Raw genomic sequence first — 57,671 nt, 5'->3', positions numbered from 1 at the left:
ACCTTTGGAACGAGGATGAATACTAGCAAAAAATAAATCAATTGAAAAGTCTCTTTCACGAGGCTTTTTTTTTGGTTAAATTTGTGCCCTGTTTAGAATAATATAAGAAATACGAACATAATGAGTTTAATAAACAGCATTCTTAGAGCCTTTGTGGGCGATAAGTCGCAAAAAGACATTAAGGCCATCCAGCCGCTTATCACTAAGGCTGGCTCTTTTGAAAAGGCTTTGTCGCAGCTTAGCCATGATGAGCTCAGGGCTAAAACCATTTATTTTAAAGATAAGATACGTGAGGCCCGTGCCGACAAAGATGCCAAAATTGCTTCCTACCTGCTCGAGGTAGAGAAAACAGAAGATATCGATGCGCGCGAAGACATCTATGCATCTATTGATGCGCTTGAAAAAGAGGCTTATGACATCTCTGAAAAAGTATTGATGGACATTCTTCCGGAAGCATTTGCTGTCGTGAAAGAAACCGCCCGCCGCTTTAAGGAAAACACATCGGTAACCGTTACGGCCAGTGCCAAAGACAGGGAGCTTTCGGCAACCAAATCATACATTACCATAGAAGGCGATAATGCCATCTGGGCGAACTCATGGAACGCAGCAGGTAAGGAAATTACCTGGGACATGATCCATTACGACGTCCAGCTTATAGGTGGTGTCGTACTGCACCAGGGCAAGATTGCCGAGATGCAGACAGGTGAGGGTAAAACCCTTGTGGCTACTTTGCCGCTATACCTTAATGCCCTTACCGGCAATGGGGTGCACCTTGTAACCGTGAATGACTACCTGGCACGAAGGGATAGTACCTGGAAAGCGCCGCTATTCGAATTCCACGGCATTACGGTAGACTGTATCGATAACCACCAGCCAAATTCAGAAGGCAGGAGGAGAGCCTATGCAGCCGATATTACCTATGGTACAAATAACGAATTCGGTTTTGACTACCTGAGGGATAACATGGCGCATTCGCCAAACGACCTTGTACAGCGCAAGCACAACTTCGCGATTGTGGATGAGGTCGACTCCGTATTGATCGATGACGCGCGTACGCCGCTTATCATATCAGGGCCGGTGCCGCAGGGTGACCGTCACGAGTTCAACGAGCTGAAACCGAAAGTAGATAACCTTGTAAACCTGCAAAGGACATTGCTTAACGGTGTTTTAGCTGAAGCCAAAAAACTTATCCGCGAAGGCAAGACCAAAGAAGGCGGGGTACTTTTACTAAGGGCATACCGCGGGCTTCCGAAGAGCAAGGCGCTTATCAAATTCCTCAGTGAGGAAGGCGTGAAGCAGCTGCTCCAGAAAACGGAGAACCAGTATATGGCGGACAACAACCGCGATATGCACAAGATAGACGAAGTGCTTTACTTTGTTATCGAAGAGAAGAACAACCAGGTAGAGCTTACCGACAACGGTATCAAATTCCTTTCACAGGATACGGACGACCAGTTCTTCGTACTTCCGGATATTGGTACAGAGATTGCCAACATCGAAAAGAAAAAGCTTACCAAAGAAGAAGAAGCCGAAGAGAAGGATATCCTTTTCAAGGATTTCTCTATAAAAAGCGAGCGCATCCATACGCTTACACAGCTTTTGAAAGCCTATACGCTGTTTGAAAAAGATATCGAGTACGTGATCATGGAAAACAAGATCATGATCGTAGACGAGCAGACAGGCCGTATCATGGATGGAAGGCGTTATTCTGACGGGCTTCACCAGGCTATCGAGGCCAAGGAGAACGTTAAGATCGAGGCCGCTACCCAGACCTTTGCAACCATTACCCTGCAAAACTACTTCAGGATGTACAAAAAGCTGGCCGGTATGACCGGTACTGCGGTGACTGAAGCTGGCGAGTTTTGGGAAATATACAAACTGGACGTAGTAGAGATACCTACGAACAGGAGTATGTCAAGGAAAGATCATAATGACCTTATATACCGCACCATGCGCGAAAAGTTCAACGCCGTTATTGAAGACGTTAGTCAACTTTCAGCAGCCGGAAGGCCGGTGCTTATCGGTACGACATCGGTAGAGATTTCCGAATTATTGAGCCGTATGCTTAAAATGAGGAATGTACCGCACAATGTACTGAACGCGAAACTCCACAAAAAAGAAGCAGAGATCGTTGCCGAAGCCGGTAATCCGGGAGTGGTAACTATTGCAACCAATATGGCAGGACGTGGTACCGACATCAAGCTTACTGCTGAGGTAAAAGCCGCAGGCGGTTTGGCGATCATCGGTACAGAACGCCACGATTCAAGGCGCGTAGACAGGCAGTTGCGCGGCCGTGCAGGACGTCAGGGTGATCCGGGAAGCTCACAGTTCTATGTGTCGCTTGAGGATAACCTGATGCGTTTGTTCGGATCGGAAAGGGTAGCCAAAATAATGGACCGTATGGGTCTTAAAGAGGGCGAGGTTATTCAGCACTCGATGATGACAAAATCGATTGAGCGCGCACAGAAAAAAGTTGAGGAGAATAACTTCGGTGTCCGTAAGCGTTTGCTGGAATATGACGACGTTATGAACTCACAGCGTGAAGTGGTATACAAACGCAGGAGGCACGCCCTGGAAGGTGAGCGCCTTAAAGTGGATATCGCCAACATGATGTATGATACTGCCGAGAACATCGCTGAAACCAATAAAGCGGTAAATGACTTTAAGAACTTTGAGTTCGAGCTGATACGCACGTTCTCGATAAGCTCTCCGGTAACAGAATCAGAGTTTGCCAAGCAATCTGAAATGGAACTTGCGGGTAAAGTGTATAAAGCCGTGCTGGAATCGTATAATGAAAAAACAGAGCGCAACGCTACAGAAGCATTCAAGGTTATCAGCAATGTTTATGAGAACAACAACGGCCAGTATGAGCGCATTGTAGTTCCGTTTACCGATGGCATCAAAACGCTTAACGTAGTTACCGACCTGGAAAAAGCGTACCAAAGCGGGGCCAAGACCCTTATAACCGATTTTGAGAAGAACATTACCCTTGCTATCGTTGATGAGGCATGGAAAAAGCACCTTCGCAAAATGGACGAGCTGAAACAATCGGTGCAGCTTGCGGTACACGAGCAGAAAGACCCGTTGCTTATCTATAAGTTCGAGGCCTTCAACCTATTCAAGAAGACTATTGATGATATCAACAAAGAGGTAATATCATTCCTTTTCAAAGGCGACCTGCCTTCGCAGAATCCTAACAACATACAGGAGGCAAAGCAGCAGGTGCGCGAGGAGGAAGAATATATTGAAATCAAGGATGAGGTACTGAACACGGATGAGATGGCTGCTAAAGCGCGCGAAGTTTCACAACAGTCGCAACAGCGCCCACAGGTTACCGAAACCATTACAAGGGATGCCCCGAAGATCAACCGTAATGACAATGTTACGATCAAGCACGTGATGAGCGGCAAGACCGAAACCATGAAATTCAAAAAAGCCGAAGGCATGCTTGCCACCGGCGAATGGGTGATCACAAATTAATCCCATTACATATTTTATAAATGAAACCCTGCGGAAACGTGGGGTTTTGTTGTTTGTATAAAAAGAGTATTCACAAACCCTGAAGGGGTTAAGTATAATAGCCCGGGGCATCGCCCCGGGTTTGAGGTGATTGAATGTATCAGCCCTAAAGGGGCGTAACCTGCAAAAAAAGGTGTAACTAATAATTTGGGCGTGCCGGCTCCGTGCCTCCGCCGTCGGGCCATCCGCTGTATCCCCGCCGAAAAAGGCGGGGGATGCCGCTCCTGTCCCTCACGCGGCGTTCCAAATCATATTGAAAGTGAGTTCGATATAATCATGCTGGCGACGTTGCAAATTCAACGCCTCTGCTATGAGTCCGGCTTTATTAATGGATTATGATGAAACAACGTTGTAGAGACATTGCACTGCAACGTCTAACGTTAATTTGAATTTTGAGATTTTTATCGGACTCACGTTATTTAGTTATAGAGTAGGGTAAAAGGATACTCACTTGTCAAATAATCACCGCCTTTCATTAAATTATAGTATAGTTATGTTTAAATTAACGTTATTTTTGTTGAAACAACATCTGTTAACCTATGAAACAACAACTACGCACAGAACAATTTCGGCATTTACGCAAGTTCTTTATTGTCGCATTCTTACTCATCCAGGCTGTAAGCTGGTCGCAGGTTACGCTGACCGACAGCAACCTGCCCATTGTGATCATCACTACCGATAACGACCCGTTTATTTTGTAGACGTTCAGGGTGATAGTATAAAACCTGTAATTACTACACTTTATTCATCACTATGAATCCGAGAAAGGCAGGTAATGCTCATGATTTTGTGCGCAAAAGCTACAATGGAGCAACACCGAAATGGAATGAACAAAAACAAGAAGTTGATATTTATGTTAATATTGAAACAACCTGTTCAACAATTCTTTAGGAAGAGGGATTTAATAATGATAATCCTGGGTTTAAAGAAGAGGTAGAAGAACATGAAGAAGGTCACCAAGACCAAATTATGGAAGCCTTCACTTATGTATTATCTGTTACCTTTGGGGAAGGAAAAAACACCGTCACATTTGATGGAGCTATTGATGATATTGCCACTCAAATGAATAGTGAAGGATATGAAATACCTATAGACGACTTAATTAACGTTGCTACCCAAAATTTAGACAACTAGTATCCTCATAATCAGGCTACGGAGGATGATGCGAATGCAAGGGTTAAGGCAAATGGTTCGCCGCAAGAATATACTGATGGAATCAAGGAAGTGAAATTTTAAATATAATTATGAAAGAGGTAATATATATAATAGTTATAATCTTTTTGAGTTCGTGTAAGGGCGGCTTAAATAATGAAAATCAAAAAAAAGAACCTGTTTTTGTGGGGAATGGTAATTTTAACCATAAATATGATTTACCTAAATCCATTAAAGAGAAAACTATTGTGGGAGTAATTGATTCATTAAATTCACAAAATTATAAAATTCCTAATTTGCTAAATAATGTGTATTTAGATTACGAGTTTAATAGTATGTATATTTATTATGATAAAGCCACATCAACAAGAAAGTTTATTATAAATAGAGTGATTAATATACAAGCATTAAAAGCAATTTTAGCCAGTGATAATAAAAATTTGTCGATTAAGCCCAGTCAAGAATTTATAAAAAAACAATACAACGATTTTATTCTTCAAATGCCTTACATTCAGTATTCTTTAAAAGAACTTGCTAGTAAAAGACTTGAAGAATTGAGTGAATAGTAACTGGGCATTTTAAAAATTAGAAAGGCACCCGATAGCGCGGACTTGTAATTCCCAATTCCACGACACACGATAGCGCGGATTTGCAATCCGTGCTGCACTTTTGGTGGTTGGAGATGCCAGTCATAAACTTGCTGGCAATAATATCGTATTTGAGTAGGGTTGGATGCCAAAAAGGTAAAAGCCAATCCCTTTAGCCCTGACCGAAGCGGCATCCTGCCGAGGCACGAGGCAGATACAGCGCAGGGCAGGACGACGCCGGCAAAAGAACGCTTAGATGCCTGCTGTAGAAATGGGGGAAATCTACTAGAAAAGTAAACTGACAATAAAGTAAGAAGCTACAATACGAGTATGATGCGCTAAGCAGGCTTGCGAGCGCTAACTAATTTGGAAATTATATAGTAACGGCTTACACTGGACAAACGGAAAATTACACCACTCACTTGTGAAATAATCACTGCCTTTCATTAAATTATAGTATAGTTATGTTTAAATTAACGTTATTTTTGTTGAAACAACATCTGTTAACCTATGAAACAACAACTACGCACAGAACAATTTCGGCATTTACGTAAGTTCTTTATTGCCGCATTCTTACTCATCCAGGCTGTAAGCTGGTCGCAGGTTACGCTGACCGACAGCAACCTTCCCATCGTGATCATTACTACTGATAACGATCCCAATTCCGGCCAGCCAATGGAGATCCCCGATGATCCCAAGATCCCGGCAAGCATGAAGATCATCTTCCATCCTGACGGCACCCGCAATTACATGGCCGACCAAAACACCGCCGGTTTCCTTAATTACAATGGGCGCATCAAGATCGAATTGCGCGGGTCTTCATCGCAAATGCTTGAAAAAAAGCAGTATGGATGGACGACCTATGAAAATAACGATACCACTAAAAAGGACGTAAGCCTTCTTGGCATGCCAAGTGAGAGGGACTGGATACTCAACGGCCTGGCATTTGATTCTTCGCTGATCAGGGATTACCTGTGCTACAACCTTACGCGCCAGATGGGACAATATGCCACACGCACGCAATTCTGTGAGGTGATCATCAATGGCGATTACCGTGGGTTGTACATTTTGCAGGAAAAGATAAAAGACGACTCCAAAAGGGTAAATATTGAAGAGATCGATGAAGCCGCGGTAACAGGTATGCCCCTTACCGGTGGCTATATTACTAAAGCGGATAAGACAACAGGCGGCGACCCGCTTGCCTGGCAGATGGATTCCTACCAGGGCTGGCCAACGGATTTTATCCATGAGCTGCCAAAACCGGAAGATGTAACACCTGCCCAGAATGACTATATCCATTCACAATTCCAGGCGCTGGAATCGACTACAGGCGCCAATAATGCAAGCGTCGCAAACGGATATCCTTCGGTAATTGACATTCCCACGTTTGTCGACTTTATGATCATCAATGAATTTTCGTCGAATGTGGATGCCTACCAGATAAGCACCTTCTTCCATAAAGATAAAGGCGGCAAGCTCAGGGCTGGGCCTGCATGGGATTTTAACCTGAGCCTTGGCCTTGATGTATTTGGCGACAGGAGCCAGCCGGATATATGGCAGTTCTCTAACGGCGATAACGAAGGAGCCAAATTCTGGACCGACCTTTTTAACAACAGTACCTATAAATGCTATTTTTCGAGAAGGTGGCACGAGCTTACTCAGGAGGGACAGCCATTAAGCTTCAGCCATATTGACACGTTTATAGACGAGACGATCGACCGTATCAGCGAGGCTTCGGTTAGGGAGCAGCAGCGTTGGGGCACCGTACCGAATCTTGGCGAGGAAGTACACATCATTAAAGACTTTATTATTGAAAGAATGGCCTGGATGGATGCCAACATAGGCAGCTTTACGGCTTGCAGCAATATAACCCTGCCGCAGCTTGTTATCAGCAGGATCAATTATAACCCATCTGAAAGCACAGAGTTTCCGGAATCAGACGACCAGGAGTTCCTACAGATAACGAATGCGGGTACTACTACAATAGACCTTACGGGCATTTACCTGAGCGAACTTGGTATATCCTATCAATTCCCTGTAGGTGCAACCCTCGCAGCCGGAGAGAGTCTTTATATTGCCAGCAATCCTACAGTATTTGAATCTAAATATGGCGTAGCGCCTTTCGGGCAGTTTCAACGGAATTTATCCAACAACACACAGAAGCTTGTGTTGGCAGACGGTTTCGGAAATGTTATCGATGTTGTAGAATATGATGATGATGCGCCGTGGCCGGATGCCGATGGCAGCGGTAGCTACCTGCAACTGGCTTCGCTTACTTTAGATAACAGCCTTGCATCAAGCTGGGTGGCTTCGACAAGTGATTCGCTTGCTACAGATAAATTCAACAATATGTCTTCTACTATAATTTACCCTAACCCTGTGGGCGATATGCTTTATGTAAAGTCCGGGGAGGTTATTAATAATATTGAAGTATATGATATTTACGGCAAGGTACTACAGTCGAAAAGCTATTCAACGGATTCAGCAACGATCGACTTAAGTCAATATTCTTCAGGAATATACCTGCTTAAAGTTTCTGCTGAAAGCGGAATACTAACGCGAAAGATTGTGAAAAAATAGTAAAGTAAAGATTCAAAAAAAACCTGCATGTAGTGTGCAGGTTTTTTGCTTTTTGTATTATTATGGTTTATTATTCCTGGTCATAGTCATAATTAAACGTGCCTTCGGTTATGTCATAGTTAATAACCGGTGACGCAACAGACTGATCGTCTGAAGTTTTAAATGCAAAGGTACCTTTTATGGTTTTTGCATTAGTGTTAACCTCTGTAATGGTTATTGTACCCGATACTGTATCTTCAAATTCATCATTAGTATTGTCTATAAAATCTATATCATTAGTAGCTTCAGGGTTAATTTCACTGTTTACCGGATAGGTACCGGGCGTGAGATTATTCCTGTCAATGTAAATGGATACCTGCATAGCGCCCAAACCCATATTTATGGGCCACCCCTTTAGGTGGAGGTGGGTAGAATCCGGGTAAGCGGAAAAGCCCCCCTGAGTGGCGTTGTTGCCGCCAAAAGGTGCATTCATATTATACAAAGTGCCGTTTATCTTGGCCGTCATAGCATATTGAGGAGTGTTATTATTATTGCTCGTAGAAGAAGAATCATCGTCGGAGCAACTGTTAAGCGCAAATACCAATAATGATAGGCAGGTAAATTTTAAAATTTTCATTTTATAAGATTTTGATTATTAAAGCGGCAAATATAACTATATTTTACTCTGATCGTGAATACTAGTCGGTAACAGGTAAATTCTAAATAGTTTGTGGCATATTCTAGATAGGCATATAATGTTTATGTAAAAGTGGCTTTATTTGTTATGGTTTAACAATAGAAACCAACTAATCATCAAAACAAAAATTGCTATGAAAAGAAATTTACTATTCGCACTGCTTTTGGCCTCAGCTGGCATGAATGCGCAGACTACACACGTTATAAGCTGGTTTATGGGGGTATCCTCAACAGCGGCTTCAAAAACGATTAATGCAGGGGACACTGTAAAATGGACCTGGGATGACAGCGCCCCGCACACTGTTACCAGTACAAGTGGTGTTGAAACGTTTAATAGCGGACAGCTCATTGGTAGTAATAAGGAATTTTCGCGGGTATTTACAGTTGTAGGCGCAACAAATTATCATTGCAGTATTCATGCTATGATGCAGGGAACTATAACTACCGAGCAGGTAATGGGTGTAGAGGATTTGAAAAAACAGGAGTTCGAGTTTTTCCCGAACCCGGTTACAGATGTCCTTACAATCAATTCCAAATCGGTAATAGACAGGGTAGAGGTATATGACCAAAACGGCAGGCTGATCGTTAATACAACGGCAGGAAACCCTTCGGTAAAACTATATATGGATAATTACAGCGCCGGTACGTATTATGTGAAGGCCTTTTCGGGCAACGCAACAAAAAATGTGACCGTCGTTAAAAAATAAGTTTTGTGTGTGTATTGAAAGCCCCGGGTATTTTTATCCGGGGCTTTTTTCATTTAACATTATTTCATAAAAAAAACCCGTTCCATCACGACGAAACGGGTTTTTAATATAAAGTAGCGTTATTAACCTTTAATAAATTTAGAGGTATGCTGTTTTCCGGTATTGTCCTGGATGATTAGGATATAAGTACCTTTGTTAAGCTGCTGCACTGGTACTACGCCATTAGTTACGTCGGCAGTTTTTACAAGCCTTCCGCTCAGGTCATATATATGTGCCTTTGTTACAGACAGGCTATTGCTGCTTATATTGATCACATCTTTTGCCGGGTTAGGATATACGGTGAACATGGTGCTGTTTACATTGCCTGTGCCTAATGTCTGGCCTTCGGTAACCAATAATGAATGGTTTATATCCGGATTCTCTACGATGTCTACCGTACCGGAAGGCCAGCGTACAGCCACGTGGTCTATACTTTCATTTTCGCCCAATCCGAAGTGTGCATTCAGGGAACCCATATATTCGAAACCGTCGCCACTCCTTATCTCACGGATGTATTTGTGTTCTGCATCGGTATATACCTCTACTCGTGCACCAATACCATTACTGTTGCTCTGTATACCTTTCAGGTGGATCTTTATCCAGTTGTTGCCATTGTCATTACCCATATGGATGGTATTGCCATTTTGTATGTCAAGAAATCCGTCGTTATTAAGATCTCCAACAGGACCCGGTTCCGGCGATCCGCCCACTACATTGAAAGTCATATCGCCATTGTTAAACAAAATGTAGTTGCCGCCTCCCAGGATATCAATGAATCCATCATTATTAAAATCGTGCGCAAAATAGTCCCTGCTGGTCCCTGAAAAAGTATCTAAACCCGAACCGACAGTAACATTGGTAAAAGTACCATTGCCATTATTCTTCATTAGCTTTTGGGTAAACAACGACCCATCAAGTCCGGCATTACTTCCTACAAGGACGTCTATAAAGCCATCATTGTTAAAATCGCCCCAGGCACTTGACCATGATTGGTGGTAATCTGCAAAGCCCAGTTCTTCGGCTACATTAGTAAAAGTACCGTTACCGTTATTGCGGTGCAATTCATCTTTTGCGGCATCATTGTTTGCGCCGCGGCATTTTGCTATATACAAATCGAGATCGCCATCATTGTCATAGTCTACCCATATCGAGGCATAATTGCCCCCTGTAGGATATATTCCAAGGTCAGGCGCTCCGTTCAGGCCGCTTCGCTTAAAGTTACCCCCGCCATCACCGGTATTTTGGAAATATACATTTGCTGCGTTGTCATCGCACATAAAAGCATCCAGGTTTCCGTCATTATCTATATCAACAAAGTTAGTGCGCTGCGTAAGGAAACTGGCAGGAGTTTCAAGTTTTGAGGTGAAAGCGGTTCCGGTACTGTTAGAGATCATTACGGTAGATCCTCCACCGCTGCCGTATAACAGGTCGTTAAATCCATCCTTGTTATAATCGCCCGCAGCAATACTCCACGAAGGTGTATTTTGTGAGCTTAAAGCGGGCAGGTCCTGCGAAGTAAAGCCACTGCCATTGGCATTTTGAAACAGTACATGTACAACACCATTATCAACCCCGATAACGTCATCAAGGTAATCGCCGTTCATATCGACCACACAGTTTCTGCTGCCGCCAATATCTATAAATTGCGGTTCAAACATTGGTGCAACATATACAGCCTCGGTGAGGGTAAAAGGAAAGTTGTCACTATATTCCGCAGAGCCTTCCCAGTTATTATCAAATACTATATAATAAGTAACACCGGTTTCTGCTGTAAAGGATGCTACAGAAGTATAGCCCGGGCCGCTGTCGTCGTCACCCGCCACACAAACAAGGGCGCCACAGGAGCCTTTGTAGATATGTACCCTTGTATCTACCGTCAGGGATATGGCAGTACTAACTGTCGTAGTGTGGATCTCTGTAGGGGTATACGAAAACCACGCACCCTTGGTAAGGTTTCCGGTCTGTCCCTGTGTACAAATTGGATTAGGTACCTCACTGCCTGCTGTCAGGGATGCATTATAAGTGCCGGGCCCAACAACCTGTGGGTGGGCGCAATCCTGCTGCGCCAATAGGGCAAGCGGACTCAGGCATAAAAACGCAAGAGTAAAAATTTGTTTCATAGTTTTTTGTTTTTAGTTATTAGTAGTAGTTATAGGTTACTGGCAAGGTGCGTCCATCGAGTTGATCCATTCCTTCACCAAGGCCACAGCTTCGTCATGCACTATGGTCCTGCCCAGGATAGGCATCCTTTCGGAAGGCTCAACTGAATTTATACGGTAATACAATGCAGAGCGTCCGGGGTTTCTTTTAGCAACAATATAAGTCAGGGAAGGGCTTGGGTGTTCCTGTGGCGCCACACAGATGCCCAGGTTTTCAGGATCCCCTGTTTCACTAAAGGCAAAACGCATCGACATATAATCGCAGTGCGAGCCTTCTTTATGGCAGTGAGCGCAATTGATGTCTACATAGGACCGAACCCTCAGGTCAAGAGATTTACTGGTATCTGTCCAGTCAACTGTAGATACTATGTTATCAGGTTTGCGATCCAGATAGCCTTCTTCTACCCATCGCGAAAGCTGGTCTGAAGGGCCTTCCGTGTAGTTGAAGATTTTGTTGAGGTTTTGCGGCTTTGGCCCAATAGGTATCGGGCTGTCATTTGTCTTATGGCAGGTAAGGCATTCTGCAGCCGAAGGTATTTGATAATTTGCAGTTTTGATGGTGCCCCCCTGGTCCCATGAAATATTGGTATAACCCCCGTTAAGATCCAGGGTAGCTTCCGTTTGGTCTTCATTCCATATATAGTCGGCAAACACCCATGCATCAGCTTTGCGTATCAGCAGTCTCGTTTCGATGATACGGGTGGTATTGTTGGGCTGTACATTATCGTAATAAAATGTTTTTATCAGCACTGTGCCAACAGGGAAATTTAGTATTTCCGAATCAGACGTAAATGTTGCAGTCTGCCCCTCCGGCATCCATATGAACCTCTTTTTATGGGCATAGTCCGTAAATAGCGAACTGTTAAGGTCATACGGCAGCACTTTGTAGGCAGGCTGCTGGTTTTTCATATCACCTTCAAAGAATTTATAATCCGACAGTTTCGCATAAGGCACCGCATTAAGGTCAACAACTACCGGCGATACTTTTGTGTATTCTTCGTCGTCTCCGCATGAGGTAAGTGCAGTAAATAGTGATAAAAAGAATAAAGTTTTTAAAATGTACAGTTTTTTCATAGTATTATCTTAGCAATTTTGTAAAATGATAACAAATATATGATAAAACCTTTTCGGATTAAATTTTTGTTAAAGAAAAGTTACCCTCCTCTGTGTTAAAAGTTTAGATGAAATGTCAAAAAAACCGATTAACTTCACGGGCAGGGTGCATCCATAGAATTTATCCAGTTTTCTATGAGGGTCAACGCTTCCTCATCGACTATAGTACGCCCAACAAACGGCATCATTTCCGACTGTTCATTGGTACTCATCCGGAAATGCAATAACGACATTTCTACGTTTTGCTTAGCTACAATATGGGTCTGGTCACCCGTAACAAAATCATGGGGCTCTATGCACACTCCGAGGTTTGCCGCGTCTGCAGTTTTTACGAAAGCCAGGTTCATAGATGGCATATCGCATTGCCCGCCATCGGTATGGCAGTGGGCACAGTTAATATCGAGATACGACCGTACTCTAAGTTCTAACGGCTTGCTTGTGTCGTTCCAGTTGACCGTTGCCGTTATGCCTGTAGGGTAGCCTTCTGCCAGATACCCAACTTTTGCCCATCGCGCTAATTGATTTTCGGTACCATCGGCATAGGTATAGGGCTTATTGATGTTTTGAGGCTTAGTGCCAATGGGTACCGGCGATCCGTTGCTCTTATGGCACAAAGCGCATTCCATTGCAGAAGGGATCTTATAATTAATGATGCGCGTTACATCATTTTGGTACCACATCACCCTTTTACTGCGGCCCGCCATATCCAGCACGGCTTCCGTTTGGTCATCATTCCATACATAAGTAGCAAAGACCCAACCGGTGGCTTTTTTTATCATCAGCCTTGTTTCCACTATAAAAGTGTCACGGTCCGGATAATTGTTGTCGTAATAAAAGTTCTTTATCAGTACGGTACCAACCGGAAAGTTGAGTACCTGCCCGTCTGCCGCATATGTTGCCTGTACTCCCATAGGCATCCAGATGAACCTTTTTTTGAGGGCGTAGTCCGAAAAGAGTGAGCTGTTCAGGTCGTAAGGAAGCACTTTATAAGCAGGCTGCAGGTTTTTCATCTCGCCTTCAAAGAATTTGTACTTCGAAAGGCTGTCATATGGTGCCGCATCCAGGTCCAGCACAACAGGTGAAACTGGCTCATATTCCTGGGCACTGTCATCTGTCCCGCAGGAAATTGCAGTGAAAGCAATGGATACGATAAAGACGAAGATATAAAAGAAGTAGTGTTTTTTCATGCGCCTGCAATTAGTTGTGTCGGTGGCAAATATAGAATAAAAGCTATACTGTTTACAGCAGCCTGAAAAATCTATTTACAATTCCAGCTTTATCCGGTATTGTTTCAGTCCCTCCAAAGCTTCAGGCGAGCTATAGTCAAATGTTTCCACATGCTGGTCGTGTTCTTTTTTCTGGGCTATAAGCTTTGCTGCATTACAAAAACGGCGCACTTCATCCATATTCGAAAGCACGAGGGGAGGGACGGTAACATTCTTGCCGGTACTGTCTTTTGCCACCATGGTAAAGTAAGAAGAGTTACAGTGCTTTACTGTTCCTGTCTGGATGTTTTCAGAAATGACCCTTATACCCACGATCATCGAGCTGTTGCCAACATAATTAACCGAAGCCTTCAGGGTTACCAGTTCGCCAACCTCAATGGGATTAAGGAAATCCACCGTATCTACCGATGCCGTTACGCAATAGGTGGCGCTGTATTTTGATGCCGATGCAAAAGCGATCTGGTCCATCAGCATGAGTATGTATCCGCCGTGTATCTTACCGCTGAAGTTGGTGTGCGAAGGGAGCATCAGTTCGGATATCGTGATCTTCGAGGCGCTTACTTTTTTTGCGTCCATTTTGTCTATTGATTTAATAATTGGTCAGGCCCCGACTCAATATTTTCGCTATCCTCTTCCTGCTGCAATGCGCGTGAAAGTATATTTTCGGGCAATGATTTTTTGGCTTTGGCCCCCATTTTTTTCAGTTTCTCAATGCTGGTAATAATATTCCCGCGGCCATCAACCAGCTTGCCCATCGCATTCTGGTATTCGCTTTGCGCGTCCTTCATTTTATTGCCGACCTTAGTAAGGTCGCCTACAAATCCCTCGAACTTATCATACAGTGCACCGGCCTGGCGGGCTATCTCATAGGCATTTTCCTGCTGTTTCTGGTTGCTCCACATACTGTCAATAGTGCGCAGTGTAGCCAGCAGCGTGCTTGGCGTAACGATTACTATATTGCGTTCAAAAGCCTTGCTGTATAATGTAGTGTCTTCATTCAGTGCACTGGCAAAAGCAGGCTCCATCGGGATAAAGAGCAGTACAAAATCCGGGCTTTCGATCTTATAAAGATCATGGTAATTCTTCTCGCTAAGCTGGTCGATATGCCTCCTGATAGAGTTGCAATGGTCTTTCAAATGCACCGCTTTCAGCACATCATCTTCTTCATTGATAAAGCGCTCATAGGCTACCAATGACACTTTCGAATCGACGATCATCTTTTTCCCATCGGGCAGGTTGATCACGACATCGGGAAGTATGCGGCTGCCCTCATCATTGGTATGGCTTTGCTGCACATAGTATTCACGGCCTTTCTCCAGCCCCGATTTTTCGAGTACACGCTCCAGTATCAGCTCGCCCCAGTTGCCCTGCATTTTGGCATCGCCTTTCAGGGCGCGGGTCAGGTTCAGGGTTTCGCGGCTCATCTGCTCGTTCATCATTTTTAGTCCTGAAATGTGTTCGCGCAGCGCAGCATGGTAATCAATACTTTCCTTGTGGGTGTCTTCCACCTTCTTTTCGAAAAGGTGTATCTTCTCCTGTAGGGGAGAAAGTATATTTTTAAGGTTCTCCTTATTCTGTTCTGTAAATTTATTCGATTTCTCCTCCAGTATCTTGTTGGCGAGGTTCTCAAACTCCTTGGTGAATTTCTCACGTAGATCCTCGGTTTCTTTACGCTGCTCGCGCATCCGTTCGAAAAGGTTGTCGAAGTCGGTCTCTTTCTTGGTAAGCTGTACGGTCAGGGCATCTTTGGCCTGGCGAAGGCTGTCGCGCTCGGCATGGGCCTGAACGAGTTGCTTCTCAATGCCAAGTTGCTCGTTCTGCGACTGCTGTTTCAGCTGTTCGATTTGCGAAAGCAGGCTGTTGTTGCGCTCTTCAAATACTTTTTTTTCAGAGGCGGCTTTCGATGAAAATACAGCCTTGCCAATAAATACGCCTATGGCAAGGGCAATGATAAAGGCGAGTAATAAGGTGAGGGTCTCGGGCATGGAAATGATTTTTACTAATGGGTAAAAATAAGTAAATTTATGCGAGGTTGTATCGCAGAGTTTCGCAAAGAAAACGCAAAGCTTTTTTGACATCGTCTAAAAGATAATTTCTGCAAAAACGCAATAAAGCTTTACAACTTATTTTTATGTTTTTTTTTTCGAATCTTTGCGTCTTCTTTGTGGGCATTTGCGTAGTTCTTTAAGGTTTAAAAGCATGACACAATTTTTATTATTACCTAAAAGCCTCTTTGTTGCTAATTTAAATTGTGTTAGATTGGCAAAGAAATCCTAATCACTAAACTATGGCAAAAGACAGCAAGCTCAAAAAAGTACTCGGCCTCGGTTTCGGCATTGCGATCTTTGTAGGCGGTACTATCGGGGTTGGCATCCTGCGTACTCCGGGCGAGATCGCGGCCCACCTTGACAACGAATGGCTTATCACGGGCTGCTGGGTTCTCGGCGGATTGTATATAGTAATGGGCTGCGGCGCTTATTCCGAGCTGGCCACATCAATTCCTAAAGCAGGCGGGTCGTACAATTATATTAAGCGTGCGTTCGGTGAATATGCAGGGTTCATTTCCGGCTGGTTCGATTATATTACCAATGCCATTGCGCCGTCATTTTTCTGCATTGTCATTAGCGAATACATAGCTATCCTGTTTCCCGCCCTTAAGGGGCTCACAACCGTTATTGCAATTGCTTTTCTCGCAGGTTTCACGCTGCTCCACATGAGCGGGATCAAAAATGGCAGTATCGTACAGCAGGTAACGAGCATTATCAAGGTGCTGTTTTTTGTAGCGCTCATTACAGCGTGCTTTTGGTATTCAGGTGTTGAAACTGCAAAAGCAGAAGTCAGCCCCGTTATCATGTCCGCCGGCCTGGTCATCGGTTTTTTCAAGTCCCTGCAAATGGCACTTGGGGCCTATAACGGGTGGTATGCTATTTGTTTTTTTGCCGAAGAGGATGAAGATCCAAACAAAAATATCCCCAGATCGTTATATACAGGTGCCGTTATCGTTGTCGCTATCTATGTGCTTATCAACATCGCGTTCCTGCACGTACTTCCTGCCTCGGCTATGGCCAATTCCCCACTCGCGGCATCAGACGTGGCAAAAGCCGTTTTTGGCGACAAAGGGTCGGTCATTGTGACCGTCATAGCGGTTTTTTCTATCATTGGTATCCTGAATGCCTACCTCATGATCCCGCCGCGCATCCTGTACGGACTCAGCCGCGACGGGTTTTTTATTAAATCGGGTACACGCGTCAACGAAGGCGGTACACCGATCGTTGCACTCCTTGCTTCTTCAGCCTTTACATTTATCCTGGTATTGATAGGCTCTTTTGGGGTGTTGTTTGCTCTGGCCACGTTTATGTCGGTCATCGTCTGGATGCTGGCCTATGCCTCACTGATAAAGCTTCGCATATCAGAGCCCCACCTTATCCGGCCTCACAAAGCCTGGGGTTATCCGTATACCGCATTTTTGCTGGTACTGTTCTCACTGGCCATTTTCATCGGGTTTGCCTACAGCGACCAAAGTAGCCTGCTGGTGATAGCGTGTATTTCGGTAATTTCCTATCCCGTTTTCAGGCTTATAAAGAGCAGGGAGAATAACAGTTAGGGAAGATCATAGCGGCATTATTTCACCGATAAATAAATATCCACCTCCGCATTGTTCCAATCGGCGCTCTTTTCAGAATAGACTTCAAAGTCAAAACCATACGCCCTTTCAATATCCGATTTCCAGATGTCCCGCCACGCATTGGCAACGCAGTCCGGCATTTTGCCTTTGGCGGTAACCACCTCGTATTTTTGCACAGGAATAGTTATGCTGTCCAGTCCGGCCGGTACTTCAGTTCCCGGCTCCACAGCGCAGCCAATGAAATATGCATACGGATCGGTATAGTCCCCATCATAATCAAAATACACGGCATAGGTATCGCTGCTTATCTTGTTCGGAATCTTACTGGGTACAAAGCTGCCCAGGTACTCCTGCCACAGCGCACCGCAGTCTTCCATGGCTTTTTCATTCGTATTGGTGGTCTTGTAGCCAAGTTTCAGGCCGATGAGATTGATGGGGTTGTTGTTCATCTAATGAAGTTTAGTCAGAATATCTGAAATATAATAAATAGTTTTTAGTCGCTCCAATCAATACGAAATAATCGTAGAGTATGCCTAATTCATATTCAAACGTAAGATTATCGACATAATAAAATTCTGACAACTCTAAAGCTACAGCGATACTATTGCAAAAGTTTGAAGCCTCCCAGGCCTGCCTGTCAGTATTTATATTTAGTTTATGAATCTCGCCATTTTGAAAAAACCACTGCTTTACATAAAGCTCCAGGTCGTATAAATTAATGCGCTTGAGTGTAATATTTCTTTGTTGACTGAATTCTGTAAAGTTTTCTTTTAAAGAAGCCGCGATATTCTCAGTCTTCTCAAAAGCACAGACCTCATATTCATACCACAATGTTGAATTTGGCTGATTGAGCGCCGCATACGTATGAAGGATCCCTTCGAAATAAGAATTGCACTTTACGTTTTCTTCCATAACTCAAATATAACAAAAAACCGCCTTCCGGCGGTCTCAGTTAATATCGTCTCATTTGCACCTGCGGGCCTTTTTTCATCTGGTCCTTCATCATCTTGATCTGGTCCTTCAGCATGCCCTGCTTGTCGAGTTTTTTTGCCTCTATCAATAATTTCTCAGCTTCTATCTTGCGGTTCTTGCTCATCGCAATACCGGCAAGGTTCAGCTTTACCATCGCCATATCCTGATCCATTGTCAGGCCAAGCTCTACTGCTTTCTTAAGGTGTTTTTCGGCAGCATTAAGATTGGTTTGCGAAAGCATGAGCCCTTTCAGGTAGTTGTAATAGCCCTGCTGTTTGCGCACCAGTGCGCCTTCCGGGTTCTTAATTTTATCGAGCCATTTGTTGGCGCCGTCAAAATCCTGCTTCCTCAATTGAAGGAATGCCATGATGATGTATTCATTCTTAAAGTATAGCAGCACTATGATGCCCGCAAGAAGCAGCAGGAAAATCCCATTCCCTATGTTGCTTTCGGCAAATTGCCATGCAGCCGTTATAACGATAAGTGCCGCTAGTACCAGCTTTATATTTTTATTGAACATGATATATGTATTTTTGCGATTGCAAAGGTAATAAAAGGAGATAAACGGAATTGAAAAATATTTTTATTAAACCACTTGCGAGAAAAAAAAACCTTTGTATATTTGCACTCGGTTTTGGAAAGACGATTTCCACGATACCCAGGTAAGATATTTCAATAAGATTTTAAAGATACAAAGCAATGAGTAAGAGAACATTTCAACCATCGAAAAGAAAAAGAAGAAATAAGCACGGTTTTATGGACAGGATGGCTTCTGCCAACGGAAGAAAGGTGCTTGCTCGCAGAAGGGCTAAAGGAAGGCATAAACTAACTGTTTCCAGCGAACCTAGGCACAAAAAATAATGTTTGAACAAAGCATATATCAAGGCGTTACTATTATTTAGTAACGCCTTTTTTTATAACCTCACCCCACAATTTGTAATTCACATGAGTGTAGCTGCTCCCCTCTCCTTTGGAGAGGGGCTGGGGGTGAGGCCTAACCCGGCAAGAGTATTACGTCCCGTCTCCCCCTCTTTGGGAGGGGGCCGGGGGGAGGACAAAACCGGCAAGAGTGTAGCTGCTCCCCTCTCCCTTGGAAAGGGGCTGGGGGGTGAGGCCAAAACCGGCAAGAGTATTACGTCCCGTCACCCCCCTGTCATTGCGAGGAAGAATGACGAAGCAACCTGAGGGAACCGGGGGGAGGACGAATGCAGCGATGAACAACGACTTGGCATAAGCCCAAAAAATCACTAAATTTGCACAGCTTTCAATAAACAACAACTACAACACAACAATGCCTAAAGACACATCCATCAAATCTGTTTTGATCATCGGCTCCGGCCCGATCATCATTGGCCAGGCCTGCGAATTCGACTATGCCGGCTCTCAGGCGGCCCGTTCCATCAGGGAAGAGGGGATAGAGGTTATCCTCATCAACTCCAACCCGGCAACCATCATGACCGACCCATCCATGGCCGACCATGTGTACCTGAAGCCGCTCACCACAAAATCAATCATTGAAATACTAAAAGCGCACCCGAACATCGATGCGGTACTCCCTACCATGGGCGGGCAGACCGCGCTGAACCTTTGCCTTGAGGCGGAAGAAAAAGGAATTTGGGCCGACTTCAACGTGCGCCTTATAGGTGTGGACATCAACGCCATCAACATTACCGAAGACAGGGAGCAGTTCAAACAATTGCTCGAAAGGATCGGTATACCTGCTGCGCCTGCTAAGACTGCCAACTCCTTCCTTAAAGGAAAGGAGATCGCGCAGGAATTCGGCTTCCCGCTGGTTATCCGCCCTTCGTTCACGTTGGGAGGTACAGGGGCGGCTTTCGTACACCATAAAGAAGACTTCGACGAACTACTTACCCGCGGACTAGAAGCTTCACCGATCCACGAAGTACTTATAGACAAAGCCCTTTTAGGCTGGAAAGAATACGAGCTGGAACTTTTACGCGACCAGAACGATAACGTGGTGATCATCTGTTCCATTGAAAATATGGACCCGATGGGTATCCATACCGGCGACAGTATCACGGTAGCGCCTGCCATGACATTATCCGACAGGACGTTCCAGAGAATGCGCGACATGGCGATAAAAATGATGCGCAGCATCGGGAACTTTGCGGGCGGCTGTAACGTACAGTTTGCAGTAAGTCCTGATGAGAAAGAAGACATCGTGGCAATCGAGATCAACCCGCGAGTATCCCGTTCATCGGCACTGGCATCAAAAGCGACGGGATATCCTATTGCAAAAGTGGCATCAAAGCTTGCCCTTGGCTACAACCTTGACGAACTGAAGAACCAGATCACTAAAACAACATCGGCATTATTCGAGCCAACACTGGACTATGTCATTGTAAAAATACCGCGCTGGAACTTCGATAAGTTCGAAGGTGCTGACCGTACCCTTGGCCTGCAGATGAAGTCGGTGGGCGAAGTAATGGGTATCGGGCGTTCGTTCCAGGAAGCATTGCACAAAGCGACACAGTCACTGGAGATAAAACGTAACGGCCTTGGCGCCGATGGTAAAGGCTACAAGAACTACGAGCAGATCATCGACAAGCTTACCCATGCGAGCTGGGACCGTGTATTTGTGATTTATGATGCGATACAGATGGGCATCCCGCTAAACCGCATCCATGAAATAACACGGATAGACATGTGGTTCCTGAAACAATATGAGGAACTGTATTCGCTTGAAAAGGAAATATCGACATTCAAAATAGACAGCCTTCCGAAAGAATTGCTTTTGGAAGCCAAACAAAAAGGCTTCGCCGACAGGCAGATCGCCCACATGATGGGATGCCTCGAAAGCCAGGTGTACAACCTTCGTGAGGAGATGGGCGTGAAGCGCGTTTACAAACTGGTAGATACCTGCGCCGCCGAATTTGAAGCAAAGACTCCTTATTATTACTCGACTTTTGAAGCCGAGATCGAAAGGGCTGACGGTACGCGCTACGTTCATAACGAAAGCATTGTTTCTGACAGAAAAAAAGTAGTGGTATTAGGCTCAGGGCCGAACAGGATAGGGCAGGGCATCGAATTCGATTACTCGTGTGTGCACGGTGTACTTGCTGCATCGGAATGCGGTTACGAAACCATCATGATCAACTGTAACCCGGAAACGGTATCTACCGACTTCGATACGGCGGACAAACTCTACTTTGAGCCGGTGTTCTGGGAGCATATATACGATATCATCCGCCACGAGAAACCGGAAGGCGTTATTGTGCAGCTGGGTGGGCAGACCGCCCTCAAGCTGGCCGAAAAGCTGGATCGTTACGGTATAAAGATATTAGGCACCAGCTTTGATGCGCTTGACCTTGCCGAAGACCGCGGCCGTTTCTCGGAACTGCTTTCGGAACTTGGTATACCATTCCCACAATTTGGTGTAGCAGAAAATGCCGACCAGGCATCGCAGCTTGCCGATACGCTTGACTTCCCGTTATTGGTTCGTCCATCGTATGTATTAGGAGGCCAGGGCATGAAGATCGTTATCAACAAGCAGGAACTTGAGGAGCACGTTATCGACCTTCTGAAAAACATACCGGGCAACAAGCTCCTTTTGGATCATTACCTTGACGGCGCTATTGAGGCTGAAGCCGATGCCATTTGCGACGGCGAGAATGTGTACATCATCGGCATCATGGAGCACATCGAACCTTGCGGGGTACACTCGGGAGATTCGAATGCTACATTGCCCCCATTCAATTTAGGCGAATTCGTAATGCAGCAGATAAAAGACCATACCCACAAGATAGCGCTGGCACTGAAAACGGTTGGGCTTATCAACATACAATTTGCTATAAAAGACGATACCGTATATATCATCGAAGCCAATCCAAGGGCATCACGCACGGTGCCGTTCATTGCGAAAGCGTATGGCGAGCCGTATGTGAACTACGCTACGAAAGTAATGCTGGGCCACAACAAGGTGACCGACTTTACCTTCAACCCGCAGCTGAAAGGCTTTGCGATAAAGCAGCCGGTTTTCTCTTTCAATAAATTCCCGGGTGTGAACAAGCAGCTTGGCCCTGAAATGAAATCGACAGGGGAGAGCATCCTCTTTATCGATGACCTGAAAGACGACCAGTTCTACGAATTGTATTCAAGAAGGAAAATGTACCTGAGCAGGTAATTTTTTTTATATGATTGCCGCCTGTCATTCTGAACGCAGCTTGCGAAGTGAAGAATCTCAAATAATAAAAGAGATTCTTCCTTCGTCAGAATGACAAAAGGCAAACTTATTGGCTTGATTATTGTTTGTTTTAAGCCGTATTCGTACCACAAAATTTTAGCCATGAAAAAACTAATCCTCTTTTCGCTTCTCCTTATAGCATCCTTAAACACATTCGCACAGGACAAAAAATCCCTGGAACAGCGTGCGGTACTTAACTATAGTTATACTGCATCGGAACAGTACGAAAAATTGCTGGATCTTACCTATCCAAAGCTTTTCTCTGTTATTCCGAAAGACAAAATGGTGGAGGTGCTGAAACGTATGACCAAAGGCGATGGCTTTACGATCTCTATTGCGCCTGTTGCACCCAACTTTGCATTTAGCGAGATCAGGAAGATTGATGAGGCATATTATAGTGTGCTTACATACGACCTTACCATGAAAATGAGGTTTACAGAGCCGGTTGGGGAGCAGGAACTCGCACAGCTGCTGCCCTCTTTTAAAACGGCAATGAAAACAGAGGATATAATTTTTGATAAAAAGGATAATTCTTTTACGATAATAAAGAAGTCGCAGTCTGTTGCCGTTTATGATAAGCTGAGTAATAACCAGTGGACATTTGTGAATAATACCGACGGGCCAATAAAGGGGCTGGTATTTAGCGAGAAAATAATTAAGGAGCTTGGCATTTAAAGTAAGCCTATACCTCAAATCTCAGTAAAATTTAGTAATTTAGATGCACTAACCAAATTGAAAATGTTATGGCAAAGAGTCAGGATGCAAAAAAGAACGTAAAGAAGGAACCTCTTAAGACCGCAAAGGAAAAAAAAGAGGAGAAAAGAGAGAAAAAGAATAAGAGGGATTAAGTCCCAATAAAAAAGCCACTACAAAGTGGCTTTTTTATTGACTGTAACTGGTTACGCTACTTTCGGGAAATGTCTTTCTTCATGTACAGTTCCGTCTACTTTGTAGATTATTACCGAACTCTTTGCGTGGCTCTTTGCCATCGCGATAGTACGGTCAACTACCTCATTTTTATTTTCTCCGGTCACAAGAGTCCGTCCTGCATTTTCAAGGATACTTTTCCACCCGTGGCCATTTTTCCTAACGTGATATATGCGTTCCATAACTTTTAGTTTTAATTATAGGACAAAATTATCCCCTAAACCTGTTAAAATATATTAATGAAACGCTAATTAACAGGAGTGTCTATGTTAACGATGTCTTAAAAATCATAAAACATACTTAAGATTACTAAATTATTCTTAATAAATTCATTAAAATTTTGAAATGTATCATAGTCTGATGTAATTTTGGTTACTCAATAATGTAACATAAAATACAAAACAACCATGAAAAGATTTAATTTAGTTTTAGGTGCTGTACTTATAGCAGCAGGAGCAACATCATGTAAAGATGAAGCAAAAGAAACTGCTGAGCACAATGTAGACCACTATGTGGTATTTGTAGATTCAGTAAACGGACTTGATGCTGCTGAAAGGGCTGCCAACTGGGCTGCGATTGATGCTGCCTACCAGGCTAGGGTAGCAGAAGCGGAAGCTGCAATGACTACACTTAAAGAAGATGAAGCTGCACAAAAAAGGATCGACGAAAGCAAAGCGAAGTACGATGCTGTGAGAATGCAGGCTGAGAACGAAGCAAAAGCTAAAATGGAAGCCGAGGCTGCTAAAACAGCAGGTAATCCAATGGCTGATAAATTCTTCGGAGCAGGCAATGTAGTTGGAAACGACATGACATTTGCATGGGTGAATAAAGATAACATCCTTAGTGTTTACCAAAAATTCTACGAAACATTCGATGCTGATAAAGACGAATATTCAAGGCAGGATCTTGATAAAGTAAAAGCTTGGTACGAAGCGCTTGACAACCGTAAAAATACAGTTGAAAAAGAAGGCCTTTCTTCTTCAGATAACAACAAGATCGCTGGTATCAAACTTAAATTCGCACCTAAATTCCGTTGGGAACGCCTGACTGCCAAAGGTGAAGAGAACCAGGCTGCCAAAGACAAAGCAAACTAATAATAAAAAGGTTTTTTATATAATTTGTGCAGGAAGGTACGCGGAAGCGTACCTTCTTTTTTGCTTTTATAATGATATTGAGGAGCGCATTGTGTCATTTCGACCGGAGCTTGCGGAGTGGAGAAATCTCAATTGTTTGAACGATATATATTGTCGGCTTAACGTATTTCCGTGTAATTTCGACCGGAGCTTGCGGAGTGGAGGAATCTCAACCTTTTGGAGATTTTATATCCTCTAATAAACATGATCCCCTGTCATTCTGACGAAGGAAGAATCTCTTTACTTATAAAAGTTTAGGATCCTGCATCACTGTATTTTTTAAGTTGGGTATTGAAGGCCGTTCTAAAATGACAAAAGCCGAGTTAGCAAAGGCATTACGTTCGAACTAGCCCAACAGGCCATAACCATTTTTCAGGCCCAGCAGGGCATCCCTGAAGAATGATTTTGAAGGGCGAACCATGAAATGCTGTTTTATCTGCTCCCGCCTGAAAAATACCAGGCCAACGTGGTAGGTGTCAAGGGTAACAGTGACTTTTGGATGCTCCATTATCAATTCCCATGCTGCTTCCATTTCGGGAGAGCTGTGGATGTCGCCAATGATACAGATAGTGTCATTGTTTATATCAGAAACTATTCTTTCTAAAGAAGCCATTATGGCTTCTTTCTTTTTATCGGCAATAATAGCCAGGTCTATTCCGCCCGGAATAGGCGCTAAAGAAGAAAAGAACCAAAGCTTTATCTTATTCTCCTCACAGGCATACCGCAGCATTTCCATGACGCTATCGGCATTCTCACCGATTGCAAATGACTTGGCCGGTTTTAGATAATTTACAATACGGTAAAGCAATTCGGCCTGCGGGTAACCAACCTGCATTTTCTGTTCGCGGTAAGCACGTTTGGAGAGGCGTGCCCCTTTAGCATAAAAACATTTGGTTACGAACCTGAACATAAATGGCGAATGGATCCCGTGATCGTTCTGGGATTTCCAAAGGAATTGTATGTAGGATAACGTACTCATTTTTCCAGTTTTCAGTCACAGTCGCAGTTTTCAGTGCGTACCCAGCTGAGACTGCGACTGAAAACTGCGACTGTCAACTATTCTTCCAACTTCGCACTCAGCTCAAACCAGCGCTCTGTCCTCTCTTCAAGGGTTTTCAGTATCTTTTCAAGGTCGGTTGCTTTCTGGGCAATATCTTTATCTGCTATAGTGCCGTCTGCAAACTGCTTTTCGATCGCTTCTTTTTCGCGTTCCAAATCTTTTATATCTTTCTCTGTTTTTGAGAATTCTTTCTGCTCATTAAAGGTCAGTCCGGCTTTGACATTATTCTGTTTCCAGTTCTTTTTAGCGTTGTCGCCTACGGGCTTAAGGTCTTCTTTGGCAGGTTCAGAACTGTCCTCATAAGCACGGAAGTCACTGTAATTTCCGGGGAAGTCTTCAACTACGCCTTCGCCCCTGAAAACAAAAAGGTGGTCTACGATCTTATCCATAAAATACCTGTCGTGCGACACCACTACCAGGCAGCCCGGATAGTCGAGCAGGAAGCTCTCCAATACGTTCAGCGTAACAATATCAAGGTCGTTGGTAGGCTCATCCAGTATCAGGAAGTTCGGGTTTTGGATCAGGACCGTACACAGGTACAAACGCTTCAGTTCACCACCACTCAGCTTTTCTACAAAGTCGTATTGTTTTTTACGGTCGAATAAAAAGCGTTCCAGCAGTTGTGCCGCCGAAATGATCCTGCCTTTTGCAAGCGGGATGTATTCGCCGTATTCCTTGATGATGTCGATAACTTTCTGCTCAGGCTTCGGGTTGATGCCGCTCTGGGTGTAGTAGCCAATCTTAATAGTATCACCAACTATTACTTTACCACCATCAGGCGGAAGTGTCTGGGCGATCATATTCAGGAAAGTCGATTTACCTGTACCGTTCTTCCCGATGATCCCAATACGCTCGCCCTTCTTAAAGTTAAAGCTGAAATTATCGAGTATGGTCTTATCTGTAAATTTCTTCGAAATGCCGTGCAGCTCTACGATCTTACTACCCATGCGCTCCATATTGATCTCCAGTTCTACCTGGTGTTCTTTACGGCGGCTGTTGGCTTTTTCCTGTATTACATAAAAGTCATCCTGCCTCGATTTCGACTTGGTAGTACGGGCCTTAGGCTGGCGGCGCATCCAGTCGAGCTCTTTTACGAAAAGGTTCTTCGCCTTGTCGATGCTGGCATTTTCGGCAGCGATACGCTCTTCCTTTTTGGTAAGGTAGTAAGAGTAATTGCCTTTATATTGGTACAGTTTTCCGTTGTCAAGCTCTATGATCTCGTTGCAAACGCGTTCCAAAAAGAAACGGTCGTGCGTGACCATAAAGAGCGTCATGTTCTCTTTGGCAAAATAATTCTCAAGCCATTCGATCATTTCGAGGTCAAGGTGGTTGGTAGGCTCATCGAGTATCAGGAGGTCGGGTCTGCTGGTTAGTATAATCGCCAGGGCGACGCGCTTTTTCTGGCCCCCGCTGAGGTTCTTTATCTTCAGTTTAAGGTCTTCCAACTTTAGTTTGGAAAGGATCTGCTTGTATTGGGTCTCAAAATCCCAGGCATTGTGCAGCTCCATACGCTCAAAGGCTTTCTGGTACGCAACTTCATCTTCCGGATTTTCCAGTGCCTTTTCATATTCCTCAATAACTTTCAGGATCTCATTATCCGAAGCAAAAATACTTTCCTCGATGGTCAGTTCCGGGTCAAGCTTGGGCTCCTGCGAAAGAAACGCCATCTTGATCTCTTTACGGATAACAACCTGCCCGGTATCAGGCATGTCTTCTCCGGTAATGATCTTCAGGATGCTGGTTTTTCCGGTACCGTTCTTTGCCACAAAAGCAATTTTCTGGTCTTTATTAATGCCGAAGGAAAGGTTCTCGAAAAGCGTGCGCTCCCCGAATGACTTGGATATGTTCTCTACTGAAAGGTAATTCACTGCTGAAATTTTTGCAAAAGTAACGTATTAATTATGAATTAAAAATTGATGATGCTAATTATCAGGAGCGAATGGCTTGGGCTTTTTCAGTAATGGTAATTCCTGCTGTCAGCTTTATCCCTCTTTACGTCGGGGATGCCGCTGCGATCAGGGCTAATGAGGAAGTTTGTTTTTGTTTTGGGGTGGCATTTGTCGTATATTTGATAGTATAAATTCACTATAATTAATCAAAAGTATTCGGGCATAAAGGTTTTTATACATAATTCAATTACCAATTTTTATTTGCGCTTTTACAAAATTGTTAGTATATCAATGACGCATAATATTTTGTATATTTGCTATATGAAATTTTACGAGAAATATCCAAAACTTAAAGATAAGGCTTATTTAAAAAAAGTCCTGACAGATACCGTATTTTCTACAATGTCTCTTGAAGATCAGGAGGTAAAAAGATCCAAAGTCGAAAAAATCGTTTCTTTAGTCTTAAAGAAAAAGGAATCAGAAGGCGATCAATTCTTCGCGGATTAAATTCTTTAGGGGTTCAAAGTTTCCTAAATCACCTTGCTTCATCGCATTAATATAGGCTTTCCGGTTATCACCATGTTGGTAGTATAACTCAATTGGCTGATAGCCAAATTTCAGGGCTACTATGTTCATTAGAATACGGCCTGTCCTTCCATTGCCATTGTTGAATGGATGTATTCTTATGAATTCAAAATGTGAATAGGTAAGAGTTTCTATATGTTCTTCAGGGGTTAAAGCAACTGATATTTTAAAATTTAGATTCTCAATAAACTGATACATACTATGCAATACATGATTTGGTTTTGGTGGTAATAATTGACCAACCATTACTTCTGTAGTCCTCCACTTTCCTGCCCAATCATATAAGCGACCAAACGCCACCCGATGAATATCAAGCAATAGTGAAGTAGATAAAGGTTCTTCACTATCTAATTCAAAAACATATAGTTCAGCCTTAGCGATTCCTTCTGCTTCATGTTCGTTAATGAGATCCTTATCAGTAATTCCTAATAAATTGTCATCGGGAAAGGGTGTCCAGTTTGTGTTATTCTCCATTTGTTTCTTTATATATAACTCAGCCACCACTGTTTATGCGTCCTTTTATACCGCTCGTACCATTTCGTCGGGAACCAGCATAGCACCACGACCAATATCCATATCAGGTACACGATACCCAGTGAGAACCCGAAATTTTCAAGGGGACGAAAGCCGAATCCCATAACCTTCGTAAAATTATCTTCAAGCGTATACCCTTCTGCAAAGAAGAGGATCATGCACAGGAAATGTATAAGGTATACGTGTACTAAATAATACAGGAACGGTACCCTGCCAAAGACGTTCAGTACATTGGTCACGCGGTTTTGCACCCTTTCCAGTAAGGCCAGCGCTATCATTCCCGGGCCAAGCGTCATGCAGGCATACATAAGCGAAGGTGGGTATTTATTCACGTTCAGGAATGACAGGAATGTAAACACGGTGTCCTTCTGTTCGCTCCACGGCCTCGGGTCGCCATAACCATTGTTAAGCCGTAATAATATAAACAGCCCGATCACCCCAAATCCTGTCGTAAGCAGTAATTTCCGCCTTTTCAGGGCATCAAACCCGGGCTGGTACCATTTGCCTAATGCGTAGCCTAAGAGCATAATACCCGTCCATGGCAGTGCTGCATAAGCGCATAGCAATTTAACATCGCCGCCAAGTGGATACTGGTCAAATTCTGTGAGGAGGAAAAGGTTAGCAAAAACATCCATTGCAGGATTGGTAAAAGTCTCGGTGTCGAGAATGTTATGCAGGACTGTAATTAATAGCCCCAGTGCCAGCAGCATCCAATATCGCAAAAAGATAAGCGCTGATAAAACCACCATACTCGCGCCAATAGCCCATATAACCTGAAGGAAAAAGAAATTAAAGAAAATATCGAAGCTCCACCCGAAGTTAACGATGGTAAATTCAGCAAATATAAGCCACAGCCCGCGGGTAAGCAGGAATAGTGAAAGCTCTCTTTTTGTTTTCCGAAGGCTTTGCAGGTAGATGGAGGTGCCGGAAAGGAATACGAATAGCGGAGCACAGAAATGTGTTATCCATCGTGTAAAAAACAGCGCGGGCGTGGTGGTTTCCATGTTCGTGGGGTCGCCGGTCATGCCGTCAATGTGGAAAAAATCCCTTGTGTGGTCAAGCGCCATGATAAGCATAATGGCGCCGCGCAGAACGTCTATCGACTGTATTCTTTGTAATGTCTTATCCATCAGTTGGTTTATTGGTCGTGATAAATATACAATTTTATCTGAAACCAACTATGTAGACAAAATGTCGGTATAAGTGACATTTTGTCTTAAAATTATCGATTGGAATAAAAGTTGACTATCACTAATCAAATTTTAAGTCAAACATAAATATATATTAGTTATGAACGTAATAAAACGCAATCCGGCAAACAGGGCATTCCCTTCAGTAATGGACGAATTGTTTAAAGACCTTTTAGGTGGTACACAATACACACACAAAACAGTTCCTCCTGTAAACATATGGGAAACAGAACAGTCTTTTTCGGTGGAGCTTATGGCTCCGGGAATGAAAAAAGAAGATTTCAATATCGAGTTGGATAACGACCTGCTTACCATTTCTGCGGAAGTGAAAACAGAGAACACAACAGAAGAGCGTGGCAAATTCACGCGCAGGGAATTTGGATATGCTTCCTTCAAAAGGTCGTTCACACTGCCTGAAACGGTGAAAGAAGACGAGATCAATGCATCGTATGAAGACGGTATCCTGAAGATAACGCTTCCTAAAAAAGAAGAAGCATTGCCAAAAGCAAAGAGGTTAATAGAGATTTCATAATAATTGGTTAGTTGGTTTGAAGAGCGCTTCCGGAAACGGGGCGCTTTTTTTTGTTTTTGTCTTGAAAAGGATTGCTTATATTTGAGTATGGATTCAAACGGAACAAAGGAATGGGACGAGCTTTCGCCAGAACTTAGGGCAGCTCTTGAAATTAGTATTGAGCAGAGCCTGCGTGGCAAGGTAAGGCCTCACGAAGAGGTCATGGCTGAAATTAGGAGGAAATATAATATTGCCTGATAGAAGTATTATCTTTGCCCCATGCAGCTATCCGTCATTATCCTTAATTATAACGTCCGCTATTTTTTAGAACTGTGCATTATCAGTGTCCAAAAGGCACTGGAAGGCATTGAGGGCGAGATCATTGTTGTGGATAATAATTCACATGATGACAGCTGTGCGATGGTGAAGCAGCGCTTTCCCAATATAACCCTCATTGAAAATAAAGAGAACTCCGGTTTCCCGAAAGGGAATAACATTGGTGTGGCTGCTGCTGTAGGGAAATATATCTGCATACTCAACCCCGATACAGTAGTGGCCGAAGATACTTTTACAAAATTGCTGGCTTTCGCCGAAGGGCAAAAAGATATGGGTATTACAGGCGTGAAGCTTATTGACGGCACTGGGAATTTCCTGCCCGAAAGCAAGAGGGGAGTGCCTACACCGTGGGTGGCGACAACTAAAATTACCGGCTTATATAAAGTTTTCCCGAAATGGGGAGTGTTCAATAAATACTATGCCCAGCACCTTAGCGAGAATGAAACAGGTGAAGCGGGAGTGCAGGTTGGTGCTTTCATGTTTATGGAACGTGCCACTTATCTGGACGCAGGCGGTTTCGATGAGATCTATTTTATGTATGGCGAAGATGTCGATCTTTCGTATACTGTTTTACAAAAGGGCAAGCGAAATTATTATTTCCCCGGCACTTCGGTGATACATTACAAAGGGGAAAGTACGGTACGCGATGCGGCCTATATGAAGCGTTTTAGGGAAGCCATGCAGCTTTTTTATAAAAAACACTTCAGGGGTGCAGATGCTTTTGATCTTCTTTTGAGGGCCGGCAGCCTGGCTTTTGTCTCTTCTAAAAAGAATACGACTGACACCAAGCGGGTTCCCCAGAATTATGTCTTGTTTTCAAAAGATGAATCATTAAGGGAAGCATTGGAAAAACAGCTCCGGAAAAAAGTGGTGCGGTTTGCAAAATACGAGCGGAATGTCATACCGTCGCCTAACAGCCCGACGGAATTTATTTTAGATAATGATTTACTGCCTTTTGGTGAAATAATAGCGATTATGCAAAACCACAAGCATAATTCGTATACCTTTAAGATAAAGCCTGCCGGATGCAATTTTATAATAGGCAGCAATGGTAGCAATGACAGGGGCGAGACCATAGTGATCGAAAAATAGTGCAACAGAAAAAACGATATAGTTAGCGAATTAATTATTGACAAAAGAGCATCGGGTTGATTTTTTTGTTAATTTCGCAAGCTGAAATACTAATTTTACCTTTAGGTTAACGATATGGCAAAATTTGAACTGAAATTACCCAAAATGGGCGAGAGCGTTGCAGAGGCAACAATTACCAATTGGTTAAAAAACGTGGGCGACCACATTGCAGCCGATGAGGCAGTTTTGGAAATTGCAACGGATAAAGTAGATTCTGAAGTACCATCAGAGGTATCGGGTGTGCTTTCTGAAATACTGTTCCAGGTGAACGACGTGGTGCAGGTGGGCCAGACCATCGCCTATATCGAGACCGAAGGCGGTGTTGTAGTAGATGCCCCGAAAGAGGAGACTACGGCAGTCAATATCGACATGATCGAAAAAACAGTGGAAACGGCTAAAGCAACAGCATCGGCCCCGGCAGATTTCTCAGCGTCAGAGAAATTCTTCTCACCACTTGTAAAAAATATAGCAAAAGAAGAAGGTATCTCTGTTGCTGAACTGGAAGCCATAAACGGTACCGGCAAGGAAGGCAGGATAACCAAGAACGATATATTGGATTACGTGAAGGAAAAATCACAAAATCCAAATGCCAAATCACAAACTGCGGCAGCACCTGCCCAGCCACAGGCTCAGATCCAGCAACCGGCAACCAACAACCAACAACCAGTTCAAAAAGCTGCCCCTGTTTCTGTTAACGCCGGCGACGAGATCGTAGAAATGGACCGCATGCGTAAGCTGATATCAGGTTACATGGTGCAGTCGGTACAGACATCGGCGCACGTGCAATCGTTCATCGAGGTAGATGTGACCAACATCGTGAAATGGAGGGATAAGGTTAAGAATGCATTCGAGAAAAGGGAAGGCGAGAAGCTGACCTTTACCCCGATATTCATGGAAGCTGTGGCAAAAGCGCTGAAAGACTTCCCGGGAATGAACATATCTGTTGATGGTGAGTACATCATCAAAAAGAAAAATATAAACCTTGGTATGGCAGCGGCATTGCCAAACGGTAACCTTATCGTTCCTGTGATCAAAAACGCCGACCAGCTGAACCTTGTAGGTATGGCCAAAGCTGTGAACGACCTTGGTAATCGAGCAAAGCTAGGCAAATTGAAACCGGACGACACGCAGGGCGGAACCTATACGGTAACCAATGTGGGTACATTCGGCAGTGTGTTTGGTACGCCGATCATCAACCAGCCGCAGGTGGGTATCCTGGCCCTTGGCGCGATACGCAAAGTACCGGCAGTTATCGAAACCCCGGAAGGCGACTTCATCGGCATCCGCCAAAAGATGTTCCTTTCGCACAGCTACGACCACCGTGTGGTAGACGGCGCACTTGGAGGGTCATTCGTTAAGCGTGTAGCCGATTACCTTGAAGCATTTGACGTGAACAGGGATTATTAATTTCCTGAAATAATTATACAGAAAAGTCCCGAATTATCGGGACTTTTTGTTATGAATTTGGTTGTAGAAAGTGCAGATTAATACAACTCCGCCAAATAATATATCTGCTTTGTGGTATAATTTTGCTCATCCCTTCCTTTTGTCCCGGAGCAGGTATAGGTTATGGCGCCGTCTTTGTCATGGTTTATTTTCCATACGAATAGCGGTATGCGCAATCCAAATTTTCCGGCTTCATACACTTCGTCGTTTATGCTGAACTTTTTCATTTTTAAGTATTTACATTAAAAGTACGCATTAAATACGGATGGGCGTACTAAAAACATGATTATATTTCACCGAAAAGTGAAAATAAATTATTGTATTCTCTTTGCGTTTTCTATATTCGCCATATTATGGCATAGTTAAGAAAACCTGCCAATCAATTAATCAATAAAACAAAACAATTCAAATGAAAAAAGCAATCAAAATGAGCGCTATGGCTTTGGTAGCCGGTATGATGCTGACGTCTTGCTACACGTACACTACAGTAGTAGGCGATGGTGCAAAGGGCAGCCAGTCGACAACAAAATGGAACCACTATGTACTTTGGGGACTTGCTCCGGTAGGTGTTTCTGACGCAAAACAAATGGCCGACGGCGCTGAAGATTACACGGTAACTACAAGGCAGAGTTTCGTAAACGGACTCCTTTCCGGTATTACATTTGGTATATATTCACCAACGACTACTACAGTTACAAAATAATTTACTCAGGAGGGAGGTTCACCTCCCTCTGTTTTATTACTCGATTTTGAAAAAAGCTATATTCTACATCGCCATTCTCGCTTCGCTGGCATTACTCATAAATATATTCGATATCATTATTAACGACATGGACCGCCTCACACGTTTTGGCTGGGGTTACCTTACAGGCCGAGTTATTCTTCTGGGTATTTTTGTTTTCCTTACATTTTTTATGTTCAGCAAAACCTACGGAAAAAGCGAAGAGTAGTTTCCGGCTTTTAGGTTTTCAGGATAGTTGCCAACTCATCCAGTAAAGCACCTTGCCTTTCATTAATCAAAATTTTGGCTTCTGCCAAAGCAAACCACCCGGCTTTATCCACTTCAGGATAAACTGCTTTCCGGCCGGTTTTTGGCGGCCATTCCATTTCAAAAGTATTGCTGGTTATTTTGGATGCATCCAGATCGCCCTTCGCTGCCCAGCAAAATACTTTTTTGCCGGCTTTTTGGGTGATGGGTTCCAATGCTATAAACGGCTCCTGCGGCCTGTACCCGGTCTCTTCTTTAAATTCCCTTACAGCTGCTTCAACCGGTGATTCATCTTCTAATAATTCTCCTTTCGGTATCGTCCACCATCCTTCATTCTTTTTAGCAAAGAATGGTCCGCCCGGATGCACGAGGAAAAATTGGGTTTCTCCCTCTTCAATTCGGTATAATAGTATTCCTGCGCTTTGTTTCATGGCTTGTTAATCAGTCACTGCAAAAGTGTGGTAATCTTTCCGGAAATAATCATCGGCGGCTTTCCCAAAACGTTGCAGTGTAAAATAATTGAAGGTGCCGCCCACTGCAGCGCCAATGCCGAAAGGTATCAGTCTGCCCAGCGCCGCTCCGCCACGTTTCGAGCCGTACTTGGTTACCAGCTTGCGGCCTATTTTTTGATTCATGCGGTTGCGTATCCTGTCGGTGATATGCTTGTCAAAATGCTGTATGCTTATTTTTTCACCTTTTGCCATTGCCGCCTTTTCCGGAAGCACCACCCCGGACCATATCCCCAGGACTAAGGTAAACTCGTCTTCAAAATCAGTTTCGGTATCGTTGCCATAAATCAGTCCTGTGCCATAACATATCGATGCCATCCAGCGCAGCATCAAAACAATATCAGCCGAAACCGCACCTGCTTCCATAGCAATCTGCGCAGCGGTGCCCAGTCCGGGGATAATGCCGGGCAGGGCAGAGGCTATCCCTACGGATGTGTATTTGTTTCGCAGCTTATTAATGTAAAGCCGCGACAATTCTGCAGGAACCTTGCCGGGATTAGTAAGCCGGAGCATATCCACATCCCTGCGTATATCGTTAAAGGGAGGCATAATGCGGAGAATAAGCTTGTGAAGATCCATCTGGGATTGATTTTAATCTAAAGGTATTGATTAATAGTGCACGCCCTTCCCAAAGCAATATTAAAACATTACCGGGCTATGTGCCTGTCAGGTCGTCAACGATGGCAGCGGAATACTTGTTGAGGTATTTTTCCAGCAGCTTTCCCTGCTTAAAGCTGAGTCTCCACAATACTTTATTGGTAAGGGCATGGCTCCACAGCTCAACATAAAAATTGTCAACAGCATATAGCAGTTTCTTTACTTCCCCTTCCAGGCAGGCATCTATAAGTTCGCCATCGTCCCATAAGATACGGTACTGTTCCTCCTCACTTAATTTCTTATACTCATTTAGTTTCATATGCTTAAAATTACGATTCCTGCTTTAATCTGCAAAAGATTTAAGCTGTTTAGTCAAAACGGCACGTCAATGGATATAGTATCTAATGTTCGCTGTTGGTAAAATTAGCAAATCTTAACTCTTTAAAAATTAAGGAATTATTAGCAATTGCTTGGCAAAAATTAAGAATAGAAAAATGGAACTTGCACCAGTAATCAAAAAGGAAATGTTATGAGACTGCTACTGTTATTACCCAATTTTGCACTGCTGGCCATATCCGGCTACAACCTTTCTGCGGGAAACAATAATCTTGCCGTTACGCTGCTGCATCTTATGGTTATGGCATTGTGCATAACGTTTTCCGCACTGATTGTAAAATCAATGTTTGCAATTAGGTATGTCGAAATCGCTGATACCGAAAATCAGGAGGCGTATGAGGAGCTGAACCTTCAGCATTCATAGCTGTCTGTATAGAGGTTCTTAGTTGCTGAGGTACTTAGGTATTTAGCAAAAGTGAGGGCCTAAAAAAAAGCTTCTATTTTCATGGAAGCTTTTATTATTTTAAGATTCTAAGCATAGGATCTTAGTAACTAAGAACCTCAGTCCCTCAGAACCTTACTTAGCAATATTAACCGCCCTTGTCTCACGGATAACGGTAATTTTTACCTGGCCGGGATAGGTCATTTCGGTTTGTATCTTGTGCGATATTTCAAACGACAGGTTAGAAGCCATATCATCGCTCACTTTTTCACTTTCCACGATTACACGAAGCTCACGGCCCGCCTGTATGGCATAGGCGCTTTTAACGCCCGGGAAGCCATAGGCGATATCCTCAAGATCTTTAAGGCGCTGGATATAGGAGTCAAGCACCTGTCTCCTTGCACCCGGCCTTGCGCCTGATATAGCATCACACACCTGGATAATAGGGGAGAGCATCGATTTCATTTCGATCTCGTCGTGGTGGGCGCCAATAGCGTTACATACTTCTTCTTTCTCGCCATATTTTTCGGCCCACTGCATACCAAGCAATGCGTGCGGAAGGTCGCTCTCTGCATCCGGAACCTTACCGATATCGTGTAGCAAACCTGCCCTTTTGGCAAGCTTAACGTTAAGTCCCAGTTCCGCAGCCATGATACCACAAAGTTTCGATACTTCGCGCGAGTGCTGCAAAAGGTTCTGACCGTAAGAAGAACGGTATTTCATCCTTCCCACGATTTTTATAAGTTCTGGGTGTAGCCCGTGGATACCAAGATCGATCACGGTACGCTTACCTACTTCAATAATTTCGTCTTCAATCTGTTTTGCGGTTTTGCCAACTACTTCTTCAATACGTGCCGGGTGTATCCTTCCGTCTGTAACAAGTTTGTGTAGTGCAAGGCGGGCAATTTCCCTTCTTACCGGGTCAAAACATGAAAGTATAATAGCTTCAGGGGTATCGTCAACAATGATCTCAACGCCCGTAGCAGCTTCAAGTGCGCGGATGTTACGTCCCTCACGCCCAATGATGCGTCCTTTTACATCATCGGACTCAATGTTGAATACCGATACACAGTTTTCTACTGCTTCTTCAGTACCCACACGCTGTATGGTATTGATGATGATTTTTTTGGCCTCCTGCTGGGCGGTAAGCTTGGCTTCTTCAATGGTGTCCTGTATATGCGACATCGCGCTGCTCTTAGCTTCTGCTTTAAGGCTTTCCACAAGTTGGTTTTTGGCATCTTCAGCAGATAATCCTGAGATTACCTCAAGCTGGTCTACCTGGCTTTTGTGAAGCCTGTCTATTTCCTGCTGTTTTTTATCAAGGAATTCAATACGGGTATTGTAGTCGTTTATTTTCGCTTCAGCCTCATCAGCCGATTTTTTAGCCCTTGCAAGCTCGCTCGATACCTGCGATTCCTTGTCGCGTGTCCTTTTTTCAGACTCTGCTATTTTTTTATCCTTGCCCAGTATTACCTGCTCATGCTCTGCCTTTAGCTCAAGGAATTTTTCCTTAGCCTGAAGTAGCTTATCTTTTTTAATAGATTCCGCTTCGGTATTGGCATCTTTAAGTATTGAGGCTGCTTCTTTTTTAGCATTCCTTATAAGGGTGGAAACATTTTTCTTTTCAAGGAATTTTGCGATCCCGAATCCGGCCGCTATTCCTATAATGGCCCCGATGATTATCATTAATGTACTGTCCATAGTTTGGTTTAGGTGTATTTTATATATAAAAAAAAGCCTACATCAGTTGGGTATTGTATAAACTCGATAGGACAAGTTTTGAGCTAACCCGCTGTTCAAGGATCTGCTCGGGGCAGCTTGCTATAGTAGCGGCGATTCACCCATTTTAAAAAATTGGCGTTGAGTTTATCAAATAAGGACTAATGTAGGCAGTATTATTGACGTATGTAAAGAACGTATTTTTATTATTCGGAGAGAAGTCCGCTCAGTTTTTCATCCATCACCCGCAGCCTTGCAAACGCATCTTCAAAGTCGGCCGACTTGTCAATCTGCTTTTGTTCCACCTGTGCCGCAAATTGCAGCGCGCACATGGCAAGCACATCCTGCTTATCTCTTACCGCATAGTTCTCTTCGAACTGGCGTATCATCGCATCAATCTTCTTGGAAGCGCTCCTGAGCCCTTCTTCCTGTGAAGGATCTACCGTTAACGGATACATCCTGTCGGCAATCGATATTTTGATCTTCAGCTTGTCTTCCATTGTTAATCAGAAAGTTGTGCTATGCAATAATCAATTTCGCGTATTAATGAATTTATTTTGAGTTTCGTTTCTCTTTTGTTGTCGTCACTGCCCAGCAATGAATTGGCTATTTTCAGAGATTCGTTCTGTTGCTTCAGCACAGCGATTTCCTCATCCTGCCGGTTAATGACTGCCGCCGAACGTGATATCCCGTTTTCCAGCTCTTGGTTTGCCTGTTGCAGCTTTTCCAGTTTCCGGGCCAGCTTTTCCAGTTTACTTTCAAGAGAATCAACTATTTCGGTTAATCCGCTCATTACAGTCACTTTTCATTACATGATTTTACAAAGTTAATATTACTTTAATTAGAAACAACTGTTTAGTGAAAAAATATGAATTAATTTAAAGTTTCGGTACTATTTTGCAGTGAAAATAAGTTATAAATATAACGTTTGATTACTGTTACACAGATTGTTTTACGGAAATGAACTCGATTTTTTTAGTATATGTGAAGGATGTACAAACCTTTTTAGAAGCCTGTAACGTGTCATTTTCAGCGTTTGGCAAAACACATTTATGTTTAAGATTAACCCAAACCCTTCGGTTTTTTTAACGCTTTTTCCTATTTTCGTCCCATGAGATCATTTTTTTTATTTCTTTTATACGCCTCAGCAGCTTTCGCACAGCAGCAATACCCGCAGGACTATTTCCGTTCGCCGATGGACATCCCCATCCACCCGTCGGGTACTTTTGGAGAGCTTCGCACTAACCATTTCCATGCCGGCCTCGATTTCCGTACCAACCAGAAAGAAGGCCTCCCTGTCTATGCCGCGGCAGATGGCTATGTGTCCCGCCTGAAGGTTTCAAGCTACGGCTACGGCACCGCATTATATATCGACCATCCCAACGGATTTACAACATTATACGGCCATTTGCAGAAATATTCGCCTAAAATAGAGGCATTGGTAAGAGCCAAACAATATGAAAAGCAGTCCTTTGATATCGAGCTGTTTCTAAAGCCTGGCGAACTCACCGTTACAAAAGGTGAACTCGTGGCCCTGTCGGGAAATTCCGGTGGCTCCGGCGGCCCGCACCTGCATTTTGAGTACCGCGATACCAAAACGGAGATGATCATCAACCCGTTGCTTTTTGGGCTTAATAAAAAGATGAAGGATCCCTATGCACCAAAAATACTGGGACTGATAGCCTATCCGCTTAGTGATGATGCCGTGGTAAACGAATCGAAAAAGCCAACGTTAGTAAGTCTTAAGCTCCAGAAAGACGGTACGTACCTGGCCGATAAAATTTCGGCAAAAGGAAAAGTTGGCTTTTCGGTCAGCACTTCTGATAAGTCGACCGGTAGCGTGGGCAACAATGGTATTTTTAAAATACAGACATTCTTCAACGGCAGCCCTTACTTCAATTACGCCTTCAATACATTTGCCTTTGACGAGTCGCGTTACGTAAACAACCTTATCGACTATCCGCGCTATTACGCCACCGGCCAGCGTTTCCAAAAGCTGTTTGTAAAAACGCCATACCCATTATCGCTGCTTAAGGAAAGCGCTTCAAACGGGCAGTTCAATATCGTTCGTGATACGGTAAAAAACTACAGGATAGAGGTAGCCGATTTCCATGGCAACAAAGTCCTCGTAAACGGCAGTATCGAATATTCAGATAAGCCGGCGTCGGTTACAGAGGAAAAGCATATCACACCCTACCTGGTTAAAGTGGGCAATGACCATAATTATACTAAGGACAATGTATCGGTCTTTATTCCTGCCAATGCATTTTACGAAGATTTCTATATGGATTTCAATGTGCGTGATTCCATACTGTACCTGCACAACCCCACCGTGCCCGTGCATACCAATGTCGTGGTGTCATTCGACGTGAGCCACCTTTCGAAAGAGGTGCTGCAAAAAACGTTCATTGCGGGCTTTACGGATAAGAAGATCACCTACAACAGCAGCTATATGGAGGACGGGAAGCTTACCGCAAAAGTAAAGCAGCTGGGTAATTTTAAGCTGGCACAGGATACCACCCCGCCAAAAATTTTTGATATAAGCTTTGCAGAAGGTAAGTGGCTGAGTGACAAGGATGGCTTTTGGTGTAAAATAAGCGACGACCTGTCGGGAATCGCTACTTTTGATGCATTCCTTAACGGAAAATGGGCACTGATGCACTACGATTACAAAACGCGCGTTATATTCCATAATTTCAGCGACAGTATTGTGGATGAAGGCCGCAATGATTTAAAAATCACCGTTACTGATAATGTGGGAAATTCCACTACCTTTGAAACGCATTTTTTCAGAACACAAAATACGGCACCTGTTGAAAAAGATAAATAAACTACTTGTACTGCTGGTCATATTGTTGGGCACCACGGCTTTTGCCCAGAAAAAACCATTTATATACGGAGTCCTCATTGACGAAAACCACAAGCCTATTGAAGGTGTAAATGTGTATTATGCCGATATTGAAGGGACGGTAAGGACGACGACAGACAAAACCGGTTTTTATAAAATTGAACTGCCGGTCAACAGGAAAGTAATCATTTGGTTTGAGCATATCAGTTTTGCACTTTCTTCGATAGAAGGTGAGTTGGGCTGGAACGACAGTTTTCAATTCAACTCTATAATGGTCACCGGGACTAATGAATTAAGAGGCGTATTAATTACCTCCGAAAACGGCAGTAAAAGGGTAGAAGGCCTTACTACAGTAGATCCGGAAGTAATAATTAAGATGGTTGGCCCTAATGCGGGAGTCGAAAATATCATAAAATCAATAGGGCTTGGCGTTACGTTCAACAATGAGCTGAGTACACAATACTCCGTACGTGGTGGTAATTATGACGAGAACCTTGTGTATGTGAACGATGTCGAGATCTACCGTCCGTTCCTTATCCGTTCCGGGCAGCAGGAAGGACTGAGCTTTACCAACAGCAATATGGTAAAAAGCGTTGACTTTTCATCGGGCGGATTTCAGTCACGATTTGGCGACAAGCTGTCATCCGTGCTTGATATTAAGTACCGCAAACCGACAGATTATGCAGCAGCTCTCGAAGCGAGTTTCCTCGGCGGAAGCCTTACCCTCGAAGGTGTTTCAAAAGATAAGAAATGGGCTGCCATAGTGGGTGCGCGCTACCGCGACAACAGCCTTTTGGTCAACAGCCAGGAAACACAGACAAACTATAAGCCCACATTTGCCGATGTGCAGACGATGGTGACTTTTACCCCGAACGAAAAATGGGACTTCAGCTTTATCGGCAATATATCGCAGAACCAGTACAATTACCAGCCGCTCACAAGGCAGACGAATTTCGGTACGGTAGATGACCCCATTGCACTGCAGATATTTTATGAAGGACAGGAAAAAGACCAGTACAAAACCTATTTCGGCGCGTTTACTTCAGAATATAAAGTTTCCGATATTTTCCGTCTTAAATTTATCGGGTCGGCCTACCATACCCAGGAGCAGGAACATTTTGACATCCTTGCGCAGTATGCATTAGGGAATGTAGATACAAGTATAAATTCTGAAACCTTTGGCGCCTGTACCGACTGTGTGTCTGTCGGGTCGCAGCTCAACCACGGGCGCAACGACCTGGATGCGCTTATCGTAAATGCCGAGGTGAAAGGCTACCTTACCTTTAAGAAAAAGCACAACTTCGAATGGGGCGTAAAATATACCCGCGAAGACATCCGTGACAGGCTGGTAGAGTGGGAGGTGGTCGACTCGGCGGGATTCTCGCTAAGGCCGCCGGTTAACGATATTGTACAAAACGACCAGCCATATACCCCTTATAAAGGGCCGCTGGTGCCGTACCAAAATACCAGGGCTACCAATTTTGCCCAGATCAACCGTTTTTCGGGCTATGGCCAATGGAGCTACCGGGATACTATAAACAACAACGTAATTTTTATGAATGCGGGTGTAAGGGCGCACCAGTGGCAGGTAACAGGCGACAATATTGATGGCAAAAGCCAGATCGTTGTGAGCCCCCGCGCGCAGTTTGCCATAAAGCCCAATTGGGGCCGCGACATGGTTTTCCGCCTTTCGGGGGGGCTTTATTACCAGCCGCCTTTTTACCGCGAACTCAGGGATTCCCTTGGTGTTGTTCAGCCGAATGTAAAAGCGCAGCGATCGATACATGTTGTATTGGCAAATGATTACAGCTTTAAGATGGGCGATGGCAACAGGCCGTTTAAGCTGGTTACCGAGGCATATTATAAAAAAATCGATGATGTAAATACCTATACGCTCGAGAATGTCCGCATTCGTTACCGTGCGAATAACGATGCAGTGGCCTATGCCTACGGACTCGATATGCGCCTAAACGGTGAGTTTGTACCGGGCACCGAATCGTGGATCAGCTTTGGTTATATGAGGACGGAAGAAAACATCAATGGCCGCGGCTACATCCCAAGGCCTACCGACCAGCGTCTTAAATTCGGTTTGCTGTTCCAGGATTATGTTCCCAACATCCCGAACCTGAAGATGTACCTTAACCTCGTATATAATACCGGATTGCCGGGCGGGTCGCCATCGTATGCCGATTCGTATGTGTACCAGTCACGCCTGAATGATTACCGCCGCGCCGATGCCGGATTTGCCTATGTGTTTAAGGATATTTACCAGGGCGATAAGATAAAATCGGACAAAGCATGGCTGAAACCTTTCCAGGAGCTTACCCTTGGCCTGGAGATATTTAACCTTTTCAACAACCAGAACGCTATTACAAATACCTGGGTACGCGATGTGTATTCAAAGGCACAGTACGGCATCCCGAATTACCTTACCAGCCGCGTTTTCAGCCTTAAGCTCTCGGCAAGAATATAGTTTTCTGAGGTTCTGAGATGCTGAGGCGCTAAGTTTCTAAGTTTCTAAGGCTCTAAGAACCTAAGAACCTAAGCATCTCAGCACCTAAGTAACTAAGTTCCTTTCTCTATTCAAAACATTTTGCTTATTTTTGGGATATATCTAAATCGTGAAATGAAAAAAGCTGCCATTATAGCCATAACCCTTACATCATTACTGTTTGTAAGCTGCAAGGAAGAAAAGCCCAAGCCTAAAGTGATCTATGAAGACACCAAAGCAGGCACTACTCAGCTTAAAAAAGTGGACTCTGCCCAGATTAAGGTAGCCGACCTTCCCGTTCACATGGAAGGTACAAAATACCTGATTCATCCTGTAGGCGATATAAGGGTGTATGACGACAGTAACCGCAGCTACGGCACCAGCCGCACCAACAGCTCCGTAAGCTATGCGATATCCAACTACAACCGTTTTGAGATAACAGGCTATTTCGAAAACCTGAAATTCCAGCACATCGACTCAACGGCTATGCACCCGCTTACCAATAAAAAGATTCAGATACAAACCGCAACATTCCTTGACGGCATTTCGGCAAAGACAAAGCGGCAGGTGTTGGTGTATACGGTTGTAGATGCCGATACCAACCAGGATGGAAAGGTAGATGCCAATGATATCAGGTCACTGTACATGAGCGATATCAGCGGAAAAGGATTTAAGAAGCTGTCGCAGGACATGCAGGAGCTGATCGACTGGAATATTATCAATACACAAAACAGAATTTACTTCCGTACCATAGAGGACATCAACAAAAATGGTGCTTTTGATAAGAATGACAAGGTGCATTACCACTACGCCGACCTGCTTTCCCCTGACTGGACTGTAACGGCTTACGAACCGGTAAATTAGTTCCGGGTTTGGGGTTCCGGGTTGCCATACAGAACCTATAACCTATAACCGATAACAGCATTATTGGAAATCCGTGTCCATCCGCCAAAATCCGTGTCATCCGCGTTCCTTTAACTGAAAAACTGCGACTGCGACTGAAGACTATATTAAAATGTCACTTTCCAGATCCGACTTCTCAATCTCAAAATCAAAACCCAGCTGCTGCATCAGCTGCATCACCAGTTTTTTGTACCAGTTCTCTGATTTCGGGTGGATGTAAATTTTTTCTATTAAAAGGTTGATGTCAACATCCGTTTTTACTCCTTCATTTATCGAAAGGTTGTGCTCTGTAAGGTCGGCAACAATCCGTACTTCACGCTCATACTGAAAGCTCTTCCGCTTAAAAAGGAACGGGAAAAAACTATTATCGAAAGGGATATATTCTTTTTTGTAATCAATATAATCTACGGCGCCTATATGCTGTTCATAGCGCTGTTCCGGTGCCAGCGCCCGTTGCATACGGCCGATGGTGCTTTGTATAGCGAGGCCTTCATTATTTTTTGTAAAGATCTGCCACATGGCAAAAGACTCGTATTCATTGATGTGCCAACTGCTTACCACTACATTTTTCCGGTGGTTCTTATAATAGTCCAAAAAGTCGGGCTTGTGTTCTGACAGCCTTTTCATTTCCTCAAACGTAGGCTCGCTGAATGTGCCTTCATACTGGTCCTCAAACTTATCCGACCGCGACATAAAAAGCTGCCTGCACAACAGCAGGTCCAGGAACTTGGAGAGGTCCAGGTATTTCCAGACAATGGTGTCAGGATCTGGGAGCGTTATCTGGCCGTTGGGTACATACATATCAGGAGGTATCTTTTGTAAAATTACAAATGTTGCCTCCTTTATTAGTTAAGATAGTGTTTTTATTTTCTAATGGTAATGATAATTTCGATTTGAAGTAGTTCCTCTCTCCGCACAGTCACTGCGAGGCACGAAGCAGTCTTTCCTTCAGGCAGCAGCTTTTGTTGTAGCAGAAAGATCCCTTCGTGCCTCGATGACAGCCATGCGACTAAACATTTTTATAAACTTTATAAATGAGCGCAACATTTATAGTAGATAAACTCCTGCCGCAATTCTTATAAGATCTTTAAAATGATCAATTTTATAATCGGCTTCACGGGCATCCTGGGCGTTTTGTTTATCGTAAAGCACGGTAGGTATGCCAAGTTCTTTTGCTGCCTTTATCTCGCTTTCGGGGTCGTCGCCCACTACCAGCACTTCTTCCGGTTTATAATCAAAACGCTGCAATATACCGGCAAACACTTCTTTTTTGCTTGATTTTGTAGGGTCAACCACATGAACTTCCTTAAAATCAGGTTCAATGCCCATCTGCTTTATCTTGCTCATCTGCATTTTCAGGAAACCGGTAGTCACCAAAAAGCGTTCCCCGGGAATATTCTTTATCTCAGGATAATCCTCAAAGGTGTCAATCATCTCATCATAAACGATCTCTTCCTGCAGGGCGATCCCTTTCGCGGTAAGCGTATCACTGAAGTTATGCCTTGCAGCCACAAGCCGGAAAGGCGTCCTCATAATAGCTTTCCTGATGGCATCGAAATCATTATCGTGCTCGCCACTCTCCGCTATCAGATTGAATAATGGCCCAAACAGCTTGTCGCCAATTGCACTTACGGGATAAATAGTATTGTCAAGGTCGTAGATAATCGCTTTAACAGGCATATAATGGTATTTTTAATTTTAATGACAAAGATACTTCATAAAGAAAATAGCCGCAAACCTGCAGCTATTTCTTAATTTTATTTTATAATCCGTGGAATTTATTTATTACGAGTGAAGCTCAATCTGAAATCTACAATCTGAAATCTGAAATGATTACTCGAAGGATTGCATCATCACCAGCTTCTTATAAGTACCATTATGGTTAATAAGCTCATCATGTGTTCCCTGCTCTACGATTTTTCCTTTTTGCATTACCACGATCTTATCGGCCTTTTGTATGGTCGAAAGCCTGTGGGCAATGACTATAGATGTACGGTTCTGCATCATGTTCTCCAATGCCTGCTGTACCAGCCTTTCGCTTTCGGTATCCAGGGCGGAGGTAGCCTCGTCAAGGATCATGATAGGCGGGTTTTTCAGTACGGCACGGGCAATGCTGAGGCGTTGTTTCTGCCCGCCCGAAAGCTTGTTCCCGCTGTCACCAATATTGGTATTGATGCCTTCCGGCAGGTCTTTCACAAATTCGTAGGCATTGGCAATTTTCAATGCATCAAGGATCTCTTCATCGGTAGCATCAGGTTTGCCCAACGACACATTATTCCTTACCGTATCGTTAAACAGGATGCTATCCTGTGTTACAAGCCCCATAAGGCTCCGCAATGAGTGAACGGTACAATCGCGGATATCAATACCATCGATGCTGATGCTGCCCTCCTGTACGTCGTAAAAACGCGTTAGCAGGTTAGCAATGGTGCTCTTTCCGCTGCCGGATTGTCCTACCAAAGCTACAGTCTGGCCTTTTGGTACAGTAAGCGAGAAATCTTTCAGTACGTTTTCTTCCTCATATCGGAAATTGATGTTTTCAATTTCTATGCTTCCTTCAAAAGAAGTTTTCTCAATAGCTTTAGGCTTGTCATGTATTTCAATGTCGGTCTCCAGCAAATCTACGATCCTTTCTGCGGAAGCGCTGCCCCGTTTAAGGCTGTAGCTCGCCTTCGATATATCTTTGGCTGGGGTAAGGATGTTGTAGGCAAGGAGGATATAGCCTAAAAAGAAGCCTGCTTCCATGGTCTGGTCTTCAAAAACAAGATAACCGCCGTACACCAGCAATACGCCTATCACGATAATTCCCAACAGCTCGCTAAGCGGTGAGGCAAGGTTTTGCCTGTTCGATACCGTGTTAGAGTACCTGAAAAGCCTTTGGTTGATGTTGCCGAATTTTTCCCTGAACAGCCCTTCGGCGGTAAATGACTTGATCACCTTAAGGCCGCCAACCGTCTCTTCGAGTGTGGCCAGTACCTGCCCATGTTCCTGCTGCACCCGCATTGACTGTTTTTTAAGCGACTTGCCCACCTTTGATATGATAAATCCTGCCACGGGAAGGAATACAAATACAAACAGGGTAAGCTGGTAGCTGAAGATCGCCATTGATATGAGTGTAAAGAGTATCGTTAGGGGTTCCTTCACGATCATCTCCATGTAGTTCATGAACGAAGTGCTCAGCTCATTTACATCGGTTGTCATTTTGGCAATCACATCGCCCTTAGTGGTTTGCGAATAATAGGCAGATGGAAGCCTTGTAATTTTGCCATACATCGCCATCCTAATATCTTTTACCATACCGTTACGCAGGTGCGTGATATAGTAAAGCGCCATGTAATTGCACAGGTTCTTCAGCAGGAAGATTGTAATGATCGTTCCGATGATGAACATCAGTACGGTAAACTCCCCATGTTCCTTTATCTCTGTAGTGAGGGAATAGTTCAGGGAGTTCTCCAGGTAGGTTTTTAAATGAGCAAAGTCTTCATATACGGGTTTTGCAACATCTTTCTTGTCGTCAAAAATAACCTTCAGAACAGGTATTACCGCGATCAGCGACATCGTACTGAAAAGTGCATACAATATATTGAAGAAGATATTCAGTGCTATCTGCTTTTTGTACGGCTTCGCAAAAGGGTAAATTTTGGTGTAGTAGCTCATTAATTAAACAAGGTTCATTTCTTCTGTTATGTTTTTTATCTTCTTGTCCAGCGAAGCCTCTACAGCCTTAAAGTTTGTCACATCGTCAAGCGGTGCGTTCACACTGAAATAGAATTTTATCTTTGGCTCCGTTCCGCTCGGGCGTGCACATATTTTCGTACCGTCTTCAAGGTAATAGATAAGCACATCACTTTTCGGAAGGGTAAGTGTTTCTTCTTCGCCGTTCAAAAGGTTTTTGGCAGTAGATGCTTTATAGTCTTCTACCATCAGCACACGCTGACCATTGATCTCGGTAAGCGGCTTCTCGCGCATTTGTATCATCATGTTGTTGATCTCCGCCGCGCCTTCCATACCTTTTTTGGTAATAGATATAAGGTACTCTTTATAGAAGCCGAATTCAACAAATAGTTTCAGCAGCTCCTGGTATAGTGAGCTTGCATTGGCTTTTGCCTGTGCAGCGATCTCGCAAAGCAGCAGGGTAGAGGTCACGGCATCCTTATCGCGCACTGCATCGCCTACCATAAATCCAAAGCTTTCTTCGCCACCGCCTATGAATTCCTGTTCTGGGAAATCCTTGATCATCTTGGCGATCCATTTAAAGCCTGTAAGCCCCACTTTGCATTCTACACCATAGGCAGAAGCCAGTTCCATCATCATCGGTGTGGATACTATAGTCGATCCCACAAATTGCTTTCCGTCAATTTTGCCTTGTTTTTTCCATTGCTCCAAAAGGAAATGTGTCATCAGTACCATCGTCTGGTTACCATTAAGCAGGGTCATGATGCCATTGCCGTTACGCACAGCCACACCAAGGCGGTCACTGTCAGGGTCGGTGCCTATAACGATATCAGCATTCACTTCGTCAGCCAGCGCAATTGCCATAGACAATGCTTCCGGCTCCTCTGGGTTCGGCGATTTTACTGTTGGGAAATCCCCGTCAGGTTTAGCCTGCTCTGCTACGATATTCACATTGCTGTAGCCAGCGTCTTCAAGAAGGTCGGGTATCAGCGTTACCGATGTGCCGTGCAATGGGGTATATACTATTTTCAATGCATCCTTCGCTTCCTGCGGGGTGTTGAAAGAAGCATTGATAAGCGACGAACGTATAAACGCATTATCCATTACTTCGCCTATATATTCGATAAGGTTTTCATTAGCATTGAAATTGATCTGGCCGTATTCAAGCGCTTCGATCACGTCGATTACCTCTTTGTCCTGTGGCGGAACCAACTGGCCGCCGTCTTGCCAGTATACTTTGTATCCGTTATATTCCGGTGGGTTATGCGATGCTGTAAGCACGATCCCTGCATGGCAGCTGAGGTGTTTTACTGCGAACGAAAGTTCAGGGGTAGGGCGTAAATCTGAAAAAAGGAATACTTTTATCCCGTTAGCCGAAAAAACATCCGCTACCGTTTTGGCAAGCGTATCACTGTTGTGGCGGCAGTCGTAGGCAATAGCCACTTTAAGCTCCTCGCTGGGAAAAGATTTCTTCAGGTAATCAGAAAGGCCCTGTGTCGCCTTCCCAAGGGTATATTTATTGATGCGATTGGTGCCCGGACCCATTATGCCGCGCATGCCACCGGTTCCGAATTCAAGGTTCTTATAAAAACTGTCTTCAAGCTCTTTTGGCGAAGATGCCATCATTTCCTGAAGTGACGTGTGTGTTTCATTGTCGAAAACCGGCGTTAGCCATACATTTACTTTGTCAAGTATTGATTTGTCAATTTCCATTTTACTATATTTTAAGGAATGTAAATTTTGGGTTTATTTGCTAAGGTACAAAACTGGAACTTATAAAGTTTCGCTAATTTTATAGCGTTCCTCATTGTTTTTCGTCCGGAGTATTATTTCACCTAAAAAGCCCGCCAGAAATAGCTGCGTACCGATGATCATGGTTACCAGCGCAATATAAAACCACGGATTGTTAGCTACGAGCATCGCTTTTTCATGATGGTACAATTTGTACAGCTTCATGGCGCCTATGTATGCAGCCGACCCCAGTCCGATAAGGAACATCAGTACGCCCAGCGCCCCGAAAAGGTGCATCGGCCTCTTGCCGAAACGCGACAGGAACCAGATAGTTATAAGGTCGAGGAAACCGTTGATAAACCGTTCCATGCCAAATTTGGTCGACCCGTATTTCCTGGCCTGGTGCATTACCACTTTTTCGCCTATTTTGGCAAAGCCCGCGTTTTTGGCCAATACCGGTATATAGCGGTGCATTTCGCCCGATACCTCAATATTTTTTACAACAATATTCTTGTATGCCTTAAGGCCGCAATTGAAATCGTTCAGCTTTACTCCCGATGTTTTCCGGGCTGCCCAGTTGAACAGTTTGGAAGGCATGTTCTTGGACAGGATAGAGTCATACCGCTTCTTTTTCCAGCCCGACACAAGGTCAAAGCCGCCGCTGGTAACCATACTGTAAAGCCCGGGAATTTCTTCGGGGCTGTCCTGCAGGTCGGCATCCATAGTGATGATTACATCGCCCTGTGCCTTTGCAAAACCGGCATGCAGCGCCTGTGATTTCCCATAATTCCTGTGGAAGCGAATGCCTTTTATATTCGGGTTTGTAACACCAAGCTGCTGTATGATGTTCCAGGAAGCGTCGGTGCTGCCATCATCTATAAAGATAACCTCATAGCTGAAATTGTTTTCGGCCATGACCTTTACGATCCACTGGTGTAATTCTGAGAGCGATTCTTCCTCGTTTAAGAGGGGTATGACTATAGATAGATTCATTTATTGATTAAAAGCTCCCGGATTTTCTTTTTTTATTATCGCGCCAACAATCAGTGATATTATTAGCCCAATAATAGCATACATCACGATAGAGACAGGTATTAAAGCATAGGGCCTAAGGAAAATTTCTGTAAATTCAAGGCTCATTTTCATTTGATCAGATGTCATTCCCGGTTGGCTGGCCAGTGAGATTTTGGTTTGTTCCAAAATTTGTGCTTTTGCCTCAGGAATGATGAAGTAAAAAATAGATGTAACAACTGAAGATACTAAGGCGGCGATCACCATTGTTGAAACTCCACCCTTTAGGCTTTGACCAAATGAAATATATCCTCCGTTTAATTTATTTTTAAAGTTATTACATGCTAAAAATATAAACAAAAATGGTAAAATCAGATTATTCATAAGTCCCATAGCTATACCTATCCCTTTGTTTTCGGCGGAATTAAGTGCTAATGTATAAGATAGTACAAATTCCAATACAAGTATTACCCCGAATATAACTCCGTATGGAATTGTTGATTTTGCGAGAGAAGCTCCCTCAACCCTACTTTTACTATTCTCCATTTCTTATCGTTTTATGGTTTATCGTACAAATATACTAATTCCAATATTATGAGTCGCGAAAAAATCCGTACTGTTACACTTAAAAAAAGAAGCGCATCACTTTGATTATTAAAAAATAGTTGTACTTTTGCACACTCAAATAAAATGTTTAAACAAAAAGCTGTAAGCCGTTTATACCTTTCAATTAAGAAAGCTTCAGGATGGGCAGCAGCCAAACAATAAAAATTTACTCAAGATGAAAAAAGGTATTCACCCGGAAAATTACAGATTAGTGGCATTCAAAGACATGTCGAACGACGAAGTTTTTATCACTAAATCTACAGCAGACACTAAAGAAACAATCACACACGAAGGAGTTGAATATCCGGTAGTGAAAATGGAGATATCCAGGACTTCACACCCTTTCTACACAGGTAAATCAAAACTTATCGACACTGCAGGACGTATCGACAAGTTCAAAAATAAATATGCTAAATTCAGCAAAGAGACTAAAACTGAAGAATAGTTTTTATCTTTTATATATACAGAAGCCTTCCCGAAACGGAGGGCTTTTTTTTTGGATAGTTGCAAAGTTGCTGAGAGACAAAGTAGCAAAGTTTTCTGGTGTTCTGAAAATAATTTTTGTTCCATATGAAATATTAAATGATTTTGCATTAGACATTGCAGTGTTACATCTCTACAGCGGAAATATTATATAACGGTTACATGATGAAACATTAAGGTAGAGGCGTTGCATTGCAACGTCTAACATTATGGATAGATCAAATTCATGTCAAATAGTAATTAAATAATTCTTCAACTCAGCCACTCATCCACTCTGCTACTTTGAAACTTTGTAACTTTGCGACTTTGAAACTTCAAAAACTTTACCGTAATTTCGTGTCCTAAACCAGCAAACAATGAACTACATTCTTTTTGACGGTACCGTACGCAACGCGCTGCTGCCGTTTACTTTCACCAGGCCGGTGGCCGATATCCGTGTGGGCATACTTACCATCCGTGAAAAGTGGGAGAAATACCTTGGCTATACCACGACCACGCTTACCGAAGAATATCTTATGGAGAAATTCCCAATGGTGGAGATGGAAGAGAATGTAATGATAAATGCCTCTTTCTTTCCCAATGAAGTCCTGTCCGAAATGGTACAGTCGCTTGAAGCCAACCAGGCTATTTTTATAGGGGAGGAAGTAATCGCCTTTCATACTACAGATACCCAGGAAGAAGTCGATTTTGATACGTACGAGATCATTGAATATACCGAAAGCTGCCTGCGCATAGAGAATCCGTGGGACATTTTCGCTAAGAATGATGCCGCCATCCGTGAGGATTTTGAGCTGCTGACCGAAGGACGTACCTCGCAGCCCATACCGGCAAGTGTAAATACCATAGCTCCCGAAAATATTTTTATTGAAGAAGGCGCCAAACTGGAATTCGTTACCCTAAACGCATCCACCGGGCCTATATATATAGGTAAGAATTCCGAGATCATGGAGTGCTCCGTGATTCGCGGACCATTTGCATTATGCGAAGAAGGCCAGGTAAAGATGGGTGCTAAAGTATATGGCGCTACCACAGTGGGGCCACACAGCAGGATAGGCGGGGAGGTAAGCAATTCGGTGCTGTTCGGTTATTCTAACAAAGGGCACGATGGCTTTTTAGGTAATTCTGTCCTGGGCGAATGGTGCAACCTTGGCGCTGATACCAACAACTCCAACCTGAAGAATAACTACGAAGAAGTAAAGCTTTGGAGCTACGAGAAAGGGATATTCGCAAAAACCGGATTGCAGTTCTGCGGCCTTATGATGGGCGACCACAGCAAATGCGGCATCAATACCATGTTCAATACAGGAACCGTAGTTGGTGTAAGTGCGAATATCTTCGGTAGCGGCTTCCCGCGTAATTTTGTACCGAGCTTCTCTTGGGGCGGTGCTTCGGGCTTTACGGTTTACCTTCCCAAAAAAGCTTTTCAAACAGCAAAGATCGTGATGTCAAGGCGTAAGATCGAATTCACCGAACAGGATGCTGCCATACTGGAGCATGTATTCGAGGCGACCAAAGAGTGGAGAAAAGAGGAGTAATATACCAATTGCTTAATTTTTAAATGTAGCAATTAATACATCTGATCGTAACTTAACCACATAGGCACATAGCTAATTACCGACCACAAAGATCTTGAAAAAGTGTATTTGTAGAAATCACAGAACTGAAGCTACGCTTCCCTATGTGACAATATGTTTCCTTTTAAAGCTATGAAAACTATGTATCTATGTGGTTAAATTTAAAATATCAAAGAATAACAATTGGCAAATCGTAAAAGAAGGTCCGGTTCGGGAATAGCGGTATCACTATTGATGCTGGGTTTTGCCGTGTACTTTGCTTTTTTCAGGAACGCACCCACTAATTCTTCACCTGAAAAGGAACGTTTAGAAAAACCTGTAAAGGCAAAGAAAGCAAAAAAGGAGAAGGAGCCGCTACGCTATCTTACTGTTTTTGAAGGCAAGGTCATCGGGATAAAAGACGGCGATACGTTCGAAATATTATACGACAGCATCCCCGAAAAGGTCCGCCTTGCGGAGATCGACTGCCCGGAGAAATCACAGGCATTCGGAAAAAATGCCAGACAATATGCCTCCGATCTTTGTTTCGGGAAAACCGTTACCGTAACTTCTACGGGCAAGCGCGACCGTTACGGAAGGGTAGTGGGCACAATCGTTACACAGGACGGCATTAATGTAAATGAAGAACTCGTGAAGGCCGGTTTTGCATGGCATTATAAGCAATACTCCAAAAGCAAAACACTGGATGCTATCGAACAGCAAGCCAGGGATAAAAAACTTGGCCTATGGGCAGATAAAAACCCCGAAGCCCCATGGGAATGGCGGAAGGAAAGACGGAGAAAGTAGGCAATCGCAGTCCCGGTTGGCCAGCATCAATAAAAATAATCAATCCTTCCTCACCCTTTTTAAAACCAATAAATTCAACGGATTGATCCCCAAACCCGACACATTGTTTCGTGTAAACCGTGAAGCCTTGTCATAAAATAACGGAATAACCGGCGCTTCTTCCATTACCAGGGCATCCATTTGCTTGTAAAGTTCCTGGCGTTTTTTGTCATTTGTTTCAAGGAATGCGGCTTCGTACAATTTATCGAATTCCTCGTTTTTAAAATGCGTATAATTCGGTCCGCCCGGTGAGAAATTCTTGCTATAGAAAAGCGACAGGTAGTTTTCGGCATCGGGATAATCAGCTATCCAGCTTGCCTTGAAGAACGAAACCTTCCCTGTGGATATCGCCTGCGTTAGGGTAGAAGGCGGGTTCACATCGACTTGTACGTTCAGCCCGATCTTTTGCCATTCGCGCTGCAGGTATTCGGTAATATCAAGGTAAGAGGCGCTGGTGCTTATCTGAATTTTTGGGTTGGTGTCGCCCGTTTGCTTTTTATAATCAGCAACCAGGGCTTTTGCTTTGGCAATATCAAAATCATAGCCTTTCGCCCCGAAACCGGCCAGCCCGCTTGGTATCATTCCGCTTGTAGCGCCGATTCCCATATTGTTGCGGAGGAAAAGTATCATCTTATTGCGGTCAAAGCCATAGTTCAGTGCTTGGCGGATGCGCTTGTCTTTCACTGCTTTGTCAGTTCCGTCAAGGCGGAAACCCATGTACTCCGTATTCAGGTACGGCCCGGTTATCATCTTTACATCTTTCCTGTATTTCGGTTGTAGCTCGCCTTTCGGGGTCAGTATCTCGTCTTTATACGATGGGTCGAGACCGGAAACAAAATCCAGCTTGCCCTGTACGAATTGCAGGAAGCCGCTCTGCTTGTCGGGAAGGAAGGTAATCGCTACGGCTTCCATATACGGCAGCTGCACGCCTTTTTCATCCTTCTCAAAATACATCGGATTTTTCCGCAGCACCAGCTTCACGTTTTCTTCCCAAATTTTAAACTGGAATGGACCGGTGCCAATAGGGTTCGCCCTGAAATCATAACCGGATTTATCAAATGCCTCGTGAGGAACCACTGATGCATATTTCATGGTCAGCAGTCCGAGGAACGCAGGAAAAGTTTTGGACAGCTTTATCTCAAAAACCGTATCATTTACAGCATGGAAGTTCTCCACATTCTGCAATATCCAGCGCCCGGGTGCTGCAATTTCCTCATCCAAAAGGCGGTTCAGGCTGTATTCAAAATCTTTTGCAACAACCGTCCGCGTACTGTCCTTCCCGAAAAGGACACTTTTATGAAAATACACATCATTGCGCAGCGTAAACGTATAGGTTTTGCCATCCGGCGAAATGTCCCAGGATTTGGCAATATCGGGTTTGATGTTGAGACTGTCATCCAGTTGTACCAGTCCGTTGAAAAGCTGGTTGCACACCCAGATGGACGGGCGTATTTTTGCGAATGCCGGGTCAAGCGAATTGACGGCGGCGTTCTCATTATAGCGGAAAACGAGGTTGTCGCGGGACTCTTCTTCCTTTTTAGTACAGGAAAAGAGGAGTGAAAGTATAAATAAGGAAAATAGTGTTTGAAGTATTTTTACCAGATTCGAACGGTATGTTATATTAGACTTTTGCTTCATCGAGGCGCTTTTTGATCTCCATAGCCTGCTCCTTTACTTCTTCCCAAGTATAGCCTCTTTCTTCCCCGGAATCATATTTTGCAGACCCTTCTTCAAGTATTGCTATCTGTTGATCTGATAGTCTGTAGCTGTAATTATTCTCCTCAGCCATAATTTCCATAAGTTTTTCAATTACGGTTACATCCTCCAATTGTGTTATCCACTCAATGAGTCCCAGTTTATCTTTTTGCAGCTGAACAGTTTGCATACTCGTGGCTTTTATGTTGAGTTACAAATATAATGAATTGTACATTTTATTTACTGGCAAATTGTATGTAAATTTGCAGGCTTATTCGGAAAGCTTTACAGCTAATGCTCATGGAACAAAAGAAAAAAGTCGCTTTTTATACGCTTGGATGCAAACTGAATTTTTCGGAGACATCTACTATCGCACGCAGTTTTCAGGACGAGGGTTTCGACCGCGTTGATTTTGAGGAGGTAGCCGACATGTATGTCATCAATACCTGCTCAGTAACCGAGAACGCCGATAAGCAGTTCAAGCAAATTGTAAAGAAAGCGCTTAAGAATAATGATAAGGCCTTTATTGCCGCAGTTGGGTGCTATGCCCAGCTAAAGCCCGAAGAACTTGCCGCTGTTGATGGTGTCGACCTGGTGCTTGGCGCGACAGAGAAATTCAAGATCACCGATTACATCAATGACCTTTCCAAAAACGATATGGGCGAGGTGCATTCCTGCGAAATTTCCGAAGCCGATTTTTACGTGGGAAGCTACTCCATTGGCGACCGTACCCGTGCTTTCCTGAAGGTGCAGGACGGCTGCGATTATAAATGTACCTATTGTACCATTCCGCTGGCAAGGGGTATTTCACGTAGCGATACGCTGGAAAATGTATTGAAGAATGCTAAAGAGATCTCTCAGCAAAATATAAAAGAGATAGTCCTTACCGGCGTAAACATAGGCGACTATGGCAAAGGTGAGTTCGGTAATAAAAAACACGAGCATACTTTTTACGAACTGGTTCAGGAATTGGATAAGATAGAAGGTATCGAACGCCTCCGAATCTCATCTATCGAGCCGAATTTGTTGCGTAATGAGACCATTGAATTTGTATCGAAGAGCCGTACTTTTGTGCCGCATTTCCATATACCATTACAATCGGGCAGTAATGATATATTGAAGCTTATGCGCCGCCGCTACCTTCGTGAGGTTTATACTGAGCGCGTGAACAAGATACGCGAAGTGATGCCGCATGCCTGCATCGGTGTAGATGTTATTGTGGGCTTTCCGGGAGAGACCGATGAGCATTTCCTTGAGACGTACAACTACCTTAACGAAATGGATATATCCTACCTGCACGTATTCACCTATTCCGAAAGGGATAACACACCTGCTGCCTCCATGCCGGGCGAAGTTGCAGGTAATGTTCGCTCCAAGCGAAGCAAAATGCTGAGGGGATTATCGGTTAAGAAACGCAGGGCATTCTACGAAAGCCAGTTGGTTACCACACGTACTGTACTTTTCGAAAGCGAAAATAAAGAAGGCTACATCCACGGCTTTACAGAGAATTACGTAAAAGTAAAAACCCCATGGAACCCGGAACTGGTAAACACGCTTCATGAAGTAACACTTACCAAAATTGACGATGACGGCTCTGTAAGGATCGAATTCGTACAGCCTGTTGTAGAAATTTCTAAAAGTGTTTTTGAGGGGTTGTCAGCTTAGTAACTCCTGAATTTCCCTTTCAGCCTCTTCATCAGTCAAATAATTTCCTTCTTCATACTCCTTTATGGATTGAAGTATACTTGCTCTTTGATCTTCGGTGAATTCGATTTTCTTCATAACGTCTTTGAAATGTTATACCTGCGAGGTCTTAAAGACATAAGTGTTCGGAAGACTTTAAACCATATTAGATAGTGGTATTTTGCTTGGATCTCCATCGCAGATTACCACTATTTCTTTTATTATTTCCATATTTAATTCTTCCACGAACTCGTA

General features: G+C 43.8%; 56 protein-coding genes and 1 other RNA gene (1 of these 57 running past the window's edge). 26 read left to right on the top strand and 31 right to left on the bottom strand.

Annotation, left to right across the window (positions count from 1 at the left end):
* From AAEO56_RS18600 to AAEO56_RS18575, 6 genes are all read left to right on the top strand, one after another.
* A protein-coding gene (locus tag AAEO56_RS18600) for a DUF2795 domain-containing protein (RefSeq protein ID WP_002986941.1) crosses the window boundary here: on the top strand, positions 1–26 show its final stretch. Its footprint begins 196 nt before the window's first position; the window shows 26 of its 222 coding nt (coding positions 197–222); its start codon lies beyond the left edge, outside the window; its stop codon occupies positions 24–26.
* A 94-nt stretch (positions 27–120) separates the two neighbouring features.
* The gene (gene secA, locus AAEO56_RS18595; protein WP_341698585.1) at positions 121–3,480 is read left to right on the top strand and encodes a preprotein translocase subunit SecA; all 3,360 of its coding nucleotides are present in this window, start codon (positions 121–123) and stop codon (positions 3,478–3,480) included.
* A 578-nt stretch (positions 3,481–4,058) separates the two neighbouring features.
* Complete coding sequence (locus tag AAEO56_RS18590; protein ID WP_341698584.1) at positions 4,059–4,220, top strand: hypothetical protein; 162 nt, start codon at positions 4,059–4,061, stop codon at positions 4,218–4,220.
* 268 nt (positions 4,221–4,488) lie between these two features.
* On the top strand, positions 4,489–4,653 hold the full coding sequence (locus tag AAEO56_RS18585; protein WP_341698583.1) for a hypothetical protein: 165 nt from the start codon (positions 4,489–4,491) through the stop codon (positions 4,651–4,653).
* Positions 4,654–4,763: 110 nt separating this feature from the next.
* Entirely contained in the window at positions 4,764–5,237 is a 474-nt protein-coding gene (locus AAEO56_RS18580) for a hypothetical protein (protein WP_341698582.1), read from the top strand.
* 531 nt (positions 5,238–5,768) lie between these two features.
* The gene (locus AAEO56_RS18575; RefSeq protein ID WP_341698581.1) at positions 5,769–7,838 is read left to right on the top strand and encodes a CotH kinase family protein; all 2,070 of its coding nucleotides are present in this window, start codon (positions 5,769–5,771) and stop codon (positions 7,836–7,838) included.
* 70 nt (positions 7,839–7,908) lie between these two features.
* On the opposite strand, the gene AAEO56_RS18570 is transcribed toward AAEO56_RS18575, so the two are convergent.
* Positions 7,909–8,454 (bottom strand): DUF6252 family protein, encoded by a 546-nt coding sequence (locus AAEO56_RS18570; RefSeq protein WP_341698580.1) that lies wholly within the window; start codon positions 8,452–8,454, stop codon positions 7,909–7,911.
* Between the two features lie 193 nt (positions 8,455–8,647).
* Here AAEO56_RS18570 and AAEO56_RS18565 point away from each other — a divergent pair, with 193 nt between their 5' ends.
* Complete coding sequence (locus AAEO56_RS18565) at positions 8,648–9,220, top strand: T9SS type A sorting domain-containing protein (RefSeq protein WP_341698579.1); 573 nt, start codon at positions 8,648–8,650, stop codon at positions 9,218–9,220.
* Between the two features lie 122 nt (positions 9,221–9,342).
* Here AAEO56_RS18565 and AAEO56_RS18560 read toward each other — a convergent pair whose 3' ends face one another.
* From AAEO56_RS18560 to rmuC, 5 genes are all read right to left on the bottom strand, one after another.
* Entirely contained in the window at positions 9,343–11,379 is a 2,037-nt protein-coding gene (locus tag AAEO56_RS18560) for an FG-GAP-like repeat-containing protein (RefSeq protein WP_341698578.1), read from the bottom strand.
* A gap of 36 nt (positions 11,380–11,415) precedes the next feature.
* Complete coding sequence (locus AAEO56_RS18555) at positions 11,416–12,492, bottom strand: hypothetical protein (RefSeq protein ID WP_341698577.1); 1,077 nt, start codon at positions 12,490–12,492, stop codon at positions 11,416–11,418.
* A 134-nt stretch (positions 12,493–12,626) separates the two neighbouring features.
* Complete coding sequence (locus tag AAEO56_RS18550; protein WP_341698576.1) at positions 12,627–13,718, bottom strand: hypothetical protein; 1,092 nt, start codon at positions 13,716–13,718, stop codon at positions 12,627–12,629.
* A gap of 75 nt (positions 13,719–13,793) precedes the next feature.
* Positions 13,794–14,333 (bottom strand): acyl-CoA thioesterase, encoded by a 540-nt coding sequence (locus AAEO56_RS18545; protein WP_341698575.1) that lies wholly within the window; start codon positions 14,331–14,333, stop codon positions 13,794–13,796.
* Positions 14,334–14,338: 5 nt separating this feature from the next.
* Positions 14,339–15,742: a DNA recombination protein RmuC gene (gene rmuC / locus AAEO56_RS18540; RefSeq protein ID WP_341698574.1), complete on the bottom strand. Its 1,404-nt coding sequence runs from the start codon at positions 15,740–15,742 to the stop codon at positions 14,339–14,341.
* Positions 15,743–16,044: 302 nt separating this feature from the next.
* Here rmuC and AAEO56_RS18535 point away from each other — a divergent pair, with 302 nt between their 5' ends.
* Positions 16,045–17,361: an APC family permease gene (locus AAEO56_RS18535; RefSeq protein ID WP_341698573.1), complete on the top strand. Its 1,317-nt coding sequence runs from the start codon at positions 16,045–16,047 to the stop codon at positions 17,359–17,361.
* A 17-nt stretch (positions 17,362–17,378) separates the two neighbouring features.
* Here AAEO56_RS18535 and AAEO56_RS18530 read toward each other — a convergent pair whose 3' ends face one another.
* Genes AAEO56_RS18530 through AAEO56_RS18520 form a run of 3 tightly spaced genes read right to left on the bottom strand, consistent with a single transcriptional unit; the run spans position 17,379 to position 18,874 of the window.
* Positions 17,379–17,831 (bottom strand): GyrI-like domain-containing protein, encoded by a 453-nt coding sequence (locus AAEO56_RS18530; RefSeq protein ID WP_341698572.1) that lies wholly within the window; start codon positions 17,829–17,831, stop codon positions 17,379–17,381.
* Positions 17,832–17,841: 10 nt separating this feature from the next.
* Complete coding sequence (locus AAEO56_RS18525) at positions 17,842–18,294, bottom strand: hypothetical protein (protein WP_341698571.1); 453 nt, start codon at positions 18,292–18,294, stop codon at positions 17,842–17,844.
* A 40-nt stretch (positions 18,295–18,334) separates the two neighbouring features.
* A complete protein-coding gene (locus AAEO56_RS18520; RefSeq protein ID WP_341698570.1) occupies positions 18,335–18,874 on the bottom strand; it encodes a tetratricopeptide repeat protein in 540 nt (179 codons plus the stop codon).
* 179 nt (positions 18,875–19,053) lie between these two features.
* Between AAEO56_RS18520 and rpmH the strand changes: the two genes are divergently transcribed.
* The 3 genes from rpmH (at position 19,054) to AAEO56_RS18505 (ending at position 23,233) form a co-directional block, all read left to right on the top strand.
* Positions 19,054–19,215, top strand: a complete 162-nt coding sequence (rpmH, locus tag AAEO56_RS18515; RefSeq protein WP_008464848.1) for a 50S ribosomal protein L34 — start codon at positions 19,054–19,056, stop codon at positions 19,213–19,215.
* Positions 19,216–19,645: 430 nt separating this feature from the next.
* Positions 19,646–22,498 (top strand): carbamoyl-phosphate synthase large subunit, encoded by a 2,853-nt coding sequence (gene carB / locus AAEO56_RS18510; RefSeq protein WP_341698569.1) that lies wholly within the window; start codon positions 19,646–19,648, stop codon positions 22,496–22,498.
* 162 nt (positions 22,499–22,660) lie between these two features.
* Positions 22,661–23,233 (top strand): lysozyme inhibitor LprI family protein, encoded by a 573-nt coding sequence (locus tag AAEO56_RS18505; protein ID WP_341698568.1) that lies wholly within the window; start codon positions 22,661–22,663, stop codon positions 23,231–23,233.
* Between the two features lie 224 nt (positions 23,234–23,457).
* On the opposite strand, the gene AAEO56_RS18500 is transcribed toward AAEO56_RS18505, so the two are convergent.
* Positions 23,458–23,667, bottom strand: coding sequence for a DUF2188 domain-containing protein (locus AAEO56_RS18500; protein ID WP_341698567.1), 210 nt, complete (start codon positions 23,665–23,667; stop codon positions 23,458–23,460).
* A 225-nt stretch (positions 23,668–23,892) separates the two neighbouring features.
* On the opposite strand from AAEO56_RS18500, the gene AAEO56_RS18495 reads away from it, so the two are divergent.
* Positions 23,893–24,579 (top strand): hypothetical protein, encoded by a 687-nt coding sequence (locus AAEO56_RS18495; protein WP_341698566.1) that lies wholly within the window; start codon positions 23,893–23,895, stop codon positions 24,577–24,579.
* 385 nt (positions 24,580–24,964) lie between these two features.
* Here AAEO56_RS18495 and AAEO56_RS18490 read toward each other — a convergent pair whose 3' ends face one another.
* The 4 genes from AAEO56_RS18490 to AAEO56_RS18475 form a co-directional block, all read right to left on the bottom strand.
* Positions 24,965–25,597: a hypothetical protein gene (locus AAEO56_RS18490; protein ID WP_341698565.1), complete on the bottom strand. Its 633-nt coding sequence runs from the start codon at positions 25,595–25,597 to the stop codon at positions 24,965–24,967.
* A gap of 77 nt (positions 25,598–25,674) precedes the next feature.
* On the bottom strand, positions 25,675–27,546 hold the full coding sequence (locus AAEO56_RS18485; RefSeq protein ID WP_341698564.1) for an ABC-F family ATP-binding cassette domain-containing protein: 1,872 nt from the start codon (positions 27,544–27,546) through the stop codon (positions 25,675–25,677).
* 498 nt (positions 27,547–28,044) lie between these two features.
* Complete coding sequence (locus tag AAEO56_RS18480; RefSeq protein WP_341698563.1) at positions 28,045–28,626, bottom strand: Fic/DOC family protein; 582 nt, start codon at positions 28,624–28,626, stop codon at positions 28,045–28,047.
* Between the two features lie 8 nt (positions 28,627–28,634).
* Positions 28,635–29,816 (bottom strand): DUF1624 domain-containing protein, encoded by a 1,182-nt coding sequence (locus AAEO56_RS18475; RefSeq protein WP_341698562.1) that lies wholly within the window; start codon positions 29,814–29,816, stop codon positions 28,635–28,637.
* Between the two features lie 160 nt (positions 29,817–29,976).
* On the opposite strand from AAEO56_RS18475, the gene AAEO56_RS18470 reads away from it, so the two are divergent.
* The 4 genes from AAEO56_RS18470 (at position 29,977) to AAEO56_RS18455 (ending at position 33,261) form a co-directional block, all read left to right on the top strand.
* A complete protein-coding gene (locus AAEO56_RS18470) occupies positions 29,977–30,408 on the top strand; it encodes an Hsp20/alpha crystallin family protein (protein WP_341698561.1) in 432 nt (143 codons plus the stop codon).
* Positions 30,409–30,495: 87 nt separating this feature from the next.
* On the top strand, positions 30,496–30,645 hold the full coding sequence (locus AAEO56_RS18465; RefSeq protein WP_341698560.1) for a hypothetical protein: 150 nt from the start codon (positions 30,496–30,498) through the stop codon (positions 30,643–30,645).
* 21 nt (positions 30,646–30,666) lie between these two features.
* Positions 30,667–31,815 (top strand): glycosyltransferase family 2 protein, encoded by a 1,149-nt coding sequence (locus AAEO56_RS18460; protein ID WP_341698559.1) that lies wholly within the window; start codon positions 30,667–30,669, stop codon positions 31,813–31,815.
* A gap of 114 nt (positions 31,816–31,929) precedes the next feature.
* A complete protein-coding gene (locus AAEO56_RS18455; protein WP_341698558.1) occupies positions 31,930–33,261 on the top strand; it encodes a dihydrolipoamide acetyltransferase family protein in 1,332 nt (443 codons plus the stop codon).
* Positions 33,262–33,338: 77 nt separating this feature from the next.
* Here the strand turns inward: AAEO56_RS18455 and AAEO56_RS18450 are convergent, their stop codons facing one another.
* A complete protein-coding gene (locus AAEO56_RS18450; RefSeq protein ID WP_341698557.1) occupies positions 33,339–33,527 on the bottom strand; it encodes a hypothetical protein in 189 nt (62 codons plus the stop codon).
* Positions 33,528–33,709: 182 nt separating this feature from the next.
* Between AAEO56_RS18450 and AAEO56_RS18445 the strand changes: the two genes are divergently transcribed.
* On the top strand, positions 33,710–34,003 hold the full coding sequence (locus tag AAEO56_RS18445) for a Bor family protein (RefSeq protein WP_341698556.1): 294 nt from the start codon (positions 33,710–33,712) through the stop codon (positions 34,001–34,003).
* Between the two features lie 46 nt (positions 34,004–34,049).
* On the top strand, positions 34,050–34,250 hold the full coding sequence (locus AAEO56_RS18440; RefSeq protein ID WP_341698555.1) for a hypothetical protein: 201 nt from the start codon (positions 34,050–34,052) through the stop codon (positions 34,248–34,250).
* 10 nt (positions 34,251–34,260) lie between these two features.
* Here AAEO56_RS18440 and AAEO56_RS18435 read toward each other — a convergent pair whose 3' ends face one another.
* From AAEO56_RS18435 to AAEO56_RS18425, 3 genes are all read right to left on the bottom strand, one after another.
* Positions 34,261–34,719: an NUDIX domain-containing protein gene (locus tag AAEO56_RS18435; RefSeq protein WP_341698554.1), complete on the bottom strand. Its 459-nt coding sequence runs from the start codon at positions 34,717–34,719 to the stop codon at positions 34,261–34,263.
* 6 nt (positions 34,720–34,725) lie between these two features.
* A complete protein-coding gene (locus AAEO56_RS18430) occupies positions 34,726–35,376 on the bottom strand; it encodes an EcsC family protein (RefSeq protein ID WP_341698553.1) in 651 nt (216 codons plus the stop codon).
* Between the two features lie 76 nt (positions 35,377–35,452).
* Positions 35,453–35,713 (bottom strand): hypothetical protein, encoded by a 261-nt coding sequence (locus AAEO56_RS18425; protein ID WP_341698552.1) that lies wholly within the window; start codon positions 35,711–35,713, stop codon positions 35,453–35,455.
* A gap of 210 nt (positions 35,714–35,923) precedes the next feature.
* Between AAEO56_RS18425 and AAEO56_RS18420 the strand changes: the two genes are divergently transcribed.
* Positions 35,924–36,154 (top strand): hypothetical protein, encoded by a 231-nt coding sequence (locus AAEO56_RS18420; protein ID WP_341698551.1) that lies wholly within the window; start codon positions 35,924–35,926, stop codon positions 36,152–36,154.
* 153 nt (positions 36,155–36,307) lie between these two features.
* Here AAEO56_RS18420 and rny read toward each other — a convergent pair whose 3' ends face one another.
* The 4 genes from rny to AAEO56_RS18400 all read right to left on the bottom strand — a co-directional run bounded on the left by rny (position 36,308) and on the right by AAEO56_RS18400 (position 38,684).
* Complete coding sequence (gene rny / locus AAEO56_RS18415; RefSeq protein ID WP_341698550.1) at positions 36,308–37,873, bottom strand: ribonuclease Y; 1,566 nt, start codon at positions 37,871–37,873, stop codon at positions 36,308–36,310.
* A 59-nt stretch (positions 37,874–37,932) separates the two neighbouring features.
* Positions 37,933–38,038: non-coding RNA, 6S RNA (gene ssrS, locus AAEO56_RS18410), on the bottom strand.
* A 59-nt stretch (positions 38,039–38,097) separates the two neighbouring features.
* Positions 38,098–38,391 carry a cell division protein ZapA gene (locus AAEO56_RS18405; RefSeq protein WP_341698549.1) on the bottom strand — a complete coding sequence of 98 codons (294 nt, stop codon included), beginning with the start codon at positions 38,389–38,391 and terminating at the stop codon, positions 38,098–38,100.
* 2 nt (positions 38,392–38,393) lie between these two features.
* Positions 38,394–38,684 (bottom strand): hypothetical protein, encoded by a 291-nt coding sequence (locus tag AAEO56_RS18400; protein WP_341698548.1) that lies wholly within the window; start codon positions 38,682–38,684, stop codon positions 38,394–38,396.
* 318 nt (positions 38,685–39,002) lie between these two features.
* Here AAEO56_RS18400 and AAEO56_RS18395 point away from each other — a divergent pair, with 318 nt between their 5' ends.
* From AAEO56_RS18395 to AAEO56_RS18385, 3 genes are all read left to right on the top strand, one after another.
* Positions 39,003–40,721 (top strand): M23 family metallopeptidase, encoded by a 1,719-nt coding sequence (locus AAEO56_RS18395; RefSeq protein ID WP_341698547.1) that lies wholly within the window; start codon positions 39,003–39,005, stop codon positions 40,719–40,721.
* Positions 40,705–43,212, top strand: a complete 2,508-nt coding sequence (locus tag AAEO56_RS18390) for a TonB-dependent receptor (RefSeq protein WP_341698546.1) — start codon at positions 40,705–40,707, stop codon at positions 43,210–43,212. Before AAEO56_RS18395 ends, AAEO56_RS18390 begins: the two co-directional genes overlap by 17 nt.
* A gap of 153 nt (positions 43,213–43,365) precedes the next feature.
* Complete coding sequence (locus AAEO56_RS18385) at positions 43,366–44,094, top strand: hypothetical protein (protein WP_341698545.1); 729 nt, start codon at positions 43,366–43,368, stop codon at positions 44,092–44,094.
* Positions 44,095–44,235: 141 nt separating this feature from the next.
* Here the strand turns inward: AAEO56_RS18385 and AAEO56_RS18380 are convergent, their stop codons facing one another.
* From AAEO56_RS18380 to AAEO56_RS18355, 6 genes are all read right to left on the bottom strand, one after another.
* Positions 44,236–44,934, bottom strand: coding sequence for a hypothetical protein (locus AAEO56_RS18380; RefSeq protein WP_341698544.1), 699 nt, complete (start codon positions 44,932–44,934; stop codon positions 44,236–44,238).
* A 246-nt stretch (positions 44,935–45,180) separates the two neighbouring features.
* Complete coding sequence (locus AAEO56_RS18375; RefSeq protein ID WP_341698543.1) at positions 45,181–45,813, bottom strand: HAD family hydrolase; 633 nt, start codon at positions 45,811–45,813, stop codon at positions 45,181–45,183.
* A gap of 153 nt (positions 45,814–45,966) precedes the next feature.
* Positions 45,967–47,790 carry an ABC transporter ATP-binding protein gene (locus tag AAEO56_RS18370; RefSeq protein ID WP_341698542.1) on the bottom strand — a complete coding sequence of 608 codons (1,824 nt, stop codon included), beginning with the start codon at positions 47,788–47,790 and terminating at the stop codon, positions 45,967–45,969.
* Positions 47,791–47,793: 3 nt separating this feature from the next.
* Positions 47,794–49,521 carry a phospho-sugar mutase gene (locus AAEO56_RS18365; protein ID WP_341698541.1) on the bottom strand — a complete coding sequence of 576 codons (1,728 nt, stop codon included), beginning with the start codon at positions 49,519–49,521 and terminating at the stop codon, positions 47,794–47,796.
* A gap of 60 nt (positions 49,522–49,581) precedes the next feature.
* On the bottom strand, positions 49,582–50,532 hold the full coding sequence (locus tag AAEO56_RS18360; RefSeq protein WP_341698540.1) for a glycosyltransferase family 2 protein: 951 nt from the start codon (positions 50,530–50,532) through the stop codon (positions 49,582–49,584).
* On the bottom strand, positions 50,533–51,096 hold the full coding sequence (locus tag AAEO56_RS18355) for a DUF4199 domain-containing protein (protein ID WP_341698539.1): 564 nt from the start codon (positions 51,094–51,096) through the stop codon (positions 50,533–50,535).
* Positions 51,097–51,331: 235 nt separating this feature from the next.
* Here AAEO56_RS18355 and AAEO56_RS18350 point away from each other — a divergent pair, with 235 nt between their 5' ends.
* The 3 genes from AAEO56_RS18350 (at position 51,332) to AAEO56_RS18340 (ending at position 53,999) form a co-directional block, all read left to right on the top strand.
* Positions 51,332–51,601 carry a type B 50S ribosomal protein L31 gene (locus AAEO56_RS18350; protein ID WP_341698538.1) on the top strand — a complete coding sequence of 90 codons (270 nt, stop codon included), beginning with the start codon at positions 51,332–51,334 and terminating at the stop codon, positions 51,599–51,601.
* Between the two features lie 394 nt (positions 51,602–51,995).
* Positions 51,996–53,174, top strand: coding sequence for a GlmU family protein (locus AAEO56_RS18345; RefSeq protein ID WP_341698537.1), 1,179 nt, complete (start codon positions 51,996–51,998; stop codon positions 53,172–53,174).
* A 222-nt stretch (positions 53,175–53,396) separates the two neighbouring features.
* Positions 53,397–53,999 carry a thermonuclease family protein gene (locus tag AAEO56_RS18340; RefSeq protein ID WP_341698536.1) on the top strand — a complete coding sequence of 201 codons (603 nt, stop codon included), beginning with the start codon at positions 53,397–53,399 and terminating at the stop codon, positions 53,997–53,999.
* Between the two features lie 39 nt (positions 54,000–54,038).
* Here the strand turns inward: AAEO56_RS18340 and AAEO56_RS18335 are convergent, their stop codons facing one another.
* Both AAEO56_RS18335 and AAEO56_RS18330 read right to left on the bottom strand, forming a co-directional pair.
* Entirely contained in the window at positions 54,039–55,676 is a 1,638-nt protein-coding gene (locus tag AAEO56_RS18335; RefSeq protein ID WP_341698535.1) for an ABC transporter substrate-binding protein, read from the bottom strand.
* The gene (locus tag AAEO56_RS18330; RefSeq protein ID WP_341698534.1) at positions 55,660–55,923 is read right to left on the bottom strand and encodes a hypothetical protein; all 264 of its coding nucleotides are present in this window, start codon (positions 55,921–55,923) and stop codon (positions 55,660–55,662) included. Before AAEO56_RS18330 ends, AAEO56_RS18335 begins: the two co-directional genes overlap by 17 nt.
* A gap of 110 nt (positions 55,924–56,033) precedes the next feature.
* Here AAEO56_RS18330 and mtaB point away from each other — a divergent pair, with 110 nt between their 5' ends.
* Positions 56,034–57,398, top strand: a complete 1,365-nt coding sequence (gene mtaB / locus AAEO56_RS18325) for a tRNA (N(6)-L-threonylcarbamoyladenosine(37)-C(2))-methylthiotransferase MtaB (RefSeq protein ID WP_341698533.1) — start codon at positions 56,034–56,036, stop codon at positions 57,396–57,398.
* On the opposite strand, the gene AAEO56_RS18320 is transcribed toward mtaB, so the two are convergent.
* Positions 57,390–57,515 carry a hypothetical protein gene (locus tag AAEO56_RS18320; RefSeq protein ID WP_341698532.1) on the bottom strand — a complete coding sequence of 42 codons (126 nt, stop codon included), beginning with the start codon at positions 57,513–57,515 and terminating at the stop codon, positions 57,390–57,392. The genes mtaB and AAEO56_RS18320 overlap by 9 nt on opposite strands.
* Positions 57,516–57,671 lie beyond the last annotated feature (156 nt).

The organism is Flavobacterium arundinis, from assembly GCF_038289855.1.
Classification (GTDB): domain Bacteria; phylum Bacteroidota; class Bacteroidia; order Flavobacteriales; family Flavobacteriaceae; genus Flavobacterium; species Flavobacterium arundinis.
The sequence above is the reverse complement of the archived record's forward strand: the minus strand, read 5'-3'. Positions and strand labels throughout refer to the sequence as shown.

Bases quoted from the DNA above. Each gene is read 5' to 3' on its own strand.
- secA (WP_341698585.1), top strand. From the start codon at position 121: ATGAGTTTAATAAACAGCATTCTTAGAGCCTTTGTGGGCGATAAGTCG.
- AAEO56_RS18590 (WP_341698584.1), top strand. From the start codon at position 4,059: ATGAAACAACAACTACGCACAGAACAATTTCGGCATTTACGCAAGTTC.
- AAEO56_RS18585 (WP_341698583.1), top strand. From the start codon at position 4,489: ATGGAAGCCTTCACTTATGTATTATCTGTTACCTTTGGGGAAGGAAAA.
- AAEO56_RS18580 (WP_341698582.1), top strand. From the start codon at position 4,764: ATGAAAGAGGTAATATATATAATAGTTATAATCTTTTTGAGTTCGTGT.
- AAEO56_RS18575 (WP_341698581.1), top strand. From the start codon at position 5,769: ATGAAACAACAACTACGCACAGAACAATTTCGGCATTTACGTAAGTTC.
- AAEO56_RS18570 (WP_341698580.1), bottom strand. From the start codon at position 8,454: ATGAAAATTTTAAAATTTACCTGCCTATCATTATTGGTATTTGCGCTT.
- AAEO56_RS18565 (WP_341698579.1), top strand. From the start codon at position 8,648: ATGAAAAGAAATTTACTATTCGCACTGCTTTTGGCCTCAGCTGGCATG.
- AAEO56_RS18560 (WP_341698578.1), bottom strand. From the start codon at position 11,379: ATGAAACAAATTTTTACTCTTGCGTTTTTATGCCTGAGTCCGCTTGCC.
- AAEO56_RS18555 (WP_341698577.1), bottom strand. From the start codon at position 12,492: ATGAAAAAACTGTACATTTTAAAAACTTTATTCTTTTTATCACTATTT.
- AAEO56_RS18550 (WP_341698576.1), bottom strand. From the start codon at position 13,718: ATGAAAAAACACTACTTCTTTTATATCTTCGTCTTTATCGTATCCATT.
- AAEO56_RS18545 (WP_341698575.1), bottom strand. From the start codon at position 14,333: ATGGACGCAAAAAAAGTAAGCGCCTCGAAGATCACGATATCCGAACTG.
- rmuC (WP_341698574.1), bottom strand. From the start codon at position 15,742: ATGCCCGAGACCCTCACCTTATTACTCGCCTTTATCATTGCCCTTGCC.
- AAEO56_RS18535 (WP_341698573.1), top strand. From the start codon at position 16,045: ATGGCAAAAGACAGCAAGCTCAAAAAAGTACTCGGCCTCGGTTTCGGC.
- AAEO56_RS18530 (WP_341698572.1), bottom strand. From the start codon at position 17,831: ATGAACAACAACCCCATCAATCTCATCGGCCTGAAACTTGGCTACAAG.
- AAEO56_RS18525 (WP_341698571.1), bottom strand. From the start codon at position 18,294: ATGGAAGAAAACGTAAAGTGCAATTCTTATTTCGAAGGGATCCTTCAT.
- AAEO56_RS18520 (WP_341698570.1), bottom strand. From the start codon at position 18,874: ATGTTCAATAAAAATATAAAGCTGGTACTAGCGGCACTTATCGTTATA.
- rpmH (WP_008464848.1), top strand. From the start codon at position 19,054: ATGAGTAAGAGAACATTTCAACCATCGAAAAGAAAAAGAAGAAATAAG.
- carB (WP_341698569.1), top strand. From the start codon at position 19,646: ATGCCTAAAGACACATCCATCAAATCTGTTTTGATCATCGGCTCCGGC.
- AAEO56_RS18505 (WP_341698568.1), top strand. From the start codon at position 22,661: ATGAAAAAACTAATCCTCTTTTCGCTTCTCCTTATAGCATCCTTAAAC.
- AAEO56_RS18500 (WP_341698567.1), bottom strand. From the start codon at position 23,667: ATGGAACGCATATATCACGTTAGGAAAAATGGCCACGGGTGGAAAAGT.
- AAEO56_RS18495 (WP_341698566.1), top strand. From the start codon at position 23,893: ATGAAAAGATTTAATTTAGTTTTAGGTGCTGTACTTATAGCAGCAGGA.
- AAEO56_RS18490 (WP_341698565.1), bottom strand. From the start codon at position 25,597: ATGAGTACGTTATCCTACATACAATTCCTTTGGAAATCCCAGAACGAT.
- AAEO56_RS18480 (WP_341698563.1), bottom strand. From the start codon at position 28,626: ATGGAGAATAACACAAACTGGACACCCTTTCCCGATGACAATTTATTA.
- AAEO56_RS18475 (WP_341698562.1), bottom strand. From the start codon at position 29,816: ATGGATAAGACATTACAAAGAATACAGTCGATAGACGTTCTGCGCGGC.
- AAEO56_RS18470 (WP_341698561.1), top strand. From the start codon at position 29,977: ATGAACGTAATAAAACGCAATCCGGCAAACAGGGCATTCCCTTCAGTA.
- AAEO56_RS18465 (WP_341698560.1), top strand. From the start codon at position 30,496: ATGGATTCAAACGGAACAAAGGAATGGGACGAGCTTTCGCCAGAACTT.
- AAEO56_RS18460 (WP_341698559.1), top strand. From the start codon at position 30,667: ATGCAGCTATCCGTCATTATCCTTAATTATAACGTCCGCTATTTTTTA.
- AAEO56_RS18455 (WP_341698558.1), top strand. From the start codon at position 31,930: ATGGCAAAATTTGAACTGAAATTACCCAAAATGGGCGAGAGCGTTGCA.
- AAEO56_RS18450 (WP_341698557.1), bottom strand. From the start codon at position 33,527: ATGAAAAAGTTCAGCATAAACGACGAAGTGTATGAAGCCGGAAAATTT.
- AAEO56_RS18445 (WP_341698556.1), top strand. From the start codon at position 33,710: ATGAAAAAAGCAATCAAAATGAGCGCTATGGCTTTGGTAGCCGGTATG.
- AAEO56_RS18435 (WP_341698554.1), bottom strand. From the start codon at position 34,719: ATGAAACAAAGCGCAGGAATACTATTATACCGAATTGAAGAGGGAGAA.
- AAEO56_RS18430 (WP_341698553.1), bottom strand. From the start codon at position 35,376: ATGGATCTTCACAAGCTTATTCTCCGCATTATGCCTCCCTTTAACGAT.
- AAEO56_RS18425 (WP_341698552.1), bottom strand. From the start codon at position 35,713: ATGAAACTAAATGAGTATAAGAAATTAAGTGAGGAGGAACAGTACCGT.
- AAEO56_RS18420 (WP_341698551.1), top strand. From the start codon at position 35,924: ATGAGACTGCTACTGTTATTACCCAATTTTGCACTGCTGGCCATATCC.
- rny (WP_341698550.1), bottom strand. From the start codon at position 37,873: ATGGACAGTACATTAATGATAATCATCGGGGCCATTATAGGAATAGCG.
- AAEO56_RS18405 (WP_341698549.1), bottom strand. From the start codon at position 38,391: ATGGAAGACAAGCTGAAGATCAAAATATCGATTGCCGACAGGATGTAT.
- AAEO56_RS18400 (WP_341698548.1), bottom strand. From the start codon at position 38,684: ATGAGCGGATTAACCGAAATAGTTGATTCTCTTGAAAGTAAACTGGAA.
- AAEO56_RS18395 (WP_341698547.1), top strand. From the start codon at position 39,003: ATGAGATCATTTTTTTTATTTCTTTTATACGCCTCAGCAGCTTTCGCA.
- AAEO56_RS18385 (WP_341698545.1), top strand. From the start codon at position 43,366: ATGAAAAAAGCTGCCATTATAGCCATAACCCTTACATCATTACTGTTT.
- AAEO56_RS18380 (WP_341698544.1), bottom strand. From the start codon at position 44,934: ATGTATGTACCCAACGGCCAGATAACGCTCCCAGATCCTGACACCATT.
- AAEO56_RS18375 (WP_341698543.1), bottom strand. From the start codon at position 45,813: ATGCCTGTTAAAGCGATTATCTACGACCTTGACAATACTATTTATCCC.
- AAEO56_RS18370 (WP_341698542.1), bottom strand. From the start codon at position 47,790: ATGAGCTACTACACCAAAATTTACCCTTTTGCGAAGCCGTACAAAAAG.
- AAEO56_RS18365 (WP_341698541.1), bottom strand. From the start codon at position 49,521: ATGGAAATTGACAAATCAATACTTGACAAAGTAAATGTATGGCTAACG.
- AAEO56_RS18360 (WP_341698540.1), bottom strand. From the start codon at position 50,532: ATGAATCTATCTATAGTCATACCCCTCTTAAACGAGGAAGAATCGCTC.
- AAEO56_RS18355 (WP_341698539.1), bottom strand. From the start codon at position 51,096: ATGGAGAATAGTAAAAGTAGGGTTGAGGGAGCTTCTCTCGCAAAATCA.
- AAEO56_RS18350 (WP_341698538.1), top strand. From the start codon at position 51,332: ATGAAAAAAGGTATTCACCCGGAAAATTACAGATTAGTGGCATTCAAA.
- AAEO56_RS18345 (WP_341698537.1), top strand. From the start codon at position 51,996: ATGAACTACATTCTTTTTGACGGTACCGTACGCAACGCGCTGCTGCCG.
- AAEO56_RS18335 (WP_341698535.1), bottom strand. From the start codon at position 55,676: ATGAAGCAAAAGTCTAATATAACATACCGTTCGAATCTGGTAAAAATA.
- AAEO56_RS18330 (WP_341698534.1), bottom strand. From the start codon at position 55,923: ATGCAAACTGTTCAGCTGCAAAAAGATAAACTGGGACTCATTGAGTGG.
- mtaB (WP_341698533.1), top strand. From the start codon at position 56,034: ATGGAACAAAAGAAAAAAGTCGCTTTTTATACGCTTGGATGCAAACTG.
- AAEO56_RS18320 (WP_341698532.1), bottom strand. From the start codon at position 57,515: ATGAAGAAAATCGAATTCACCGAAGATCAAAGAGCAAGTATACTTCAA.